The sequence below is a fragment of the Actinomadura macra NBRC 14102 genome (assembly GCF_001552215.1).
GTDB classification, from domain to species: domain Bacteria; phylum Actinomycetota; class Actinomycetes; order Streptosporangiales; family Streptosporangiaceae; genus Spirillospora; species Spirillospora macra.
In genome coordinates, this window is sequence record NZ_BCQT01000003.1 from 112,206 (window position 1) to 168,214 (window position 56,009).

Annotated in this window: 57 protein-coding genes and 2 pseudogenes (2 of these 59 cut by a window edge); 29 read left to right on the forward strand and 30 right to left on the reverse strand. The window is 70.7% G+C overall.

The window, feature by feature from the left end:
• The 5 genes from AMA02S_RS04195 to AMA02S_RS04215 form a co-directional block, all read right to left on the reverse strand.
• Positions 1-291: the 5' portion of a maleylpyruvate isomerase family mycothiol-dependent enzyme gene (locus AMA02S_RS04195; protein WP_067451816.1), read on the reverse strand. 447 nt of this gene lie to the left of the window's left edge; only the first 291 of its 738 coding nucleotides appear in the window; the start codon lies at positions 289-291; its stop codon lies beyond the left edge, outside the window.
• A 310-nt stretch (positions 292-601) separates the two neighbouring features.
• Positions 602-886, reverse strand: a complete 285-nt coding sequence (locus AMA02S_RS04200) for an NUDIX hydrolase (protein WP_067451819.1) — start codon at positions 884-886, stop codon at positions 602-604.
• A gap of 32 nt (positions 887-918) precedes the next feature.
• The gene (locus AMA02S_RS04205) at positions 919-1,194 is read right to left on the reverse strand and encodes a hypothetical protein (RefSeq protein WP_067451822.1); all 276 of its coding nucleotides are present in this window, start codon (positions 1,192-1,194) and stop codon (positions 919-921) included.
• The gene (locus AMA02S_RS04210) at positions 1,191-2,006 is read right to left on the reverse strand and encodes a hypothetical protein (RefSeq protein ID WP_067451825.1); all 816 of its coding nucleotides are present in this window, start codon (positions 2,004-2,006) and stop codon (positions 1,191-1,193) included. Before AMA02S_RS04210 ends, AMA02S_RS04205 begins: the two co-directional genes overlap by 4 nt.
• Positions 2,006-2,332 carry a PadR family transcriptional regulator gene (locus AMA02S_RS04215; protein WP_245667350.1) on the reverse strand — a complete coding sequence of 109 codons (327 nt, stop codon included), beginning with the start codon at positions 2,330-2,332 and terminating at the stop codon, positions 2,006-2,008. The genes AMA02S_RS04210 and AMA02S_RS04215 overlap by 1 nt, the downstream gene beginning before the upstream one ends.
• Positions 2,333-2,479: 147 nt before the next feature.
• Here AMA02S_RS04215 and AMA02S_RS04220 point away from each other — a divergent pair, with 147 nt between their 5' ends.
• Positions 2,480-3,553 (forward strand): DUF6882 domain-containing protein, encoded by a 1,074-nt coding sequence (locus AMA02S_RS04220; protein ID WP_067451828.1) that lies wholly within the window; start codon positions 2,480-2,482, stop codon positions 3,551-3,553.
• Between the two features lie 476 nt (positions 3,554-4,029).
• On the opposite strand, the gene AMA02S_RS04225 is transcribed toward AMA02S_RS04220, so the two are convergent.
• From AMA02S_RS04225 to AMA02S_RS04245, 5 genes are all read right to left on the reverse strand, one after another.
• The gene (locus tag AMA02S_RS04225) at positions 4,030-4,806 is read right to left on the reverse strand and encodes a MerR family transcriptional regulator (RefSeq protein ID WP_281181841.1); all 777 of its coding nucleotides are present in this window, start codon (positions 4,804-4,806) and stop codon (positions 4,030-4,032) included.
• A 19-nt stretch (positions 4,807-4,825) separates the two neighbouring features.
• On the reverse strand, positions 4,826-5,362 hold the full coding sequence (locus AMA02S_RS04230; RefSeq protein WP_067451834.1) for a VOC family protein: 537 nt from the start codon (positions 5,360-5,362) through the stop codon (positions 4,826-4,828).
• Between the two features lie 362 nt (positions 5,363-5,724).
• Positions 5,725-6,648: a PLL family lectin gene (locus tag AMA02S_RS04235; protein ID WP_157430369.1), complete on the reverse strand. Its 924-nt coding sequence runs from the start codon at positions 6,646-6,648 to the stop codon at positions 5,725-5,727.
• 404 nt (positions 6,649-7,052) lie between these two features.
• Positions 7,053-7,799, reverse strand: coding sequence for a DUF6069 family protein (locus tag AMA02S_RS43380; protein ID WP_067451840.1), 747 nt, complete (start codon positions 7,797-7,799; stop codon positions 7,053-7,055).
• 4 nt (positions 7,800-7,803) lie between these two features.
• Positions 7,804-8,763 carry an RNA polymerase subunit sigma-70 gene (locus AMA02S_RS04245; RefSeq protein WP_245667352.1) on the reverse strand — a complete coding sequence of 320 codons (960 nt, stop codon included), beginning with the start codon at positions 8,761-8,763 and terminating at the stop codon, positions 7,804-7,806.
• Between the two features lie 264 nt (positions 8,764-9,027).
• Between AMA02S_RS04245 and AMA02S_RS04250 the strand changes: the two genes are divergently transcribed.
• Complete coding sequence (locus tag AMA02S_RS04250) at positions 9,028-9,513, forward strand: DUF2975 domain-containing protein (protein WP_067451846.1); 486 nt, start codon at positions 9,028-9,030, stop codon at positions 9,511-9,513.
• Positions 9,513-9,734 carry a helix-turn-helix domain-containing protein gene (locus AMA02S_RS04255; protein ID WP_067451849.1) on the forward strand — a complete coding sequence of 74 codons (222 nt, stop codon included), beginning with the start codon at positions 9,513-9,515 and terminating at the stop codon, positions 9,732-9,734. Before AMA02S_RS04250 ends, AMA02S_RS04255 begins: the two co-directional genes overlap by 1 nt.
• 86 nt (positions 9,735-9,820) lie before the next feature.
• Here AMA02S_RS04255 and AMA02S_RS04260 read toward each other — a convergent pair whose 3' ends face one another.
• Positions 9,821-11,446, reverse strand: coding sequence for a Dyp-type peroxidase (locus AMA02S_RS04260; RefSeq protein WP_067451852.1), 1,626 nt, complete (start codon positions 11,444-11,446; stop codon positions 9,821-9,823).
• On the reverse strand, positions 11,446-12,843 hold the full coding sequence (locus tag AMA02S_RS41320) for a DUF8225 domain-containing protein (protein WP_157430370.1): 1,398 nt from the start codon (positions 12,841-12,843) through the stop codon (positions 11,446-11,448). Before AMA02S_RS41320 ends, AMA02S_RS04260 begins: the two co-directional genes overlap by 1 nt.
• Positions 12,844-13,415: 572 nt before the next feature.
• On the opposite strand from AMA02S_RS41320, the gene AMA02S_RS04270 reads away from it, so the two are divergent.
• Positions 13,416-15,029 (forward strand): hypothetical protein, encoded by a 1,614-nt coding sequence (locus AMA02S_RS04270; RefSeq protein WP_157430371.1) that lies wholly within the window; start codon positions 13,416-13,418, stop codon positions 15,027-15,029.
• A gap of 375 nt (positions 15,030-15,404) precedes the next feature.
• Here the strand turns inward: AMA02S_RS04270 and AMA02S_RS39905 are convergent.
• From AMA02S_RS39905 to AMA02S_RS39910, 3 genes and pseudogenes are all read right to left on the reverse strand, one after another.
• Positions 15,405-15,560: pseudogene (locus AMA02S_RS39905) on the reverse strand (DUF397 domain-containing protein); the annotation flags it as partial.
• Positions 15,561-15,594: 34 nt separating this feature from the next.
• A complete protein-coding gene (locus AMA02S_RS04275) occupies positions 15,595-15,780 on the reverse strand; it encodes a DUF397 domain-containing protein (protein WP_067451861.1) in 186 nt (61 codons plus the stop codon).
• On the reverse strand, positions 15,777-16,586 hold the full coding sequence (locus tag AMA02S_RS39910; protein WP_169806772.1) for a helix-turn-helix domain-containing protein: 810 nt from the start codon (positions 16,584-16,586) through the stop codon (positions 15,777-15,779). Before AMA02S_RS39910 ends, AMA02S_RS04275 begins: the two co-directional genes overlap by 4 nt.
• A gap of 132 nt (positions 16,587-16,718) precedes the next feature.
• Here AMA02S_RS39910 and AMA02S_RS41330 point away from each other — a divergent pair, with 132 nt between their 5' ends.
• Positions 16,719-17,141 (forward strand): ATP-binding protein, encoded by a 423-nt coding sequence (locus AMA02S_RS41330; protein ID WP_169806773.1) that lies wholly within the window; start codon positions 16,719-16,721, stop codon positions 17,139-17,141.
• Entirely contained in the window at positions 17,135-17,440 is a 306-nt protein-coding gene (locus AMA02S_RS04290) for a hypothetical protein (protein WP_157430372.1), read from the forward strand. Before AMA02S_RS41330 ends, AMA02S_RS04290 begins: the two co-directional genes overlap by 7 nt.
• Position 17,441: 1 nt before the next feature.
• On the opposite strand, the gene AMA02S_RS04295 is transcribed toward AMA02S_RS04290, so the two are convergent.
• Complete coding sequence (locus AMA02S_RS04295) at positions 17,442-18,674, reverse strand: L,D-transpeptidase (RefSeq protein WP_245667354.1); 1,233 nt, start codon at positions 18,672-18,674, stop codon at positions 17,442-17,444.
• Between the two features lie 481 nt (positions 18,675-19,155).
• Here AMA02S_RS04295 and AMA02S_RS04300 point away from each other — a divergent pair, with 481 nt between their 5' ends.
• The 7 genes from AMA02S_RS04300 (at position 19,156) to AMA02S_RS04330 (ending at position 27,553) form a co-directional block, all read left to right on the forward strand.
• Positions 19,156-20,601 carry a sugar transferase gene (locus AMA02S_RS04300; RefSeq protein ID WP_084264586.1) on the forward strand — a complete coding sequence of 482 codons (1,446 nt, stop codon included), beginning with the start codon at positions 19,156-19,158 and terminating at the stop codon, positions 20,599-20,601.
• Positions 20,598-21,923, forward strand: a complete 1,326-nt coding sequence (locus tag AMA02S_RS04305; protein WP_157430373.1) for an O-antigen ligase family protein — start codon at positions 20,598-20,600, stop codon at positions 21,921-21,923. Before AMA02S_RS04300 ends, AMA02S_RS04305 begins: the two co-directional genes overlap by 4 nt.
• Positions 21,920-23,563 carry a lipid II flippase MurJ gene (locus AMA02S_RS04310; protein WP_067451879.1) on the forward strand — a complete coding sequence of 548 codons (1,644 nt, stop codon included), beginning with the start codon at positions 21,920-21,922 and terminating at the stop codon, positions 23,561-23,563. Before AMA02S_RS04305 ends, AMA02S_RS04310 begins: the two co-directional genes overlap by 4 nt.
• Positions 23,490-24,287, forward strand: a complete 798-nt coding sequence (locus AMA02S_RS41335; protein ID WP_245667355.1) for a polysaccharide deacetylase family protein — start codon at positions 23,490-23,492, stop codon at positions 24,285-24,287. The genes AMA02S_RS04310 and AMA02S_RS41335 overlap by 74 nt, the downstream gene beginning before the upstream one ends.
• Complete coding sequence (locus AMA02S_RS04320) at positions 24,284-25,417, forward strand: glycosyltransferase (protein WP_067451882.1); 1,134 nt, start codon at positions 24,284-24,286, stop codon at positions 25,415-25,417. Before AMA02S_RS41335 ends, AMA02S_RS04320 begins: the two co-directional genes overlap by 4 nt.
• A 12-nt stretch (positions 25,418-25,429) precedes the next feature.
• A complete protein-coding gene (locus tag AMA02S_RS04325; RefSeq protein ID WP_067451885.1) occupies positions 25,430-26,173 on the forward strand; it encodes a Wzz/FepE/Etk N-terminal domain-containing protein in 744 nt (247 codons plus the stop codon).
• Between the two features lie 99 nt (positions 26,174-26,272).
• Complete coding sequence (locus tag AMA02S_RS04330; RefSeq protein WP_067451887.1) at positions 26,273-27,553, forward strand: glycosyltransferase; 1,281 nt, start codon at positions 26,273-26,275, stop codon at positions 27,551-27,553.
• Positions 27,554-27,864: 311 nt separating this feature from the next.
• Here AMA02S_RS04330 and AMA02S_RS45255 read toward each other — a convergent pair.
• Positions 27,865-28,560 (reverse strand): annotated as a pseudogene (locus AMA02S_RS45255) (glycoside hydrolase family 26 protein); the annotation flags it as partial.
• An 87-nt stretch (positions 28,561-28,647) separates the two neighbouring features.
• Here AMA02S_RS45255 and AMA02S_RS04335 point away from each other — a divergent pair.
• Positions 28,648-29,961 carry a carboxylate--amine ligase gene (locus AMA02S_RS04335; protein WP_084264589.1) on the forward strand — a complete coding sequence of 438 codons (1,314 nt, stop codon included), beginning with the start codon at positions 28,648-28,650 and terminating at the stop codon, positions 29,959-29,961.
• Positions 29,958-31,223, forward strand: a complete 1,266-nt coding sequence (locus tag AMA02S_RS04340) for an NAD(P)-binding domain-containing protein (RefSeq protein WP_067451889.1) — start codon at positions 29,958-29,960, stop codon at positions 31,221-31,223. Before AMA02S_RS04335 ends, AMA02S_RS04340 begins: the two co-directional genes overlap by 4 nt.
• A gap of 25 nt (positions 31,224-31,248) precedes the next feature.
• Here the strand turns inward: AMA02S_RS04340 and AMA02S_RS04345 are convergent, their stop codons facing one another.
• On the reverse strand, positions 31,249-31,542 hold the full coding sequence (locus AMA02S_RS04345; RefSeq protein ID WP_067451892.1) for a hypothetical protein: 294 nt from the start codon (positions 31,540-31,542) through the stop codon (positions 31,249-31,251).
• 487 nt (positions 31,543-32,029) lie between these two features.
• Here AMA02S_RS04345 and AMA02S_RS04350 point away from each other — a divergent pair, with 487 nt between their 5' ends.
• The 3 genes from AMA02S_RS04350 (at position 32,030) to AMA02S_RS04360 (ending at position 35,441) form a co-directional block, all read left to right on the forward strand.
• A complete protein-coding gene (locus AMA02S_RS04350; RefSeq protein WP_067451894.1) occupies positions 32,030-32,938 on the forward strand; it encodes a hypothetical protein in 909 nt (302 codons plus the stop codon).
• A 294-nt stretch (positions 32,939-33,232) separates the two neighbouring features.
• Positions 33,233-34,642 carry a chaplin family protein gene (locus tag AMA02S_RS43935; protein ID WP_169806774.1) on the forward strand — a complete coding sequence of 470 codons (1,410 nt, stop codon included), beginning with the start codon at positions 33,233-33,235 and terminating at the stop codon, positions 34,640-34,642.
• Positions 34,643-34,862: 220 nt separating this feature from the next.
• Entirely contained in the window at positions 34,863-35,441 is a 579-nt protein-coding gene (locus tag AMA02S_RS04360) for a class E sortase (protein WP_067451899.1), read from the forward strand.
• A 41-nt stretch (positions 35,442-35,482) separates the two neighbouring features.
• Here AMA02S_RS04360 and AMA02S_RS04365 read toward each other — a convergent pair whose 3' ends face one another.
• Both AMA02S_RS04365 and AMA02S_RS04370 read right to left on the reverse strand, forming a co-directional pair.
• On the reverse strand, positions 35,483-35,896 hold the full coding sequence (locus AMA02S_RS04365) for a hypothetical protein (RefSeq protein ID WP_067451902.1): 414 nt from the start codon (positions 35,894-35,896) through the stop codon (positions 35,483-35,485).
• Between the two features lie 97 nt (positions 35,897-35,993).
• Positions 35,994-37,046 carry a matrixin family metalloprotease gene (locus AMA02S_RS04370; protein ID WP_067451905.1) on the reverse strand — a complete coding sequence of 351 codons (1,053 nt, stop codon included), beginning with the start codon at positions 37,044-37,046 and terminating at the stop codon, positions 35,994-35,996.
• A gap of 469 nt (positions 37,047-37,515) precedes the next feature.
• Here AMA02S_RS04370 and AMA02S_RS04375 point away from each other — a divergent pair, with 469 nt between their 5' ends.
• From AMA02S_RS04375 to AMA02S_RS04395, 5 genes are all read left to right on the forward strand, one after another.
• On the forward strand, positions 37,516-38,568 hold the full coding sequence (locus tag AMA02S_RS04375; protein WP_218004835.1) for a DUF2382 domain-containing protein: 1,053 nt from the start codon (positions 37,516-37,518) through the stop codon (positions 38,566-38,568).
• A 454-nt stretch (positions 38,569-39,022) separates the two neighbouring features.
• A complete protein-coding gene (locus tag AMA02S_RS04380; RefSeq protein ID WP_067451909.1) occupies positions 39,023-39,847 on the forward strand; it encodes a patatin-like phospholipase family protein in 825 nt (274 codons plus the stop codon).
• A 1-nt stretch (position 39,848) separates the two neighbouring features.
• Positions 39,849-40,778 carry a 1-acyl-sn-glycerol-3-phosphate acyltransferase gene (locus tag AMA02S_RS04385; RefSeq protein ID WP_067451911.1) on the forward strand — a complete coding sequence of 310 codons (930 nt, stop codon included), beginning with the start codon at positions 39,849-39,851 and terminating at the stop codon, positions 40,776-40,778.
• A gap of 21 nt (positions 40,779-40,799) precedes the next feature.
• Positions 40,800-41,219 (forward strand): RNA-binding S4 domain-containing protein, encoded by a 420-nt coding sequence (locus AMA02S_RS04390; protein ID WP_067451914.1) that lies wholly within the window; start codon positions 40,800-40,802, stop codon positions 41,217-41,219.
• Between the two features lie 320 nt (positions 41,220-41,539).
• Positions 41,540-42,457, forward strand: a complete 918-nt coding sequence (locus AMA02S_RS04395; protein ID WP_067451918.1) for a hypothetical protein — start codon at positions 41,540-41,542, stop codon at positions 42,455-42,457.
• Here AMA02S_RS04395 and AMA02S_RS04400 read toward each other — a convergent pair.
• A complete protein-coding gene (locus tag AMA02S_RS04400; protein WP_067451921.1) occupies positions 42,454-43,089 on the reverse strand; it encodes a class I SAM-dependent methyltransferase in 636 nt (211 codons plus the stop codon). The genes AMA02S_RS04395 and AMA02S_RS04400 overlap by 4 nt on opposite strands.
• Before the next feature lie 146 nt (positions 43,090-43,235).
• Here AMA02S_RS04400 and AMA02S_RS04405 point away from each other — a divergent pair, with 146 nt between their 5' ends.
• The gene (locus AMA02S_RS04405) at positions 43,236-44,414 is read left to right on the forward strand and encodes a zinc metalloprotease (RefSeq protein WP_067451926.1); all 1,179 of its coding nucleotides are present in this window, start codon (positions 43,236-43,238) and stop codon (positions 44,412-44,414) included.
• Between the two features lie 16 nt (positions 44,415-44,430).
• Entirely contained in the window at positions 44,431-44,748 is a 318-nt protein-coding gene (locus AMA02S_RS04410; RefSeq protein ID WP_067451928.1) for a hypothetical protein, read from the forward strand.
• A 27-nt stretch (positions 44,749-44,775) separates the two neighbouring features.
• Here the strand turns inward: AMA02S_RS04410 and AMA02S_RS04415 are convergent, their stop codons facing one another.
• From AMA02S_RS04415 to AMA02S_RS04450, 8 genes are all read right to left on the reverse strand, one after another.
• Positions 44,776-45,387 carry a helix-turn-helix domain-containing protein gene (locus AMA02S_RS04415; RefSeq protein WP_067451930.1) on the reverse strand — a complete coding sequence of 204 codons (612 nt, stop codon included), beginning with the start codon at positions 45,385-45,387 and terminating at the stop codon, positions 44,776-44,778.
• Between the two features lie 156 nt (positions 45,388-45,543).
• Complete coding sequence (locus tag AMA02S_RS04420) at positions 45,544-47,190, reverse strand: ArnT family glycosyltransferase (protein WP_218004836.1); 1,647 nt, start codon at positions 47,188-47,190, stop codon at positions 45,544-45,546.
• Positions 47,191-47,301: 111 nt separating this feature from the next.
• On the reverse strand, positions 47,302-47,487 hold the full coding sequence (locus AMA02S_RS04425) for a hypothetical protein (RefSeq protein WP_067451933.1): 186 nt from the start codon (positions 47,485-47,487) through the stop codon (positions 47,302-47,304).
• A gap of 128 nt (positions 47,488-47,615) precedes the next feature.
• On the reverse strand, positions 47,616-48,860 hold the full coding sequence (locus AMA02S_RS04430; RefSeq protein ID WP_174550929.1) for an RNA polymerase sigma factor: 1,245 nt from the start codon (positions 48,858-48,860) through the stop codon (positions 47,616-47,618).
• Entirely contained in the window at positions 48,857-49,192 is a 336-nt protein-coding gene (locus AMA02S_RS41345; protein ID WP_067452262.1) for a YciI family protein, read from the reverse strand. The genes AMA02S_RS04430 and AMA02S_RS41345 overlap by 4 nt, the downstream gene beginning before the upstream one ends.
• A 24-nt stretch (positions 49,193-49,216) precedes the next feature.
• A complete protein-coding gene (locus tag AMA02S_RS04440) occupies positions 49,217-49,864 on the reverse strand; it encodes a dihydrofolate reductase family protein (RefSeq protein WP_067451936.1) in 648 nt (215 codons plus the stop codon).
• 177 nt (positions 49,865-50,041) lie between these two features.
• Positions 50,042-50,860 carry a hypothetical protein gene (locus AMA02S_RS04445; protein ID WP_067451940.1) on the reverse strand — a complete coding sequence of 273 codons (819 nt, stop codon included), beginning with the start codon at positions 50,858-50,860 and terminating at the stop codon, positions 50,042-50,044.
• The gene (locus tag AMA02S_RS04450) at positions 50,860-51,408 is read right to left on the reverse strand and encodes an RNA polymerase sigma factor (protein ID WP_067451942.1); all 549 of its coding nucleotides are present in this window, start codon (positions 51,406-51,408) and stop codon (positions 50,860-50,862) included. Before AMA02S_RS04450 ends, AMA02S_RS04445 begins: the two co-directional genes overlap by 1 nt.
• Before the next feature lie 161 nt (positions 51,409-51,569).
• Here AMA02S_RS04450 and AMA02S_RS04455 point away from each other — a divergent pair, with 161 nt between their 5' ends.
• The 3 genes from AMA02S_RS04455 to AMA02S_RS04465 all read left to right on the forward strand — a co-directional run bounded on the left by AMA02S_RS04455 (position 51,570) and on the right by AMA02S_RS04465 (position 54,631).
• Entirely contained in the window at positions 51,570-51,878 is a 309-nt protein-coding gene (locus AMA02S_RS04455) for a hypothetical protein (RefSeq protein ID WP_067451943.1), read from the forward strand.
• Between the two features lie 264 nt (positions 51,879-52,142).
• Positions 52,143-53,771 carry a glycosyltransferase family 39 protein gene (locus tag AMA02S_RS04460; RefSeq protein ID WP_169806775.1) on the forward strand — a complete coding sequence of 543 codons (1,629 nt, stop codon included), beginning with the start codon at positions 52,143-52,145 and terminating at the stop codon, positions 53,769-53,771.
• Between the two features lie 428 nt (positions 53,772-54,199).
• On the forward strand, positions 54,200-54,631 hold the full coding sequence (locus AMA02S_RS04465; RefSeq protein WP_067451948.1) for a DUF7144 family membrane protein: 432 nt from the start codon (positions 54,200-54,202) through the stop codon (positions 54,629-54,631).
• A 37-nt stretch (positions 54,632-54,668) separates the two neighbouring features.
• Here the strand turns inward: AMA02S_RS04465 and AMA02S_RS04470 are convergent, their stop codons facing one another.
• On the reverse strand, positions 54,669-55,292 hold the full coding sequence (locus AMA02S_RS04470) for a GAP family protein (protein WP_067451951.1): 624 nt from the start codon (positions 55,290-55,292) through the stop codon (positions 54,669-54,671).
• Positions 55,293-55,716: 424 nt separating this feature from the next.
• Between AMA02S_RS04470 and AMA02S_RS04475 the strand changes: the two genes are divergently transcribed.
• A protein-coding gene (locus tag AMA02S_RS04475; protein WP_157430376.1) for a winged helix-turn-helix domain-containing protein crosses the window boundary here: on the forward strand, positions 55,717-56,009 show its 5' end (the start). The gene runs 2,377 nt beyond the window's last position; the window shows 293 of its 2,670 coding nt (coding positions 1-293); its start codon is at positions 55,717-55,719; its stop codon lies beyond the right edge, outside the window.

A 56,009-nucleotide genomic window follows, 5' to 3' on the forward strand; every position in this document is an offset into this window, starting at 1 on the left:
GGCGGCGGTTCGGCCGGCACCCGCTTCGATCTGCGCCGCCCGTGCCGCCAGGCTCGGATACTCCTGCGCGGGCTCGCCCGTCCAAGCCCAGGTCAGCAGCCGAGTGCCGCCGTCGGCGTTGCGGGCCAGATGGCTCAGCACATGTCCTCGCGTCCAGCCCGGCAACAGGGACGGCGCGCGCATGGCCTCGTCGTCGAGACCGCTGGTGGTGGTGATCAGGTACTCGGTCGCGGCGACGATCCGGCGGAGAAGCGCGGGAGGATCAAAGCCTGGTTGAAGCCCTGGGGTCATGCGGTGATTGTCGCGCCGCCCGAGGCGCAGAATCGCTGAGTTCGGTGTTTCGTGACCGCGTGCGTCCGGGCAGAGTGCGATGAGTCCCGCGTTCGTCGGCTGAATCCTCAGGCGTAGAAGTAGAACGCCCGCAAGTCGTCGTCGAAATCGACGTGCAGCCATTCGTATTGAGCGGCCCGGGCTCCGCTGGCAGCTGCGGCGACCAACTCGGGCCGATCCCGGAACGACGAAGTCCGGCACTGACCATGGTATCCAGAATGACTGCGTGGACACCGCCGTCCCACGCGACATTGACTCGACTTGCGATGAACTAGGGCCCGTCCGCCTCTTCAAGTCGTGTGCCGTGCTCAAGGTAGTGGCTGCCGCCGACGAGATGGGCGGTGTGGGCGTGGACGAGTCGGCGGGCCAATCGGGAGATGGTCAGATCGTGGATCTGGGCGATGTCGTGGAAGCGGTAGCCCAGCAGTTCATCCGGGGCGAGGTGGATGGCGTCGAGTTGGCCGTTCGTGAGCGTGCCGCCGTCGAAGAGAAAGAGCACCTTGTCGCCCTCGACGCTGTCGGGGGCCCAGTCGGTGACGAGGAGCCGTCCGATCACCGGGTGGTACCTCGCGCGGGCCGGGCCCGTCCTCATGTGCCAGGGCCGGTGTGCTGGGTCGGCTCGGGGTGGCCGGTCATCCAGCGCAGCAGGCGGAAGGCGCGTTCGCTGACGGTGCCCGGGGCGAAGACGGCGGTCAGCAGGACGGTGAGCAGGAGGGCGAGTTCGGCGCTGGCGAGGATGACGGCGAGGTCGGGGTTGATGAAGGCGACCCCTGAGGGGATGGCCAGGATGGTGGCGGCCAGGCCGAAGGGGGGACGTCGGCTGGGCGTGCCACCGGTGGGCTTGACTTCGGTGGGAGTGGTCATCGTTGCCGTCCCGGTGAGTCGCCGGCGCCGGGGACGCGGCGTTGGAGGGTGGCGATCCAGGCCCAGGTTGTGGCGGCCGGGGCATGGAGGAGGAAGTCGTGCAGCAGTTTCGGGTGCTGGTCGGGCTCGTAGTCGTACCGGGCCTCGGTGAAGTCGTCGCGCCACCGGCGTCCGGAGCCGGGTGGCATGAGCGTCGCGGCGGCCCGGATCGACCAGGGAACGTCCGCGCGGCGGGCGAGATCGTGCTGTTCCGGCCGTGACCTTCCGCGACTGAGGGACGAGCTGAAGAAGCCGGTCACGACATGGCCCAGGACACCGATGAGCAGGGCGAGCACGGCGAGCAGGCCGGTGATGACGCCCATCGCGACAGCCGCGTAGACACTCACGAGGACCAGGACGAGGATGTTGCCGAAGAGGGTCTCGCCGATCCCGTCCGCCACGTCCGTGACGATCAAGAAGGTGCCGAGGGCGATCCAGCCGCCGCTCTGGATCGCGAGGACGATCAGCGCGCCGCTGGCGCGTTCGAAGATCCTGGTCAACCTGCTGAGGAAGCGCGTGGAGAGGAGGGCGGAGGCGAACACGCCGAGGCAGACCGCGCCGCCCGTCATCAGGCCCACCAGGCCCCACTGGCCGACGATGTTGAACTGATCCGAGACCGAGCCGGTGTCGACGCCGTCGAGGTCGGCGGCGTCGATCGCGATGCCGGTGAGAGCGCCCAGCAGGGCGCTGACGTAGCTGACTAAGACGATGGCGCCGAGTCCGTGTCCCGAGTGTCTGAGGATCTTCCGAAGACCGATGTTGGAGAGCGTCATCAGAGGGCCGCACCGCCCTCGGTCAGGCCGCGCAGGGCCGCTCCGCGAGGGCGGCGGGCGCCGGCCAGGGCGGCACTGGCCTGCGCCGCGCCGTTGGCGGTGAGCCGGTAGTACCGGCGGGCGGGCCGCTTCTCCACGTGGGGGTCGATGTCCTCCTTGTGGGACGTGACCCACCCCTCGGTCTCCAGCCGCAGCAGGATCGGGTGGGTGGTGCCGGGCATCAGGCCGGTCAGTTGCGAGAGTTCGCGTCCGTAGAGTTCGCGGGCGGGATCGCGCAGCAGTGCTTGGAGCACCAGCTGAGTCTGCAATGTCATCCGAAGTGCCACGCTTTAACTCTAACTAGGGTCGGGCTCCTCGTCCATATCTGAACTCTAACTAGGTGTGGCGTGGCCGGGCCCGGACCGAGCCGTGACTTGTGGATCATGCTTGCGGAACCCGACGCGGGTCGATCGCCCAGGTCCTAGGCTCGCGGGATGGAGGCCTTCAGTGACGCTTTGCTCGATCTGTGCGGTCCGTCCCTGGGCTGGATCACCGAACAGTTCGAGGTCTTCTATTCCGTCCTGCCTGACGGCGCCATCCGGCACGACGCGGCCACCGGCCTCGCCTGGATCGGCGACATGGAGCTGCGCGCCGACCTGGTAGGGACCTATGCCGAGGACGCCACCTTCCAATGGGCCTGGGCCAAGCAGGGCCTCGCCGGAAGCCCGGCGATCGCCGGTTCGCTTCGGCTGAGGGAGATCGGCGAGCGGAACTCCGTTCCAGAGCTGACCCACGCGATAGTCGATCTCGGCCACTTCACGGACCCCCGGCTGGCCGCACAACACCTGGGCCTTGTCGCCGCGGCGCTGCTGGGCGCGCGGGGGGAGCTGCACTATTCACATGGCGGTAGAGCGCTGACCTTCCTGGCCACCGATGACCCTGGCCTTCCCATCGCCGGGCCCGATCCCGCCAGAGTCGCACGGGCGTTGCAGACCGGCGCTGAAATGCTGCCCGGAGCCCGCGCGGCGGAGATGGTGAATGAGTACGCCGCGCACCACAGGCTTGAGGCGCGCTCGGTCGCGGCCGGCCTGGAGCTGGATCTACCTGATGATCATCAGGTTCTCGCGCGGATCGACGGTGGCCGGTTGACCGCGGTGACCGTCACCGGCCCGGACGGGCCAGTCGCACCCGCGCCCGGGCACCGTCCGCCCATCGCCGACGACCCGGCCGCCCTGTTCCTGCCCGCCGGCCTGTTCGCCGCGCTCGCCCGCAGCGTCGCCTCGGCTCTGGACCGCGGCTCGGTGGCCCTCGGCGACCACCTGGCCGAACTGGGCTGGGAACCGGGCGTCCCGCCGGTCTGGGACGCCGGCGTCGCCCGCTACGGCGATCTCCTCGACGCCCAGGCGCGCGAGATCGGCGTCTACCTTCCCGGCCCCGGTACCTGGGAATGGAGCGACGACGACTGGGACGGGGTGACGCGCCTGCGCTCGGTGGTGCGCGAGCACGGCACGGAATACCTGGGCGCCGAGCGGGTCGTCCTGCCCGAGAGTGAGGTTCAGGCTCGGTGAACCACGCGACTCACGGCCTCTTGGGCGCCCTCGCCTGACTCTTCTTACCGTGCGGCTAGAACCGCTCGGTAAGGAAGGTCAGGACGACATCGGCCATGAAACGCGGCGAGAGTCAGGGCGGCGCTCACGTTCTCCTGGTCCATGGTGTCGCTTCCTTGCCACCTCATCTCGAACCTCCCACAGGCGTGGAAGGCGGGTTCTCAACATGCAGACGATCGGGCAAGGCGGAACTCATCGCTCGTGCGGGCGGAATCCGCAGCCCCTGCTGTTCGGTCAGCGGAGGCCGAGGGCGATGCTTGAGAAGCGTCTGCCGAGACTTCGCGAGCCCGTTCTTGCTGGTAGGAAGGGCATCGCACCCGTTGAAGGTGATCCACACGGCGGGGCCGGGGGACCGCCCGCCAGGGTGACCCGGTCGGGCCCCGGGCTCCGCTGACTGCGATCTTGAAGAGTGTGCCGGGGACTCAGTGGGTCGCGTTCTACTGCCAGGTCGCGGTGTCGGGGTCGATGTCGTGGGCACGCGCGCTGGCGTCGATGATTCGACGGACCCACGTGGCAAGGCCGGCGCGGATGCCGTCGTAGTGGGCAGCGAATTCCGGATCGGCTTCATACATGCGGCCGAGACAGACCTGCATCTGCCTGGTGAGGGGAAAATGCGAGGCAAGCACTTCACGATGCCGCTCGACGAGGTGATTCGCTTCTGCGCTACCGGGTGTGACGCCGGCGTCCATCGCCTTCCTGAGGGCGCGGTCAAGGTCGGCGATGGCGTCGGTGATGGCCCGCCATTCTTCTGGGCCGCGAAAGGCTGAGCGTTCGGCGTACCGCAGCCATCGCGTCGTGTCTCCGTAGCGCTGACGGGCTTGGACGGGCCAGTCCCGGTTCCATTGGGGGCCGAAGATCATGGCCTGCTGCTCACTGGTCAGCAGCAGGCCCTTCTCGTGGGCGTCGATCATCCGATCCAGTCCTGCGCTGAGCTGCTGGAGGCGGTCGATCCGTTCAGCGACCTGGGTGCGCTGCGCGCGCAACGCGCCGGGCACGTCTATGGTCGGGTCGTTCAAGATGGCGCGAATCCCGTCCAGGCCGAGACCGATCTCGCGGTAGATGACGATGCGGTGGAGGCGTTCCAGATCATCAGCGGTGTAGAACCGGTATCCGGCAGCCGTGCGCAGTGACGGCCGTGCCAATCCGATCTCGTCCCAGTGGTGGAGTGCGCGGACGGTCACGCCCAGTCGTGTCGAGACCTGACCGACGGTCAGGCCTGCGGCACCGGCCGTGTCAGGCGTGTTCCCTGTCGTCGCCGCGACCGGCGCCCGGTGGGGTGATCCCGCTGGCTCCAAGGTCCCGCGCCTCCTGACTGGCCGGCTCGATGGGCTTCCCCGCGGTGAAGACGATCCGTGCGTTCTCGGGGGTGATCACCGTGACATCGCGGGTGTTCCAAGGAGTATCCCGTGGGCCATCGACCGAGTTCGGGCGCAGCGCACGAGCGGCACCGGCGAGGGAATCGACCTGGCTGAGCACGCACGCGAAACTGAAGCTCATCGCTGGTGTCTGCTCCGGAACGCTGTCCGCCGGGACGAGAAGCACGTCCTGGAACGCCCATCGGCGCAGGTGCACGAGCCGGCCGGGGATGCTGAACAGCTCGAAGAACCCGAGTCCACGACTCCAGAAGTCCACCGACGCCGCCAGATCGTTCGTGGGGATCGTCACGAACGCGGGCATTCCATAGATGCCGCGGAACGGCTCCGGCGGAACCGCATCCGGGCCAGGAACGGGCACGGGACTCATCTCAGACGCGTTGTAGTAGTCATTCATGCACCCCACTCTCTGACCTCACGCAACGTGAGGGTCAAGCCGAATAAGCGAACGGGGAGCGCCCCGGGCTCGGCTCCAGCCGAAACGAGGTGCTGCGCCGGATTAAGTGCGACATTCCGCTACGCCGTCCGAGGAGCACCGGGTTCTCCTTCACCGTGATGGCCGGGGTCCAGCGGAGATGCATCCGCGGCGCGACAGTGCTCAGGCTCGATCTCCGCCAAGCGGTCACGGCCGGGTCGGCTATCTGGACTGATCCCGGTGGAGGGATAGTGAACGGGCCGGGCACTGGGATGCCCGGCCCGTTCACCTCGCCGCTCCGCGACCCGCGACCGCGGTACGGGTATCTGCGGGAGCGGTGGCGATCACTGGATAGTGCCGCCGAGGTTGAACCACTCGGACCAGCCGTCGTTCGACCGCCAGCGGAGCTGCTCCAGGTTGTTGTTCCGGCCGCGGACGAACACGTGCAACTCGTCCCCGGTGGAACGCCAGGCCGCGCCCGGGCTGGAAGTGAGGCCGCCGCCGAGGTTGACCCAGTCGGTCCAGCCTCCGTTGGCCATCCAGTACTTCTGGTAGAGGTTGGTGTTTCCGCCGCGGACGAGGATGTCGAGCCGGTCGGCGCCGTGCCAGGTGGCGCTCGGTGCAGACGTGAGGCCGCCGCCGAGGTTGAACCACTCGGACCAGCCGCCGCTCGATCGCCAGCGGAGCTGCTCCAGGTTGTTGGTCAGGCCCTGGCCGAACACGTGCAGTTCATTGACGTTGGGACGCCAGGCCGCGCCCGGCCCTGAGGAGAGTCCGCCGCCGAGGTTGACCCAGTCGGACCAGCCTCCGCCGGCGGTCCAGTACTTCTGGTGGAGGTTGTTGTTTCCCCCGCGGGCGAAGACGTCGAGCCGGTCGGCGCCGTGCCAGGTGGCGCTTGGACCGGACGTGAGGCCGCCGCCGAGGTTGAACCACTCGGACCAGCCGCCGCTCGATCGCCAGCGGAGCTGGTGGAGGTTGTTGTTCGCGCCGCGGACGAATACGTGCAGTTCGTTGTCGCCCGGTCGCCATACCGCCGTGACCTGGCCTGAGGTGAGGGCGCCGCCGAGGTTGACCCAGCCGGACCAGCCTCCGTTCGACGTCCAGTACTTCTGGTACAGGTTGTTGTTCGCGCCGCGGACGAACACGTCCAGCCGATTCCCGCCGTGTTGCCACGTGACGCCGGGAGCGATGTCCTCGTCGGCAAGCCGGTACGAGCCGGTCGGTGCGGCGCCGGCCGTCGGGAGCGTCCCCGCCTGGGCGGAGGTCACGAATTGTGTGGACAGGGCAAGGATTACGGTTGTGCAGAACGCGACCAGCTGACGAATCGGCATGGATTGTCGGATCCTCACACGTCCCCCTTGGGAGCGAATGGTGGTGAGTGAGATCCACATCAACGGGACTTGCGCAAGAAGCCGCACATTCTTGATGCGGGTCTTCCGGATGCCAGTGATTGGACCACCTCCCGGGGACGGAGGATAGAAAGATAGCGATACTGACCTAAAGCGGTCAGATCGATACTATGAGCCCCTTGTTGCTCTAGAAGGGGATCAATCGCCCACATGGATCTCGAACCAGGCCACCTGGAGAAACGGGAGCTGGAATGGAGGGTGGCTGCACCGCGTTGGTGGGCTTGCGCACGTCCTTACGGTGCGCGTTGTCCCGTGCGGGATCGTCAGTCGGTCCGGGGGCGCAGGCTCCGCGCCAGGGCGGGGATCATCACCGCCGCGGGGACGAGATGGAGCCCGAGGAGGGCGGTGATGGTGGTGGCGTTCGCACCGGAGAGAAGGGGCGGGATCAACGAGATCGCGGTCAGCGGCACTGCCGTCCACACGAATCGCGTGGCGGGGCGCGCGCTCCAGCGAAGAAGAGCGGCGGCGATCACGATGCCCGCGATAGAGAAGAAACCGGTCACCACGGCGAACCCGGATAGCGGGATCGACTCACCACCATCGGGGATCTCGAAGTCGACGCCGACGGCCTGGGCAAGCGTGGCGGCGAGGGTGGTGGCCGCCATCGCTGCGATCGTGGCGACGAACCCGGTGCCGGCGAGCCCGCGGAGTCGGTGGGTGTGGCCGGTCCGGCCCGATGCCGGGCCGGCGACGACCCCGGTGTCATTCATGCTGTTCATGTCGTCCTCCATCATGCGTTGACTGGCGTGGGGGTGTGTCGCCTGGCGTGTGACGGTCCTGGCCCTGGGGGTGACGATGCGCACCCTCGCCGTACGACGGTCGGGGTTGCGCAGGGCGCGGACGCCGGTGCCGCGGAGCCAGAACCCGGCGTCGCGTTCGAGAACCGGCCCGGGCTCGCCGTCGCGCAACTCCAGCTGCACCCGCCCGTGGGTGACGACGCCGAACGCGTCACACCACTCGGCAGCGACCACCGCGACACGCGCGCCACCGCGTAGCGCGAGCGTCCGCATCGGACTACTCCGTGCCGTCGGCCGGCAGGCTCTCCGGCAGCCCGAGCCGCGGGAACTGGTCGTCGTGGAAGGTGATGATCTCGGTGATCGCCCCGTCGGTGACGCGCAGGACGTCGATCGTCAGCGGCAGGTAGGCGCTCTCCTGCCAGAGGTAGAAGGCGACGGCGGGCTGCCGGTTCACGGCGGTGAGCACGGCGCGCATGTGCTTCATGTCCTCCATGCCGCTCTCGACCCAGCCGTTCACCACCGTGTCGCGGCCGACGTGCAGGCCCGGCGTGGGCGGCATCGAGAAGCGGACGTCGTCCCGCAGCAGTGCGGCGAGGCCGTCGATGTCCGTGGCCACGCTGGCTTCGGTGTAGCGGCGCACCAGCTCGCGCGTTCCGGCGTCCTCCTCGCCGCCGGTCCAGTCCTGCCGCTCGGCGGGCAGGTGTTCCCGCATTCCGGCGCGGGCCCGCTGTAGCGCGCTGTTCACGGAGTTGACCGAGTCCCCGAGAAGCTCCGCGACGTCCTTGGCCGGCCAGCCGAGCACATCCCGCAGGATCAGCACGGCCCGCGGGCGCGGCGCGAGGTGCTGGACCGCGACCAGGTACGCCAGCTCGATCGTCTCCCGCGCGACGGCGACCGTCTCCGGCTCGTCCGCGTCGCCCGCGGGCAGCTCGTCGAGCAGCCGGTCCGGGTAGGGCTGGAGCCACAGCACCTCGCCGCCGGTCGCGGGCTCGGGGCGGCGCTTGGCGAGCAGGTCCAGGCAGGCGTTGGTGGCGATCCGGTACAGCCAGGCCCGGAACGTCGATCGCCCCACGAAGGTCTCCCGGCGCCGCCAGGCACGCAGGAACGTCTCCTGCACGGTGTCCTCGGCGTCCTCGAACGATCCGAGCATCCGGTAGCAGTGCACGTGCAGCTCCCGCCGGTGCCGCTCCGCCAGCCCCGAGAACGCCGGCTCATCGACCTCGCTCAGACTGCTCACGCCCAGCTCCTCCAGCTGCGTGTCCGCACCCATCACGTCGTCCTTCCGTCTCTGGTGTCCGTCGTAGTTATGACGGGTGCGGGCGGGATAACTCATCACTCGGGCCGGTCGGCGTGGCTGAGTTCCGGGCGTGGGCCTCGACGCCATGGGAGGTGGTGCTGTCCCCGCCACCCTGCGAGACCGCCACCCCCCTGCGTCACGGCCCTTGTTTTGATCTATCGAAGCTCGATAGATTGATATCGTAAGTCGATAGAGGGGTGAGTCATGGGAAAGCTGGCGGTGCGCGCGCTGCGCGCCGTGCTCGCGATGGTGCTCACCGGCACCGTGTTCGTCCAGGCATTGATGGTGTGGGCGCTGGCCACCGACCCCGAGGACGGGTCGCTCCCGCTGACCCCGCTGCGCGTGGTCACGATCCTGGGCATCGGGACCGTCCAGGTCGCCCTGGTCTGCATATGGCGGCTGGTGACGATGGTGCAAGCCGGAACCGTGTTCTCCCACGCCGCCTTCCGGTACGTGGACGTCATCATCGGCGCGATCGTGGCGGCCGCCCTCGTGTGGTTCACGGTCACCGCCATCAATGCGCCGGACCAGCGCGACGACCCGGGCGTCACCGTCATCATGGCCGGGATCGGCGTGGCCATCCTGGGAGGCGCGCTCCTGGTGTTCGTGCTGCGGATGCTGCTCGCCCAGGCCGTCGCGCGCGACGTCGAAGCGGCGCGGATGCAGGCCGAGCTGGACGAGGTGATCTGATGCCGATCGCCGTCGATATCGACGTGATGCTGGCCAAACGGAAAATGTCGGTGGGCGAACTCGCCGACCGTGTGGGGATCACGCCCGCCAACCTGGCGGTACTCAAGAACGGCCGCGCCAAGGCCGTGCGCTTCACGACCCTCGCCGCGCTCTGCGAGGTGCTCAAGTGCCAGCCGGGCGACCTGCTGCGCTGGGAGACCGAGGACATCGCGGACGGATGACCCACCCCGAGGCGGGCGTGACAACGCCCGGCGCCACCGGCCCGTGACACGGTACGAGGGCCGCCATCGCGGGTGGTTTCGGCCGGTCATGATCCGCCCAGGATGGTACGTAGCGTGCTGATCGACGGCGTGAAGAAGTAGCCGCCGCCTGTTGGGATGACCCAGTCGACAACGGTCGACAGGGTGGCGGTTTTCGCGGCCGTTCCGAAAAGGACACTGGTTCTGCGGCGGTTCTGCCCCGGTTCCCCGTTCTGGCCGATGAACATGTCGTGTCCGCTCGGGCTGCGGGGTGCGGTGGGGCTGCCCATCCATCTGGCGTTCAGGAACTCGAACTGGTCGCTGATCGACGACTGGTAGGACATGAAGAGAAGCCCGCGGTCCATGTCGTGGGTGCCGGGATCATGCTCGACGTACGGTGGCCCGTACGGCAGGCCCCTGCGGAGGATGCGGCGGGAGAACGACGCCCGGCGTCCGCCGAGGTCGTTCGGGGTCGCGCGCGTGTTGACCTTGCGGATGTGGGCGGCCATGGGGCAGATCAGCCCCACCGGGTCGGCCTCGGCCACCGGCCAGCCGTCGTCGCCGTCGCGCGGCGGTGGGCCGCCCTTGCCGGCGAAGCCGAAGTTGTTGTTGGCGAGCCGGTCGACGCCGAGCGCGACGTCGTCCTTGTCCGGCAGCCGGGACACCGGGGCGCCGCTGGTCCAGCGACCCACGATGCGCGCACCCAGCCATTCCGGGGTCACATGCTCGAATCCCTGTTCCTTCGACAGCCTTTCGGCCTGCTCCTGGACGAACGCGCGGAACGCCGGGACGTCCTGCCGCAGCCGCCGGAAGACCAGGTAAGAGCCGTTCCGGCACCATTTCGGGCCAGGCATGTTGATCTGTCCCGGCATCAGCGGGTCGGCGGCCGACCTGGGGTAGCCGAAGACGAATTCGCCCGGCCACACCAGGTACTGGCCGGGCAATCCGAACAGCCACGCGTCGGGAATCGCGTTCGGGTCCACCTGCCGTGGTGTGATGACGGCGTCCGGATCGTCGGCGTAGCGGCCCCGCACGCCCGGCTGCGACACGCCGTCCTGGTAGCCGAAATGCTCGGCGCCGATGTCGTCGAACTTGGCGCCCTCCTCGTCGTAGCAGCAGCGCAGGCCGCTCGCCTCGGCGCTCCGGCGCAGTTCGTCCCGCAGCGCCAGGCACGCCTCGCGCCGGTCGGCGTTGAACACCAGCAGCACGTCGGCCTCGTTGCGCGGCCCGCCGAGCCGCCAGTTCGCCGGGTTGCCCTCGCTGGACGGGTCGGTGGGGTCGCCCAGCAGCGACGACCGGGCCGCCAGGCCGTGTACGAAGCCCTCGTCTTCGAACGCCTCCATGTCCTTCGCGTACGGACCGTCCGCCAGGAGTCTCGTCATCGCCTGGCGGCCGACCGCGATGTTGAACCAGGCGTCGTCGACGTCGTCGGGGATCGCGCCGAGCGTTTCCAGCCTTCTGGCCGCGGTGAATCCGCGGAGGCGCCTGACCTTCACCCGGGTCTCCATCACCTCGCCCAGCGTCGTCACGCGCGGGGCGATCTCCGCGAACCAGCGCCGCGCCGCCGCGGCATCGGTGATGGTGAAGGCCGTGACCGCCATATGGGGCTTGAGGAACCCCGGGACGACGTTGCCCTGGATCTCGTCCGCGTCCAGCACCGGCTCCTGCGGTGGGCCGCCGTGCACCTGAGCCATCAGCGGCTCCTTCCAGTCGTGGGGCCCGCCGGGGCCGTGGCGGCGCCAGCGTGCAGGGACGCCTGCGGGTAGTCGAAAGCGGGCAGCGTGCCGGACGGGCAGGACTTCTGGCCGCGGTAGTACAGGAACGCGGGGTTGGCGGCGACGGCGCACGCGCCGGAGCGGTCGCTGGTGCGCTCGCAGCCGACCGGGTGGTTCGTGAACCGGCCGGGCGCCGACACCTGACCGGTGAGCTTCATGGTGATGCACTCGGCGACCTGGCCGCCGTAGCTGATCGGTACCCCGCCGATCGTGATGTCGCCGACCGTGTACCCCTCCTCCGGGGGCACTTCCAGGATGGCCCGCTCCACCATTCCGGGGACGCCGCGGACGATCCTGAAGAAGTCCGGGTCGACCGGCCCGCCGTCCGGCCCGGCCCATCCGGTCATCTCGATGTGGTCCATGTAGACGCCGACGGGGTTGGCGAGCGTGATCTCGAAACCGAGCGCCGCCAGCTCGTGCACGCTCGCGCCGATCGTCGGATCGCTGGCGCGGTTGAGCCCGCCATAGCCCGCGCACGCGATCAGTGCGTCGGGGTCGACCATCGGTGTGGCGCGGGGGCCCGGGTCGGTCGTGGTCCGCAGCACGGTGGCGTCGGCGCCCAGCACGATCTCCGCGGTCAGCCTGGCGTCCGGCTGGCAGAGATGCATGATCCCGTCGACGGTGTTCCACCGGTTGTAGGGGTTGTAGGTGCCCTTCGCGTAGATCACGCTGCCGTTTCCGCGTTCGTCGACGAGATCCTCGGGGCACAGCAGATCCGCGAGTTCGACCTCCGGGCTGACATGTTCACGGTAAAGCTCGACCAGGAGATCGGGGTCGCCGGGAATGTCGTACTTGGGTTCGCCGAAGATGCTGGGAAGCCGGCCGCCGTGGAGCGCCTGCCAGTATTCCGGCGGCTCGGCCGTGAATGTCACCCGAATGACGCGGCCATCGGCGTCACGTGTCGTCCGCCATTCACAGTACTCGTCCTGGGGGCGATAGTAGAGATGCTTCCATTGCTCGCCGCCGTAGTACGGGCCCTCAGCGTCCACGCGTTCGGAGAGAGGAAGCAGATTCTCGGCGCGTCGGAGCGCCTCGGCCCGTCCCCAGCGGTTCCTCAGTGTTTGTGAAAAGCCCGTCCAGACGATTTCCTGTGAGAGCGGGGGTGCTTGGGGCGGCGTGCTGAGCTGGTTGATGTACTGGCAGGGCTGGCCCGCGAGCCTGGACAGCTCCAGCGCGATGGCCTCGTCGAACCATCCGGAGACCGCGTCACTCCACTTCGTCCGCTGGTTCGGAATCCGATCGAAGTCCGTCATGTAGCCGGGCGGATCGTACATCGTCGATCTCGACGATCCGGGCGCGGTCCTGTGCTGATCCATGCCGGTTGCATCTCCATGCTCCTGGGCGACGTCCCATGCCGTCCGGCGTTGGGATCTCAGCGGGATGCGTCCCCCAGAAACGGCCCGTGAGGCAACGGGCGGGCATGATTTTGCCTCTTGATGGATATGGCCGGGAATTCGCCTGCACCGCGTGGTGAGGACCTATTGCTCGGTGAGGTCGCTGATGGGGTCCGGCTGGCGGCCGCGCGGGCCGTGCGCCACGGCAGGAGCGTGTCGTGCGCCTGGGAGGTCGCCGTACCGGAGGACCTGGAGCGGTCGACGACGGCACGGCACCTTGCTGTCCCGCAGGCCGACGCCTTCTGCGGAGATGCGCCGGAACGCCGGCCGGTCCGCACCCACGACCAATCCGCATCACCGGGAATGGTTGCCGGCACATCCTGGGCCTGTATTCCTCGATGCTCTTCTGTAGTCGGCCCTCATCGGTGGCTGAGCCTTTTCGGAGAACTCTGGAGTGACCTAGAGTGATCGTGACGATTCATTCTGCGCACCGGCTTCCGGATGATTGAGTTCTTCAATCGGGTGAGTGGCGGATAGGATAAGTTGCGGGTTCCATGGATGCGTTTTTGAAGGATGGGCACCCGATCCTCGGCAGCGTGCCGGGGCCCCTCGTCCTCGCGAGTCACGACGGGACGATCTGGGCAGCCGGCGGCGGTTACGGCGAGAGCTCGGTGTTGCGGTTCGAAGCCGAGGGCTGGCGCGCCTGGCCGATCGGCGCCCACGGTCTGCGCCAGGTGCTGCCGCTCGACGGCCAGACCGCCGTCGTCGCGGGTGAATACGGTTTCCTCGCGATCGTCGACCTTTCGATCGTCGACTCTGCGATCGACGATGAGGGTGACGACGACGAGAGCGACGAGGGCGTCAGTGAAATCGAGACGCGGCACAAGGGCTGCTTGTTCGGTCTGACCCGGATCGGCGACCTGATCTGGGTCACTGGAGACGCAGGCTTTGTCGCCACGCTCGATCCGCAGACCCGCGAACTGCGAGCGCAGCCGAAATTCACCCACGAGCGTGTTGCCCGCGCGGTGGCCGCCCCCGGCGGCGAACCGGTGTTTGTCGCCGGCCGCCAGATACTGCGACGCCTGCCTGACGGCACCACGGACCCGATACTCTCCGGACGCGCGCCGCTGACCGACGTCGCCTATTCACCCGAGGGCGGCTTTGCGGTGGCCGGTGACGCGGGCCAGCTCTTCCTGGCCGTCCCTGGCCGGCCGCCTGCTCCTTGCAGCGGCGTTCCCGCGCTCGATCTGGAGTGCCTGAGTTACGATCCGCGGCGCGATGGCTTTCTGGTCGCCGGTGAGGACGGCTACGTCGGAGTGCTCGGCCGCGATGGCGTGTTGCAGCCGTTGTCCGCCGCAGAGCCGCCGTATCGGCTCACCAGCATCCTGCCCTGGGGTGATGGCCACTTGTATGCAGGCTGGATCCAGCAGGGTCCGCCCTACCAGTTCCGTGGCGCGCTGTACTTCGACGGCGACGGTGCCCCGGGCAAGGTATACGAGGCGCCGCGTCAGAACTTCGGCCCGCCGAGGGCACGCACCGTCGGTCGCTCCGGCCGCCCATCGCTCGCGGTCGACGCCTGCGAGGTGATCCCGCTCGACGAGGCCGAACGGCGGATGCCTGAGGTCATCTGGCCGGACCACACGTTCTCGTTCGACGAGGTCCGGTTCTACGATGGCGATGTCCACGTCGCCGACACCGGCGTGCTGTTCGACGATCACAACGACGACTATGGGGTCGCGATCCGCGGTGACCTGATCGTCGACGGGACGCTCGACGCCACCGCGGGCGGTGACGCCTACGGCAGCCTGCTGGCCGTCCAGGGCGACGTGTGGGCTCACGCGGCGATATTCCGCTATGGCATCAACGCTGCGATCAGCGGCACACTCGAGGTCGCGACCGTCGTGATGTGCGACCACGGCGACGACGGAGGCACTCTCGTGGCCGATGTGATCCGCGCCCAAGTGCTTCACTATTCGCTCTATTTCGCCAAGCCCGAGGCCAAGATCGACGCGTTCTGCATCGGCGAGGTCTACGGCGATGTCAGCTTCCCGCCGGAACGCGCTAAGGAGGTATTCGTCGCCGGCGTGCTCGAGGACGGCTACCTTGAGGAGGATGCGGCGGCGAACTGGCTGCGTGAGGGCAAGTCGATCCTGCGCGACGCAAGGTGAGATCGCGCCGATCTCGGGGTTGCGGGTTGATGGTGAGTCGTGGTGCGACGACATGAGTTGACCGATGCGGCGCGGCGGCGGTCGAGCGCCGCATCGACCGTCTAGAGCGATGGCGGGGCATCGCCACCCGGTTCGCCAACTCGCCCGCAGCTACCGGGCGGCGATCGCCCTGGTCGCGGCCATACTCTGGATCAACACATGATCCACCGGACAGGTCCCGACTCGACGCAGTCGCCGCGACCTTCCGATCTTGTGGCTCTGCGCCATGCGGGTGGAGTCGTGGTCACTCCTCAGGGAACCGTCTCCTCCTGCTCACGCGGACGAGGAGGGTCGCGAAGGTGCCCTGCGTACTCCGGCTTGATTTCCGCCATGTGGTCATGGCAGCCGCTTCAGTGTTGTGAGGAGGGTGGCGAAGGTGTGGGGGGTTAGTCTGAGGTGGCCGATGTCCGGTGCTCTGCTGTCTCTGATGGCGATTGAGTGGGGGAGGGCGGCTAGCTCGACGCAGTTGCCGTGACCTTCCGATTTTGTGGACTTGCGCCAATGCCGACGTGGTCATGGTCGCTCCTCAGGGAACCGTCTCGTCCTGCTTCACGCGGGTGAGAAGGGTCGCGAAGGCTTGGGGCGTGAGAGTGAGGAGGCTGTCGTCCGGTGCCTTGCTGTCCCTGAGGCCGACTGCGCCGGGGAGTTGCGCAACCTCCACGCACTGGCCTCCGGTTTCATCGCTGTAGGTGGACTTCCGCCAAGCGATCATTTCATCAGTCCTAGCATGTGCTCGATCAACGTTCGTGACTGGTCTTCCGGGAGGGCGAGCGCCCCAATCCGGTCGTAGTTTACGTTGAAGTCTCGTATTTCAGGAGGTCGTTCGACCAACCTCCCCATGCGTCCGGACTCCAGATATGCGACCTCTGTATCGCGCGTCGTCATGATGCTGAGCGATCCGCTCACTCCCGGCCAACCAGCGGAGACGGGTAGCACTCGCAGGCTCACATGGTCGAGCTCCGCAACCCGGAGCAGGTGGTCGAGTTGCCCATGCATGATGCTTCGGCTGCCGACCTGCCACCAGAGCACCGGCTGCGCCAGCACGACCCAGAGCTTCGTGGAGCTGGGATCGTAGAGACGGTCCTGTCGACTCAGACGATTCCTGACAGCACTCTCCACATCATCTACGACACCACCTCTTCTGAAGAGAGCACGAGCGTAGTCCTCAGACTGGAGCAGGCCGAACACGACATCGGAGCTGTAGTTCTTGATGGACGTGGCGGTGCGCTCGTATTCCAGGAAGGAACCGACACTTGGGCGGTCGTGGCCGTCCCTGGCGTGCTCGGCTAGGCACGACAGCAGCTCCGCCGTGTCCCATGCATCGTCCAGCGGTGCAAGGTTCGCCTGGGACGGACGTCGGCGGCCGGCTTCCCAATTTGAAACATGTGATCGGGAAGCCTTGGCCACGTCGCCTACCTGCTGACACGTCCAGCCGTGGTTCAGGCGAAGATTCCGCAGTTGAACTGCTACGAGGTCCCACAGAGACGAGCGGGGATCTAGCGAGTCGTGGCTTTCCACTGCCGTCCTCCGAGAGATCTCTTGTTTTCGATGCCTCTGAAAGCGTGGCCAAAGTAACCCGCCGAGCGCACTCTTGTCCTCGGAATGAAAGACGTGAGGAGGTGGGACTAAATGGTGGCTAAAGCCGTTTCGGTGAGTGATTTGGACATTTCTTTGCTGGCGGCGGGAACTACTCCGGGGCTGGTGCGGAGTTTGGTGCAGTTTCGGCTGACGGAGTGGGGTCTGCTCGGGATTGCTGGGGACGTCCAGCTGGTCGCGGGGGAACTCGTCGCGAATGCGGTGCAGAGTACGCCGGATCAGGCGATACGGGTCAGGTTCACCCGGGAGGCCGCGGGGGTGCTGCTGGCCGTGTGGGATTCCTCGCCGGAAATGCCGGTGGCGCGGCCTGTGGTCGAGATGACACTCGATGACATTGCGCCCGATCTGCGGGCGTTGGACCCCGGACATCTGGACGGGGGACGGGGGTTGCAGATCGTCCAGGCGCTCTCGTCCCGGTGCGGGGTCGCCGCGGGGCAGCCGTCCGGGAAATGGGTGTGGGCGAGGCTGCCTTGCTGATACGTGTGCGGGCTCGGCGGCGGCATCGGGGCGCGGTGCGGTTGCTTGAGCCGCTGGCCTGCGCGGTCGTGGCGCGGGGGTGGGGCTGCGTCAAGCTGTACGAGGTGTCGGGGCTCCCGATGCTGTGGGTGCATGCCGAGGAGCGTGTCGGGATCGTGGTGGGTGTTCGGGCCGCCCCCGGCGGGTCAGTCTTCTGCGAAGTCCATCGGGGGCGGGCCGGTTACCTGGGGCCGTGCTCGGACGTGGCGGGGGCGGCCGTGATCGTGGACGGGGTGCTCCGGCGGCGTCTCGCGCGGTGAGTCAGGCGCCCTTGGTGGTGGTGACCGGCTTGCCGATCGCGCTGCCCTTGGCCCACTTGGCGAAGGACATCTGCCAGTAGCCCCAGCCGTTCGTCCACTGGAGGCTGCGCTTGGTGCCGGTGATCGTCACGAGGTCGCCACGGTAGGCCCAGTTGAAGAACCACTGGGCGTCGCCCGCCGGGGAGCGGACGCAGCCGTGGCTACAGTTGCGGTTCCCGAGGCAGGACGGGTCGTCCATGTTCTGGTGGATGTACTCGCCACTGTTGGAGATGCGGGTCGCCCACGGGACCTGCTCGTCGTACCAGCCGGGGTCGCCCTTCTTCTTGCCGGGCGGGCGCATGCGCTCCAGGCGGCTGCGGTCCATCGTGAGGTGGACGCCGCTGGTGGTGAGCAGGTGGTCGACACCGTCGGACTGGACGTCGCCGCCCGCGCCGAGGCTGACGCCCCACTTACGGACGATACGGCCGTTCTTGCGGATGACGAGCCGGTGGGTCTTGGCGCTGACGCTGATGGTGTGGGAGTCGCCGATGCGGAACCTGCGGGTGACGTCCTTGTCACCGAACACGTTGTCGCCGATCTTCAGTCCGGCGTAGTGGACGGTGACCGTCACGCGCTGGTGCGGGGCCCACGGGCGGCTCGGGCGGAAGACGACCGAGGGCAGGCCGTTGAACGACTCGCCCGCGCTGAGCCAGCGCCAGGCGCCTTCGGTGGGGGTCGTCGAGGAGATCTCGATGGCCTTCTCCACGGCGGGACGGGCCTTCACCGGCACTTCCTTGTTGAACTGCACGAAGACGGGCATTCCGGTGCCGACCGTCTCGTTCGGGCTCGGGATGACGTTGTTGACGGTCGTCGCGGCGGTGGTCCTGGCGGTGCGGAAGGCGCTGGTCGCGGTGGTCGCCTTGCCCTTGCGGGACGTGGCGGTGGCGGACACCTGGTAGCGGCCGCCGGGGGCGAGGGTCCAGGACGAGCGCCAGCTCGTCTTGTCCGGGGAGAGCACTCCGGGAATCTCGGCGCCCTTGAGCTTCACCGAGACCTGCCCGAGCGTGCCGCCCGAGGCCGTGATGGTCACGCCCTCGTCGGGACGGGCCCGCCCGTCGCCGTTCGCGGGGGTGATCGAGACCTTGGGCGTGCCGTCCTCGCCGCCCTTGGCGGTCGTGCCGCCCGTCCCCCCGCTACCGCCGCACGCCGTCGCCAGCCCGAGGACCAGCGCCATCACCAAGGTCTTACCTCGCACCGTTCTCCCTCATCAGCTGCGCGGGCCCCGCAGGACGGGGGCCCGCAACAAGATCGCTTACGGAACGAGCCTTATTCCCGACCACCGCAGGTCGGAGGCCGGACTACGCGTCCGATGGTGTGTGACGCCCATCGTGCCCCGAAGGTTCGCGGTCGGTGGGGGGTTCCTGGATCTTTCTGTGGCCGTGTCGCGCCACGGGCCGGGGCCGGGCCGCGGGCCGGTGCTAGGAGCAATTGTGGATAAGTGGGGTGCCAAAGGCTGGGAGTGGTGAATTGAAAGGAAGATTGCCCGGGGTTGGGTGTTCGGCGAGCTGATCAGTGAAACATGCTGTGACCTGGGGTTCCATCGTGTGTTGATCTTCTATTCAAAGTTGCGCCGCCCTTCGTTAAAAGGGGCTGTGTGCGTCGGGGTGCGCTGCGATGCTGGGCCGTGCCGTTCGTATGGGCCCCGGTATTCGGCGGTTGGGGAAAGTGGTGAGTGAATGAGAGCCCAGGGGCTGAGCGCGTCCATCGACACCGAGGCGCCACGCTCGGACCTCTCCCTCTCGTCCGGTGACGGCGCCGCCGTCGGCTACGAGCGGCCCTTCGGTCGCCGCGCGGCCGCGCCCCGCGTCCTCGCCGGGCTCTATCCGGCGTGCCTCGCGGTCGCGGACGGCTGGGCCATGGCGGCCGCGGCCGCCATGGCGCGGGTCCCGGCCGGCGGGCCCTCCATCGCCGCGGCGGTGGCGGTGATCGGGCTGAACGCGGCGGGCGGGTTGTACCGGGTCCGCCGGAGCCCGTCGCTGCTGGCGGACCTGCGGCCGGTGCTCGTCCGGACGCTGGTCGTCAGTGCGCTGGTCGCGGCGCTGCTGCCCGATGCGCGGTGGTCCACGATGGCGTGGATCTGCGCCGTCTCCTGCGTCCTGTCGCTGAGCGCGCGTGCGTTCGCGCATGCGGCCGTCAGGGCGTACCGGTGCCGGCGCTCCGATTCGCGTCCCACACTGGTGGTCGGCACGGGCGCCACGGCCGCGCACGTGGTGGACATCCTGCGGGTGCGGGGCGAGTTCGGGCTCGTGCCGGTCGGGCAGGTGGCGGCGGGGATGCCGGACGGGGCGGCGTCGCTGCCCGTCCTCGGGGAGACGACCGACCTGCCCTCGCTGGTGGAGACGCACGGGATCGACACGGTGATGGTCGTCGCCGAGGACATCGGCACCGGCCATCTGGACGCGGTGCTGCGCATCTCGTTCGGGCTGGCCTGCGAGACGCTGCTCGTCCAGCCGCCGTCGGACGTGGTCCCGGTGGCGGCCGCGCGGCGCGAGTACCTCGCGGGGCTGCCGTGCGCGCGCGTCGACTGGCCGTTGCGGGAGGCGGGGCAGCGCTACGCGAAACGGGTTCTTGACTTCGCCGTGGCGTGCGCGCTGCTGGTCGTGACCGCGCCGCTGCTCGCCGCATGCGCGCTGGCGGTGCGGCTGGAGGGCGGGCCCGGTGTCCTGTTCCGGCAGCGGCGGATCGGGCTCGGCGGGGAGGAGTTCGTCCTGCTGAAGTTCCGCACGCTGAAACCGGTGGACGAGCAGGAGTCCGACACCCAGTGGACGGTCAAGGACGACGACAGGCTCGGCACGGTCGGGCGGTTCCTGCGGCGCTCCTCCTTCGACGAGCTTCCGCAGCTGTGGAACGTCGTTCGGGGAGACATGAGCCTCGTCGGGCCGCGCCCAGAGCGGCCCCACTTCGTCGAGCAGTTCTCGCGGACGTGCCCCGGCTACATGCTGCGGCACCGCGTCCCGGTGGGCATGACGGGCTGGGCGCAGGTTCACGGGTTCCGGGGCGACACGTCCATCGAACTGCGCGCGCGCCTGGACAACCACTACATCGACCACTGGTCCTTTGCCGCCGACCTCAGGATTCTGATGCTGACCGTTCGGGCGATGCTCTGCCGGGACCCCGGGTGAGCGCCCCTACGATGGCCGCGCACCCGTCCTGGACGGCCCGCGACGCCGGCGCCTGGCTGCGGCGGCCGAGCTGGCTGATCGCGGTGACCGTCGCGTGCGTCGGCATCCCGCCGGGCGGCGGGGCGGCGGACGGCGTGCAGGTGACCGCGGGCGACATCGCCGGCGCGGGGCTGGTGGCCGTGGCCGCGTTCCTGGTGGTGACGCGGCGGATCGAGGTGCCGCGTGCGGTGTTCCTCGCGGTGGGGGCGCCGGCCGCGGCGCTCGGCGTGAGCACGGTGTGCTCGCAGGACATCTCCGCGAGCCTGCCCGGATACGTGCGCGGTCTCCAGATCTTCGTGCTGATGCCGCTCGCGGTCGTGCTGCTCGTCCGGGATCGCCGCGACCTCGGGATCGTGTGCGGCTCCGTGCTGGCCCTCGGCCTCGTGGAGGCCGGATACGGCATCTGGCAGACGATGACCGGCAACGGCGCGTCCATCGAGGGGCAGGCGATCCGGGCGGTCGGGACGTTCGGTGCCGTGGACGTGATGGCCCTGTCCATCCTGAGCGGCTTCGCGATCCTCATACTGACCGCGTTCGCGCTGGTGGCCCCGGAGCGGGGGGCGGCGGCCGTCCTCGCGGCCCTCGCCGGGCTCGGGGTGCTGGCGGTCGCGCTGGCCTTCGCGCTCAGCCGGGGGAGCTGGCTCGCGCTGGGCGCGGCCGCCGTGCTCATGCTCGTGATCTTCGACCGGTGGATCGCGGTGCGGACGCTGGTGTGCTGCGCCGCGCTGCTGCTCCTCGCGGTCGCGACGGTCGGCGGCGGGTCGCAGGCCGTCATCGCGAGATCGCGGTCGATCGCCGGTTCGGTCACCGCGCCCGACCAGTCGGTGAGCGACCGGTACAACCTGTGGGGCGCCGCCGAGCGGATCTGGCAGGACTATCCGCTCACCGGCGTCGGCGTGAAGAACTTCCCGGCCTACCGCGACACCTACGCGACGATCGAGCTGTCGTCGGGCAGCGAGACCGAGGACTCGGTCAACGGGTACGTCCGCCAGCCGTTGCTGTCGCCGCACAACGAGTACCTGCTGATCCTGTCCGAGCAGGGCGTGGTGGGACTCGCCGGGTTCGCCGTCCTGATCGCGGTGATCCTGCGCGGCCTGTGGACGCGCCGCCGCACCCGCGACCCGTTCTGGCTGATCAGCGTCGGGATCATGACGTTCCTGCTGGTCAACTTCCTGTACGCGGATCTGGGCGGACCCACCTGCGTCTTGACGGCGACCCTCCTCGGTGTTGCGGCGGCACGGGCGCTGGGCCTGGAGCCGCCACGGGCACTGGAGCGCCGGTGACCGCCACGGACGCCGCGCCCCGCGCCTCCTCCATCGGACGGGCCGCCGCGCTCTCGGGAGTGCTGATCGCCGGCGGCACCGTCCTCGGGTTCCTGCGGGACCTCGCGATGGCGCACCTGTTCGGCGCGAGCGGCAGCACCGACGCGTTCCTCGTCGCCTGGACGATCCCCGAGACCGTCTCGCCGCTGCTCATCGAGGACGCGATGGCGTTGCTCATGGTCCCGGCCATCACACGGCTGCTCGCGGGCGGCGAGGGGGTGCGCCCGTTCGTCGGCGCGACCCTGCCCCGGCTGGTGGCCGTGCTGGCGGCGGTGGCGGTGACGCTGGCGGTCGGCGCGCCGGTGCTGGTCCACCTCCTGGCGCCGGGTCTGCCGGAGCCGGGGCCGGCCGTCGAGTGCGTCCGGCTGACGGCGGTCACGGTGGTGACGTTCGGCATCGCGGGCTTCATGAGCGCGACGCTGCGGGCGCACCACCGGTTCGGGCCCCCCGCGGCGATCTACCTCGCCTACAACGTGGGCATCCTCACCCTGATCGCGGGCTTCTCCGGGGCGATCGGCATCACCAGCGCGGCCGTCGGCGTCGCCTGCGGAAGCGTGCTGATGGTCGTGGTGCAGGCGCCCGCGTTCCTGCGGTGCCTGCGCGAGGCGCCCGCGCCGCCCGGCAGGGCCGACGAACTCCGGCTCGGGCTCGCGGCCGTCGCGCCCATCGTCGTCTACACGGTGACGCGCCAGGCGCAGGTGTTCGTCGAGCGGTTCCTCGGCTCCGGGCTGACCGCCGGGTCCATCTCCCACCTCAACTACGCGCAGAAGGTCGCGCAGGTCCCGATGGTGCTGTCGCTGCTGATCGTCACGGTGACGTTCCCGAGGCTCGCACGGGCCTCGGCGGACGGCGACACCGGGCAGATCGCCCGCCGCATCCAGCGCGACCTCGTCGTGGTCAGCGGCATGGTGCTGTGCGCGGCCGCCTACCTCGTCGCGTTCGCGCCGGTCATCGTCGAGGTGCTGTTCGAGCACGGCGAGTTCACCTCCGCCGACACCGGCAGCACCGCCGCCATCATGCGCGTGTACGCGCTCGGACTGTGGGGGCAGTCGACGGTGGGCCTCGCCGCCCGCGCGTTCTTCGCGCACGGCCGCCCGACCTGGCGTCCCGCCGCGGTGCTCGCCACGGGCCTCGCCGTCACTGCCGCCATCGGCGCCGCGCTCGCCGCCGTCGCCGGGGCGGTCGCGCTGGCCGCGGCGAACGCCGCCGGGATCACCGTCGCGGCCGTCCTGCTGCTGCTCGGGTTGCGGTTGAAGGTCGCGCCGATCCCGCTGCGCCGGATCGGCGCGGACATCGCCCGGCTCGTGCTCGTCGCGGCCGGGTCCGGCGCGGCGGGGCTGCTCGCCGCCGCCGCGTTCGGGATCGGGCAGGGCACCGGCGCCCCCGCGATCGTCCCGGCGGTCGCGGGCGGCGTGGTGACCGTCGCGACGTTCGCCGCGCTGATCGCCGTCGCGGGACGCGGCCTCATCGCTTCATGGATCACCGCGGGGCCGCCCGGAGGCGGCCCCGCCGACTCGGGGAGGGCCAGTGAGCCAGCCGACCGGAGAACCGACCCGCCTGACAGAGCCGGCCCCGCTGGCCGGTCCGGCCTGCCCGGCTGAGACGACCCATCCCGCGGGGACGACCGGACCGGCGCCGTGGGTGCTGATGTACCACTCGGTCGACCACGTCCGTGAGGACCCGCATCTGGTGACGGTCTCGCCGCCGAGGTTCGAGGGACAACTGGCGTGGCTGCGTGCCCGGGGCCTGCGCGGCGTGGGCATGGCCGAGCTGCTGGCGGCATGGGACGCGGGGGACGCGCGCGGCCTGGTCGGGCTCACGTTCGACGACGGGTACGCCGACTTCGCGACCCGGGCCGTCCCGGCGCTGGTGCGGTTCGGGTTCGGTGCGACGGTGTTCGTCGTGTCCGGGCGGATCGGCTCCTACAACGCGTGGGACGACGGTCCGCGCAAGCCGCTCATGACCGTCGACCAGATCCGGACGGTCGCCGCCGCGGGCATGGAGGTCGCCTCGCACGGCCGGCACCACGTGTCGCTCCCCGCGACCGGCGGCTGCGAGCTGCGCGAGGAACTGGAGGAGAGCCGCGCGACCCTGGAGGACATCGTCGACCGCCCGGTCACCGGCTTCGCCTATCCGTACGGGCATGCGACGGGACGCGAGATCGAGGCCGTGCGGGCCGCCGGCTACGACTACGCGTGCGACATCAGCCCGGACGAGCCGGGACGCCACGCGCTGCCCCGCGCCTACATCGGCGAGCGGGACCGGCGGCTGCGGCTGCGCGCCAAGCTCGTCCGGCACGAGCTGCGGCGGCGGAGCCGCGTGTGACGCGCGTCCTGCACGTCATCACCGGGCTGGAACACGGCGGCGCCGAGCGGCAGCTCGCGCTGCTGCTGCGCCACCTGCCCGTGACCTGCGAGGTGGCGACGCTGACCCGGGCCGGGCCGCTCGGCGCCGCCATCCAGGACGAGGGGATCGCCGTCCACGAGATCGGCATGCGGGGCAACCGGGACCTCGCCGCACTGCCGACGCTGGTGCGGCTGATCCGCCGGGGACGGTACGACGTCGTCCACACGCACCTGTACCGCGCGTGCGTCTACGGGCGCATCGCCGCGCGCCTCGCGGGGACGCCACGGGTGATCGCCACCGAGCACTCGCTCGGCGACGGCCACCTCGAAGGCCGCCGGACGACGCGCGGTGTGCGCGCCCTCTACCGGGCCACCGAACGGCTGGGGTCGACGACCGTGGCGGTCTCGCCGACCGTCGCCGCGCGGCTGCGCTGCTGGGGTGTGGCGCCGGGCCGGATCGTCGTCATCCCGAACGGGATCGACGCCGCCGCCTTCGCCTTCGACCCCGCGCGCCGTGCCGCGACCCGGCGGCGCCTCGGGATCGGGCCGGCCGAGTTCGTCGTCGGGGGAGTCGGACGGCTCGTCCCGACCAAGCGGTTCGACCTGCTCATCGAGGCCGCCGCCCGGCTGGACGGGCCGCGGCTGCTGCTCGTCGGCGCCGGCCCGGAGCGGGACGCGCTCGGCCGGCTCGCCGGCCGCCTCGGCGTGTCCGACCGCGTGATCTTCGCAGGCGGGACGGACGACGTGGCGGGCGCGCTGTCGGCCATGGACGTCCTCGCCGCGCCGTCCGTCCAGGAGACGTTCGGCCTCGGCGTGCTGGAGGCGCTCGCCGCCGGGCTGCCCGTCCGCTACACGGTCTGCCCCGCGCTGGACGACCTGCCGCCCGGCCAGGCACCGGACGCCCGGCGCCTGCCCACCGACGTGGCCGCCTGGACGGCCGACCTCGCCCGCCTCGCCGGCACCCGGGGACCCGACCAGCGGGTTCCCGTCCCGGCCGTGGTGGGCCGCTACGCCATCGCCGAGCAGGCGGAAAGGCTCGCCCGGCTGTATCGGGACGGGGCGTGCCGCACCGGCCGCCCGCCGTCCAACCGCGAGTACATCCCGACTTAGAAGGGGCCCCTGATGCCGAAGCGTGAAGCCACCCAGAGGTCGTCCGACGCGCGGACCGGCCCGCTCGGCCGGATCGCCGCGTTCGCGTGGCGGGCGGTCCGGCGCGTCGCCCGCCGGACCGCCGTACTCGCCAGGAGGTACGGCCTGGCCGTCGCGTTCGTCCTCGCCGGGGTCCTCGGTGGACTCGGCTACTCCCTGTTCACCCCGGCGACCTACACCGCGACCGCGTTCGTCCTGGTCGTGGACCAGGGGGAGAACGGGGGCGCAGGCCCGGCGGCGGTGAGCTTCGCGCAGGCGTACGGGCGGCTCGCGCCGCTCCCGGAGACGCTCCGCCACTCCTCCATCGCGCTGCCCAGGATCGCGCCGGGCGCCACCCGCGAGCACATCCAGGCGTCCACCTCGCCGGACACGCCGCTGGTCCGGCTGACCGGCAGCGGCAGGAGCGGCGCGGACGCCGCCGCCTTCGCCAACGCCGCCGCCGACGCGCTCGTCCGGTACGGCACGTCCCACCGGACCGACACCGGCGTGCGCGTCGCGCTGATGAGCCTGGCGGCGGCGCCGGCCACGCCGACCTCGCCGAACCTTCCGCTGGACCTCGCGGTCGGGACCGCCTCCGGCGTCCTGCTCGCCGGGCTCAGCGCCGCGATCGTGAGCGGGCGGCGCGGCCGGGGCTCGCGCGACGCGTCCCGGACGCGGATCGCCGGTGCGGGGACGGTGCCGCCGCCCGCGGCCGAACCGGTGGAGATCGGTTCATGATCCTTCCCTGTCCGGCCGGGACGGACGCTCCGTCCGCCGCCGCCCACCTCGACCGTCCGCACGCGCGGAAGCACGTGGAGAGGCCCGGTCAGAGAGGCCATGGCTGACGGCTCAGGGCGGATCCGGGTCCTGCACGTCAGCCAGCCCAACGAGGGCGGCGTCGCCGTCTACGTCGGCCAGGCGGCCGCCGACCAGCGGCGGCGCGGCTGGGACGTCGCGGTGGCCTGCCCGGCGGGCGGTGACCTGTCCGCCCGGTGCGCCGACGCCGGCGTGCCCTGGCTCGCCTGGGAGGCCGGGCGCGCGCCCGGCCGCCGGACGCCGGCGGAGACGCTCGCGCTCCGCCGCCTCGTCCGCGGGTTCGCGCCCGACGTCGTCCACCTGCACTCCTCGAAGGCGGGCCTCGCGGGACGGCTCCCGCACCGCACGCCGACGATCTTCCAGCCGCACGGCTGGTCCTGGCTCGCCGCGACCGGACGGCAGGCATCCGTCAGCCGGATGTGGGAGCGGCGGGCCGCCACCCGGACCGGCGCGCTCGTCTGCGTCGGCGTCGGTGAGCTGCGGGAGGGGATGCGCGCGGGCGTGCGCGGCCCCTACCGGCTCGTCCGCAACGGGGTGGACCGCCACAGGTTCCGGGCGGCCGACGGCACCGCCCGGCTGGCCGCACGGGCCCGGCTCGGGCTGCCGCCCGACGTCCCGCTCGCGGTGTGCATCGGCCGCCTGACCCGGCAGAAGGGGCAGGACGTGCTGGTCGCGGCCTGGCCGGACGTCACGGCGTGGTGCCCGTCCGCGCGGCTCGCCATCGTCGGTGACGGCGAGGACCTCGATCGGTTGTGCGCGCGGGCCCCGGCCGGCGTGGACCTCATCCCGGCCGTGGCGGACCCCCGCGACTGGCTGGCGGCGTCGAACCTGGTCGTGCTGCCGTCGCGGTGGGAGGGGCTGCCATTGACGGCGCTGGAGGCGCTCGCCACCGGCCGCTGCCTCGTCGGGACGGACATTCCCGGCATCCGCGAGGTGGTCCGTCCGGGCGTCGGCGTGCTCGTGCCCCCGGACGACCCCGCCGCGCTCGCCGGCGCGCTGACGAGCAGGCTCCGGTGCCCCGGGGTCACCGAGGAGGAGGGCCGCGCGGCGGTGGTCGCCGCGGCGGCCTACGACATCGCGGGGACGATGGCCCTGCTGGCGGACGTCACCCGCGAGGTCGCCGGGTTCGGTGCGGCCGGACCGGGCGGTCCGGCCGGCCGCGTGCTCGGTTCCGGTGTGGAGATCGACGGCTTGGAGGCAGGTGGCGGGGCCGGGCTGGATGCCGGGCTGGACGCCGGGCTGGACATCGTGTTCGGTCCGGGCGAGGAGGGCATCGTGACGCCGCCGAACAGCTCGCGGTAGGTGTGGGACGAGCGGGGATTGTGCGGGCACCCCCACACGCCGTGCGGGCAGTAGTCGCTGATCGACTGGTACACGACGTCGTGCGAGGTGATCCAGTCGTGCATTCCCTGGACGTACTGGGGGTTGTCGGAGTTGCGGAACAACCCCCATTCGGGAAACGAGAGCGGCTTTCGGTGTGCGGCGGCGAAATCGGCCTGCGCCTGTAGCCCATAAGGCTCGTTGACGTAATCCTGGAACGTCTTTCCCCAGGGTTGGTCGTAGCTGTCGGATCCGATGATGTCTACGACGTCGTCACCTGGATAGCAGTTCGTCCACGGTATTGCGTCGTGCCCGCGCGTCGCCGCGAAATCGAAGCGGAAACGCGTGCCCGGCACCGCGCGCATGGCGGTGACGATGCGCCGCCAGTACGCTTTCCACGCTTCGGGATCCGACGAGCACCGGCCGCCGTAGAACTCCCCGTTCATCTCCCAGCCGAGCACGATGATCGAGTCCCCGACGCCCAGCGAGCGCAGCCGCTCGGCGAGGGTGCGGTAGTGCCGGTCGTAGGCTCCGGAGGCCCCGCCGCGCAGCAGCCACGCCAGCCGGTGCGCCGGCAGCCCCGCCTCGTTGGGCACCATCATCGGGACGTTGACCACCAGCATCCTGCGCGGATCGGCCGCCCGCCAGGTGGCCCACGGCCGGAGTATCCCCTCCGGGCCCTCGATGGCGCGCCAGTCGTCCCCGGGCAGGTAGGTGCGCCCGACGGTCACCGGTGAGCCGAGCCAGTCCTGGAATCTTTTCACTCTTTCCACACCTTCCGGGCCAGATCCCAAAAAGGCGCCTAATGGTACATACTTCGTTGGCTCGTACGCCGTCTGCGGCCGGCTCCATGTCGCCAGAGTGGACGCGGTGAGCGCGAGCAGGACCAGGAATGCGGCCAGAACGGGAGGGAGCGGGCAGAAAGGGATCGACCTTTTGCGGCGTCGATGGAATGGCCGCCGGGTTGGATGGATATCCGCAGCTCGCATGCGTAATGTATGCCCTCTGGCGCTCACGGTGAACAAATTGGCCGAGGGGCCGACGGGAGAATTTACCTTGCGACGAGGAAGGCTGCTGTGCGCCACGACCCGCGGATGTCCCTCGACCCGCACGCCCCGCCGCCGCGTCTGGACGCCGGCCTTCCCGTCCTGCTGCTGCGCACGAACCACAATTCCTTTCACCACGGCACGCTCGGCGCCATCAGGACCCTCGGACGCGCCGGGGTGCCGGTGCACGCCATCCTCGAAGGGCCCGCGAACCCCTCGTCCAGATCCCGCTATCTGCACAGCGGGCATCCCTGGGCGCCGCCGGCCGACCGTCCGTCCGCGCTGCTGAGCCACCTCCGGGTGATCGGCGAACGGGTCGGCGGGACGGCGCTGCTGCTCCCGATGGACGACGCGGGCGCGATCTTCGTCGCCGAGCACGCCGACGCGCTGGCGCCCTCGTTCGTCTTCCCGTCCCAGGACCCGGGCGTCCCCCGCCTCGTCGCCGACAAGTCACGGCTCATCGCGGCCTGTGCCGGGTACGGCCTGCCCTGTCCGGAGAGCCGCACCCCCGCGAGCCGGGCCGAGGCCGACGACGCCGTCCGCGCGCTCGGCCTGCCACTGATCGCCAAGTGGGCGCGTCCGTGGAGGCTCGCGCCCGGGTACCGCAGCACGACGCTCGTCCACACCCGCGAGCAGGCGCACCGGCTCCTCGACGCCGCCCGGGAGGACGACCACGAACCCGGCGGCGGCGCGGGGCCGCTGATCCTCCAGCGGCGCATCCCGCCGAGCGGCGGCGACTGGTTCTTCCAGGGCTACTTCGACGCCGTGCTCGACTGCCTCTACGGCGGGACGGGGCGCAAGCACCTCGCGCACCCGCCCCAGGCCGGACACACCGTCGCCGGTGAGTGGGTCGACAACCCCGAACTGTCCGAACTCGCGACGCGCGCCGTCCGGCTGCTCGGCTGCCGCGGGCTCGTCGACCTGGACTTTCGTCGCGACGACCGCACCGGCGTCTACCACCTCCTCGACTTCAACCCGCGGGTCGGGGCGCAGTTCCGGCTCTTCGCCGACCGGCAGGGCCTCGACCTCGTCCGTGTCCTGCATCTCGACCAGTCGGGCCGCCGCGTCCCGCGCGCGCGCCCGGCGTTCGGCCGCCACCTGCTCGTCGAGAACCACTACCTCCAGCAATCGATCGGACGGCCGCTGCGCGCCGGGTCTCTGCGCCCGCTGCGCCGTGCCGACGAACTGGCCTGGTACGCCGGCGACGACCTGCCGCCCTTCCTCGCGATGGGCGGGCAGAGCGTGCTGCGCGCGGCCCGCCGGGTCCGCGCCGTCCTGCACGGCGGGCGCCGCGGCGAGCGGCTCCACCACACGCACGACACACACACGGGGGAACGAGAATGAACGACTCGGCCAGCGACGTCGTGATCGTCGGCGCCGGGCCCTACGGTCTGTCGACCGCCGCCCACCTGCAGAATCTCGGGCTGGAGGTCAGGATCATCGGCACGCCGATGCGGTTCTGGAACGAGAACATGCCCGAGGGCATGTATCTGAAATCCGAGGCCTTCGCCTCCAACCTGGGCGCGCCGCAACCGGGCATGGCCTTCACCGACCGCCATCCCGACTGGCGGACGGGTCAGCCGATCCCGCTGGAGACGTTCGTGGCGTACGGCCGCTGGTTCGCGGCGGAGGCGGTCCCCGGCACCGAGCCCACCGACGTGGTGAGCGTCGAGCGCGGCGGACCGGCCGGGTACGTCGTCACGCTCGCGACGGGCGAGGCGATCGCGGCCCGCGCGGTCGTCATCGCCGTCGGGGTCGGCCCGTTCGCCCACATCCCGGATGAGCTGTCCGGGATGCCGTCATGGCTCGTCTCGCACAGCAGTTCGCACCGCGACCTCGGCCTGTTCGCGGGCCGGGACGTCGCCGTCGTGGGCGCCGGACAGTCCGCGCTGGAGACCGCGGTGCTGCTGGCCGACGCGGGCGCCCGCCCGCACCTGCTCGCCCGGCGCGAGGTCCTCGACTGGAACTCGGTGCCCGCCGAGCGCCGGTCGCCGCGGGCGAAGATCATCGGTGGACCGAGGTCCGGGCTGGGCACCGGCTACCGGACGTGGCTGTGGGCGGAGCGGCCCGGCCTCGTCCGCTTCGTCCCCTACGCCAAGCGGCAGCGGATCGTCCGCGAGACGCTCCCGCCCGCCGGGGCGTGGTGGCTGCGCGACCGGCTGGACGAGCGTGTCCAGGTGAGCACGGGTCGTCTCCTGGCGAAAGCGATCGAGCAGGACGACGGCGTCGCCGTCACGACGGTCGATCACACCGGGCGGCGGATCGTGACCGAGGTGGAGCACGTCATCGCCGCCACCGGGTTCGTGCCGGACATCCAGCGGCTCACGGTGCTCTCGCCCGAGATCCGGGTCCGGGTCGACACCCGGTCGAGCTCGCCGGTGCTCACCCGGGACTTCGAGTCCTCGCTGCCGGGACTGTACTTCGCGGGGCTCGCCGCCGCGGCCACGTTCGGGCCCGTGATGCGGTTCGTGCACGGCGCCGACTTCGCGGGCCGCCGGATCGCCCGCCACATCATCCGCAGGACGCCGCGTGCGGCGGCGCCCCCGCGGCGGGCACAGGCCGCCTTCGAGGCGAACCGCCCCCAGGGCGGCACGCCCCAGCGGTGAACGATCCTCCACCCGGCGGCGCCGGTCATCTCCAGGGCGGGCGCGAACGCCGGAGCGCGCGCTCGGCCCGCGCGCCGGCCATGATCCACTCCCAGCGGGAGTAGAGCGTCCAGGTCCATGACGAGTACCGCCGCCGGCCCGTCTCCATCGGGCCGGCGGACCCGTCTGTGCGGCCTGAACCGCCTGGACCGTCCAGTTTGTTCGGCTCGTCGAGGGGGGCGCCGGTGGGCCGGATGACGAAGCGGCGGGTGACCCGGGCCGGGGCCGGGCGGCGGCGCGCGGGCCTGAGCCTCGCGAGCGCGGACGGCGGGACGGGCATCGGCGGGCTCCTTGAGAGACCTCACCGAATGTAGCGCATCGGATACCGTCCGCCATACTTCTCCCCGGTCTCCCGGTGAACGCCGGGAGAGCGATCTTTTCCCGGTCCTTGCCGAGCCTTGGCCCCGTCCTACTCCGCCCGGTGGACACGCGCCGACATCCCAGACATTTCCCGGTATCAAGTCCCGAAAATCGGGCGAAGGTTCTTCAATGGCTCGCGTAGTCATGAAAAGGCGCCGAAGTTGTGCCGCTCTTAATGGTCAGGTAAATGATCGGAAGGTCGCGTGTGTGGGGTGGCCGAAATGGAAAGCCCGGGGAGATCATCGTGGTGTTGCACTGCTCTGACATGCAGGTATGTGGACTTCTTGAGAAGACACAGCCTCCGCGGGAACAATTAATCCGCGATTCTGTGCGATGCGGTGCTACCGTCGTGCCGACAGTTCGCCACCGAGCCAGGAACAGATCAACGCCACCAGGGGGATCCGGCAATGGAGACCGTACCGACACACCGCGGGGCACTGCGCCCCCGGGATCGGTATGCGCTCCTGCCCGCCCTGACACGGTTGGTCGTCATCGCCGGGTTCGCGGCCGCGGGCTGGCTCGTCCTCTCCGCGCTGAACGACACCGCGTCCGCGGCGCCGCGCGGAGGTGCGGGGCGGACCGATCCGGCGTCGAGCGGACGTGGCGCGGCAGCCGTGGCCCCGCCCGACGCGCAGGGGCCCATCCACAAGGGCGGGCTGACCACGCTGCGCCACCTCACCGGCGACGGGCGACGCCCGGCCGAGCATGTGGCGATGACCGTCGAGGGCGACATGCGCGCGCTCGGCAACGACCCGGTGACCTACATGAAGGCACGCGGGCGTGAGGTCCTCGACGACAGGGACCGCGCCGTCGGAATCGTGCGGGACCTGGCGGCCACGGGTGTGCACCGCCTGCGCGTCCCGGCCGTCCGCACGGGCGGGCCGATCGGCGGACTCGTCCCCGAGGCGGCCGGATCCCGGCCCCTGAAGGACGGTCTGCTCTCCCCGGCGCACTCGCCGGGGCTCGACGTGCCGCTCACCGCGGGGTCCGCCGGAAGCGCGGCCCGCGATTCGGGCGGCACCCGCGTGGCGCCGTCCTTCGCGGGCGCCGTCCGCCCGGGCGAAGCCGCCATCGACGGCCGCCGCCACTACCGCGGCGAGCACCACGCCCCCGCCTCACCCGGGCCCGTGCTGCCGTCGGGGCAGGACGACCCGCGCGGCGGGGCCCTGTCGGGCGGCCACCAGTTCGGCCCGATCGCCGACCTGCGCGCCGACCGCCACGCGGCCGTGCCGCCGGCCCCGGGTGCGGGGATGTTCCACCGCTCGGCGCTGGCCGACATGACCGCGCCCGACAGCCCGACGGTCGTCCCCGACTAGGAGGCCGACCCGCGGCCGGACGCTCCATGTCTGGAGTGGCCGCGCCCCGGACCCTCGGGACCTGGCCGGACCTTCGCCGTCCGAGAGCCGCCGCCCCAGCCGACCGGGCCCGTTCACGGGTCCGTCCACCGGGCCCGGCCATCGGCCGCCGGACGTCCCGCCCCACGAACCTTCCTGAACCGCAACGGCTTCGTCATGCCGCTGCGCCGCCGCGCTCGCCCGGACGGGCACCCGCGCGGCGATTTCAACCACCGATTCACCCGAATCGCCGAGAAGAAGAACAGGAGTACCAGCATGCGAATCTGGTCCAAGAACACCAGCCGAGCCGCCCTCGTGGCCGCGGCCTCGGTCACCCTGGGAGCAGGAGGTCTGGCGGGCCTCGCGCCCGCCGCCTCCGCGGACGGGGGCATGCAGACGTCCGGCAACTTCAGCATCCTGGGCGGCAACCAGGTGTACGCGCCGATCTCCATCCCGGTCGAGGTGAGCGGCAACGCCATCGCCGTCCTCGGGCTGGCGCAGGCGAGCTCGCACGGCGGCGCGTCCGTCAAGAACCACCGTCACGGCGGCGGCGGTGGCGGTGGTGGCGGCGGAATGAAAACCTCGGGGATGTTCTCGATCGGTGGCGGCAACCAGATCTACCTGCCGATCTCCGTGCCCATCGACATCTGCGGCAACGCCGTCGCCGTCCTGGGGCTCGCCAAGGCCCAGTGCAAGGGCGGCGCGTCGGTCGTCAACGACGGCCACCACGGTGGCCACCACGGCGGCTGGCGTGAGAGCGGCACCGGCACGGGCGCGGCGAACGGCTACCGCGGCTCCCGCGCCACAGGTGATCAGCGCACCGCCACAGGTGATCAGCGTGCCACCGTGGGTGCTCCGCGCGGCTCCGGTGCCGCGAGCCACCAGCGCGGCGCCGGCGTCCCGAGCGATCAGCGCGGCTCCGGCATCGCGGGCGTTCAGCCCGGCGCCGGCTTCCCCAGCGATCAGCCCAGCTCCGGCTTCACGAGTGACCAGCCCGGCTCCGGCCTTGCGGATGATCAGCGCGGCTCCGGCATCGTGGGCGACAAGCGCGAGTCCGCGGCCCGGGGCGGCGACGGCTGGGGCGGCGACCACGGGGGAGGCGGTGGGATGCAGACGTCCGGGAACTTCAGCATCCTCGGCGGCAACCAGATCTACGCGCCCATCTCCGCGCCGATCAACGTCTGCGGCAACTCCGTCGCGGTCCTCGGAATCGCCAACTCCTGGTGCAAGGGCGGCGCCCACGTCTCCAACAAGCGCGGCGGCGGCGACGGGATGCAGACGTCCGGGAACTTCAGCATCCTCGGCGGCAACCAGATCTACGCGCCCATCTCCGCGCCGATCAACGTCTGCGGCAACGCCGTCGCGGTCCTCGGCGTCAGCCAGGCCTGGTGCAAGGGCGGCGCGACCGTGACCAACGGCGGGGACAAGCCCCTGCCGCCCACGCTGCGCACGCCGCCGAAGGTCAAGAAGCCGCACAAGCCCCGCAAGAACCGTCCCGGAGCCGGGCACCACAAGCTGCCGTCCACCAAGCGAGTGGCCGCACCCCGGCCCGCGGCCCAGCCCGGCCGCCCGTCCATCCTGCGCGACCTGATGCGCAGCACGCCCGTCAAGGCGCCCGGACTCGTGCAGACGAGCCTTCAGAAGGAGTCGCCGGTGACCCTCGGGACCCCGCTGCTCGGCGGCTGACCCGGTCTCGGACGACCCGGCACGGACGGACGGCCCGGAGCCGGGCGACCGGCGCACCGCGGAGCGCCGGCGAACAGGCCCGAAGGCCGACACCGTCCGCCGGATACCCCGGCCGCCGACGCGGCCGGACGTAAGACGATCGACGACGGTCGAGGTGAAGGGGGCGGCAGACGTGCCGCCCCCTTTCCCGTGACCGGACCAGAGCGATGGAGGCCAGACGATGCTCGACCGCATGTCTCGCCCGGCGGCGACCCTCGCCACCGGTTTCCTCACCACCGGGCTTCTCACCACCGGGATGCTCGCCGGCGGGTTCCTCACCGACGCGCTCGCGCCACCGGCGCACGCCGCACCCGCCGGTGCGCGCCGCGGCGCGGTGATCGCCAAAATCGGCATCAGGAGGATCGGTTTGAAGGCGCGCGTGCTGCACGGCATCGCGCCGGAGATGCTCCAGAAGGGTGCCGGGCACTACCCCGGAACGGCCTATCCAGGACGGGAGGGCAACGTGGTCCTGCTAGGGCACCGCACGACCTACCTGGCGCCGTTCGGGCGGATCAACGAACTGCGGCGCGGGGATCCGATCGTCCTCAGCGTGGGCCGCACGTCGTACGTCTACAAGGTGCGGGGCAAGCGCATCATCATGCCGACGGACCGGCGGGCCCTGGAGGCGGTCCCGTTCAAGCGGGGCAGCGTGGCGAACGGGAAGTACGTCACCCTCATCACCTGCCACCCGAAGGGATCGGACCGGCGGCGCCTGGTCGTCGTGGGGGCGTTCCATCACACGTCCGGGCGGGGGCGCTGACGCGCGACCGCTGACGCGCGACCGCTGAGGCGGCGCCGGTGTCACAGCCGCGCCGCCACGGCGGAATGGCAGTTCACCATCAGCTCGATGTTGCGGGTGTGGGCCAGTGCTGCGCCGCCGTCGCGATCGAGGGTGGCGGCCAGGACGGACCCGACGGCGCCGGCCAGCAGCCCGCGGATCTCCTCGGGCCGCAGGCCCGCCGGCTCCCAGGACCGCAGCGTGGCGTCCCCGGCGACGATGACGTGGCGGACGCCGGCCAGCAGCAGCGCCAGCTCACCGCGCCGCGCCAGCCCGGCGGCCCCGCCGGGCCCGGCCTCGGTGATCACCGTGCCGAGACGCCGGGCCACGCCGTGCAGCGCGAGCAGCGCGGGACGCTCGTGCGGGGCGACCCGGAAGAGCGCCGGGCAGCCCTCCTCCTGCCACCGGCCGTATCCCCCGAAAGAATGGCTGTCCACGATGCGACACTAGGGTCGTGGTGCGGCGCAGATGTGCGGGACACTCCATGCTGCCGGTCTTTTTACTTTGCCGCCCGAAGGGCACTGATAATACTGATCAGCGTCCCCCATAAAGGGCGATCAATCCGTCATAGTCGCCTTTTCCGAGTGTGGCGAGGCCGCTGTCGCAGGAGCGCACGAACGGTGCCATGGTGAGCCCGGCGTGCTCGGGGCCCTCGACGTGCGACAGGCCGAGCACATGGCCCGACTCGTGGGTCGCGACGGCCGTGGTGTCGTAGCTGCCCACCGGACACGATCCGCTCGCGCCGTCTGCGGCGTTCGTACCGTTCTCGGAGGTCGCGCCGGGCCACCAGCTCTTGCCGTGAGCCTGGAGCGCCATGTCGGTCTCGAGCATCCTGCCACCCCCGAACCACAGGCAGGTCGCCGCCAGGACCTCGGGCTCCGCCTCCCGCATGGCCAGCCAGCCGAAGGTGTTCATCCGGTCCCGCGGGCCGCAGCCCGCCTGGGCGGTGACGTTCGGGGTCTTGTCCGTCTGCGCCGCGTTTCGCGCGTGCACGTTCGGTGCCGGCGAGTACCGGCGGTCGGACGTGCAGTCGGTGCGGGCGTTGACGATGTTCGAGATGCCCGTGCTGATGCCCGTGATCGGCTGTTCGCCCGGTCCGGGACTGTAGTGCCATTGGATGGTGCCGCCCTTCGGCCACGTCCCCGGCTCCGCCCGGTACGCTCCGTCCTCGCAGGGGTTGAGCGGCGCGCGTGAGCCGCGCGGCCTGCCCTGCGGCACCCGGGCGCCGCGCGTCCCGATGGTGATCTCGCCGGCGCGGGAGTCCACCCGGACGCGCAGCTCGGCCGCCCCGTCGGTGCGCAGTTCGTGCGCGGCGACCGATGTGCCGTCCGTGGGCACGACCACGGCGAGCCCGTTCGCTCCGCGTACCGTCCGGCCTCGCAGGTCGCACCGAGCGAGCTTGATCTTCTGCGGCATCGCGCGGGCCGTGAGGGTTCCCTCGGGTTTGCACCAGGCGGGCGGTTGCCGGTGTGCGCCGCCGGGCGAGGCCATGGCGGCGGACGTGAGAGGGGCGGTGAGCGAGAGGACGGCGGCGGCCGCGACCGCGCCGTTCCGGTGCCACCGCCGCACGGGCGGGAAATCGTCCATTCCGATACTCCGATGATTGGAATCTTTGGTGGTAGTTGTTGCGCGGCGGCGCAAAAGACAAACGGCCCTTTCTTCAAAGTGATCTCCATCTGGTGCGCGGTCAATTTCATAAATGGCTGCTCATGGGGATATGTACTGTGATCACTGTTTGTCACGGTGAGTGAGCGATCATGGAGTGATGCTCGCCGCCTCGGGAAGGCTCTTCGTCCAGCTCATGGGCCCGATGCTCGCGTAAGAGTTCCGTAGATCGTTACTCATAGTCACGCAAACAGGTTTACTGCTGGCCCATCCGGAAAAGCAGCAGGTAATCCGGCAACTCGGGACAACAGAACCAAGGGCGCTGGGGCCCGGGCCCACCGGACCGCCGCCCGACCGAGATTCACCGCGACCGAGGGGCGAGAACCGGCGGGCTCCGCCGCCTGCGGAGTGGCAGGGCGGCGGGCCGCCCCCACCCCTCACCCTGGAAGCGGTGACGAGAGCAGAGGTGTTCAACGTGCAGACGGAGACACAGGTCCGGGAACTGATGGGCACGAGCGTGACCGACACCCACGGCACCAAGGTCGGCACGATCAAGCAGGTCTATCTCAATGACGACTCCGGCGCGCCGGAGTGGGTCACGGTGCACACCGGATGGTTCGGGATGCGGGAGAGCTTCGTGCCGCTGTCCGGGGCGCGCAAGAGCCAGGACGCTCTCCAGGTCCCCTACGACAAGGAGACCATCAAGGGCGCTCCGAACGTGGACGCGGACGAGCACCTGTCGCACGCCCAGATCGTCGATCTCTACCGGCACTACGGCGTACGTCCCCCGAGCGGTCGCAGCGCGCCGGGCGAAGCGGGTGCCGCGGGCAAGGAGGCGGGCGACCGTCCGGCGGCCGGCTCGCCGGGCCAGGCCGCGGCGGGCACGTCCAGCACCTCCGGCACGTCCAGCTCGTCCGGTAGCTCGGACATGTCTGGGACCGCGGGCGCGGCCGGGACAGCCGGGACCGCCGGTGCGGCGGGGATGGCCGTCCACGCCGAGCGGCAGGGCAAGCAGGCGCAGGGCCTGCCCCCGCAGTCGGCGCGCGAGGGCGCGGAAGCCCCGATGACCGAGATCACCCGTTCCGAGGAGCAGATGCGCATCGGTACCGAGCGCCACGAGTCCGGCCGTATCCGCGTCCACAAGTGGGTGGAGACGGAGACGGTCGAGCGGACGATCCCGGTCTCGCACGAGGAGATCAGGATCGACCGCGAGCCGATCACCGGCGGCGAGCCCGGCGCCAAGGTGACGCTCACCGAGGACGACCAGGAGATCATCCTCTACGAGGAGCGCCCGGTCGTGGCCAAGGAGACGGTGCCGGTCGAGCGGGTCCGCATCCACACCGAGCAGGTGCAGGACGAGCAGACCATCCGATCGGAGCTCCGCAAGGAGCGCATCGAGGTGACGCGCGAGGACGGCACGCGCGCCGACCGCGACCGCAGCGGCGGCGGCCGTGGCGCCGACCCCGGCCGGAACGCCGACCGGGGGCGCCGCTCCAAGTCCTGACGAGGCCCGCACGCGCCCTCGGGCCCACGCCGGATGCCCCCGTGCCCGGCCGGATCTGACACACCCGCCGTCCGGTCGGGCACGTGGCTGCCCGAGCTGCCGGATGACGGCATGGCCGGATACGGCCATCCCGCCGGGCGGGATTGTCCCGTCCGATGGCCGGACGTGTTGTTGTCACCGCTTCGAAAGAGTGGTCAACTTCCGGACTTTGGGTGTGGTCACCGATTCTTTTGCGTTTTCGCCAGCCTGTCCGGACCAATAGTGAGATTTCTTGACAGTCGGGGGTGTCACGGGAGAAGTTCCAGACGATGGCCCGCACAGGGACGACCGGCCACTGTTCCGGTTCGGTCATGGCCTTATGACCCGCCACTGGCCAACCCCCAGGGCCGGCCGCTTGCTGGGGCGAGCGGCCGGCCGCCGGTTTACCGAGTCCCGTCCTGGTCAGTACCGGAGGATGGAGAGGACGGCGTTCGTGCTCGGCGGCGGCGGCGTCCTCGGTGCCCACGAGGTCGGCATGCTGCGGGCGCTGGAGGAGACCGGCGTGCGTCCCGACCTCGTCGTCGGCACGTCCATCGGCGCGCTCAACGGCGCGCTCGTCGCGGCCGACCCCGGTACCGCCGTCCGGCGTCTCACGGACCTGTGGTCGGACGAGTCGGTCCGCGAGGTGTTCGGCGCCCGCGTCTGGTCACGGCTGTGGACACTGGCCCGCTCCGGCACGCACCTGCACGCGAACGACCCGCTGCGCCGGATGCTCGGCGAACTCCTGGAGACCACGGAGATCGAGGACCTGGCCGTCCCGTTCCAGTGCGTCGCCGCCTGCATCGAGACCGCGATGCCGCACTGGTTCACCCGAGGCCCGGTCATCCCCGCAGTCCTCGCCTCGTGCGCCGCGCCGGGGCTGCTGCCGCCCGTCCGCGTCGGGGACCGGCACTATTTCGACGGCGGGCTCGTCCACAGCATTCCCGTCGGACGCGCCGTCGAACTGGGCGCCACCACCATCTACGTCCTGCACGTCGGACGCATCGAACGCGACCTCGCGCCGCCGCGCCGTCCCTGGGAGGTCGGCATGGTCGCCTTCGAGATCGCCCGCAGGCACCGCTTCTTCGAGGAGATGGCGACGCTGCCGGACGGGCTGGCCGTGCACGTCCTGCCCGCCGGCGCGAGGCCGCAGAAGGCCGGTGTCGACCTCGCCCAGGTGCGCTACCGCAACGTCTCCGGCATCGCCGCCCATATCGAACGCGCCTACCAGGCGTCCTTGAAGTACCTCAAAGAAGTGTGAAATGCCGCCGCCCATCGTGCGCCGCGTGCTCTGCACGCCGCTCCTCTTCGTTCTGACCCTGCTGCTCCTCGTGCTGTTTCCACTGGCACTCGTCGGCGGACGCCCCCGGCGCCTGCTCTCGTTCGCGCTCGCCTGGGGCACGCTGGAATGCAGGGCCGTTCTCGAGTGCACCTGGCAGTGGGTACTCCGCCGCCCCCGTTCGGACCACCACTACGACATCATCCGCCGCTATGTCGCGGGCCTTTACTCCTCCGCGCAGAAGCGGCTCGGCCTGGAGGTCGTGATCGAGGGCAGCTGGGACGGCCCGCCGGGCGACCGGCCCCTGATCGTCCTCAGCCGGCACGCGGGCCCGGGGGACGCCCTCCTGCTCGTCCACCATCTGCTCGGCGACTACCGGCGGCGCCCGCGCGTCGTCATGAAGGCCCAGCTCCAGCTCGACCCGTGCATCGACATCGCCGCCAACCGGCTGCCGAACGCCTTCGTCACCCCCGGCGACGGCGCCGCCCGCATCGAGCGGCTCGCCACCGGCCTCGGCCCGCGCGACGCCCTGGTCATCTTCCCCGAGGGCGGCAACTTCACCCCCGACCGGCGGCGCCGCGCCATCCGCCGCCTCACCCGCCAGCGCCGCCTGGACGAGGCGTCCCGCGCGGCCCGCATGCGCCACGTGCTGCCGCCGCGCGCCGGCGGCGTCCTCGCGGCCCTCGCCGCCGCCCCCACCGCGGACGTCGTGTTCGTCGCGCATGTCGGCCTCGACCACATGATCTCGCCCGGCGAGGTCTGGCGCCGCATCCCGCTCGCGCACCCCGTCCGCGCGCACTGGTGGCGCATCCGGTCCGAGGACGTCCCGCGCGGCCAGGACGCCCAGATCGACTGGCTCTACGCCCAGTGGCAGAAGGCCGACACCTGGATCGCGGCCGGGCACCGACCATGATCCCGCGGGTACAGTCGTGCCATGGACGAGGGGACGGTCAGGGTCGACCTGTGGATCTGGTCGGTGCGGCTGCTGAAGACCCGCTCGATGGCCACCACCGCGTGCCGCGCGGGCCACGTCCGGGTCAACGACGAGCGCGCCAAGCCCGCCACCCCCGTCCGTCCGGGCGATGAGATCCGGATGCGCCATGACGGCCGCGAGCGCATCGTGATCGTCCAGCGCCTCGTCCGCAAGCGGGTGGGCGCCTCCGTCGCCGCGGAGTGCCTCATCGACAAGAGCCCTCCGCCACCGCCCCGCGAGGCCCTCATCCCCATCGGCCGCCGTGACCGCGGCGCCGGCCGGCCCACCAAGCGCGACCGCCGCGAACTGGACCGTCTCCGCGCCCTCGACCAGAGCCGCGCCGCCCACGACCTGTCCACCCCCGCCGGAGACGACTCCTGACGGCCGGTCGCGCGCAACGAGAAGGGCAGAAGTCGACAAGGGCAGAATGCGACTCGACGCATGCCCCGCGTCATGCGTCCGCCTGATCGCCGCGACGAATCAAGGTTCAGCCGGCGCCGCGCCCCCGCGGTGCGGCACCGGCCGTTCGAAAGGCGAGAGGAAGAACGAGCCGCATTCTGCCCAATCGCATTTCTAGACCGGTGGACGCCGCCACGTCCGGTGCGCAGCCGCGCGGGCGCGCCTGAGACCGCGCAGCCGCGCACCACCACGCAACTGCGCGCCTGTACACGAGCCCTGTGCGGGGAGACCATGCGGGGGTGATGGACGAGCGGAACCCGAAACATCAGCTCCCCTATCCCTACGACCAGGACCTGTCGGGAGTGCTGCGGCGGCTGAACCGGCGTACTCCCGCCAGCCGCAACAGGCTCGCCAACGATCCGGTGACGGCCGCCTACCTGGCGGCGGGCATGCGGTTGATCGGACGTCACCTGGGCCCGAGCGCGGTGCGGACGTCCACCGACCCGGACGACGCGGCCTCCATCGAACGCCCCCTGCTCGCCTTCCTTTCCCAGCGCGCGGTCGTCGCCGAGGTCGGCGCGAACCCCGACCCGTTCCCGCGGATGGGGAGCGTCTCGACGCTGCGGTCCACCTGGGGATGCCATTCGGACTTCATCTCCGACCTGCTGCGGTTCGGCTTGTGGTCCTATCATCCGAACCATTGCGACGTCACCGAGGCCGCCGACATCCTCGGCGACCTACTCCAGGGCCCCGACTATGTCGAGGCCATTCATCGGCTGGGGTTCTGGAACATCCTGACCCTGGTCGACCGGCCCCGGTTCCGCCTCGAACTCTTCGTCACCGCCGCCGCGGAGGGCGACGAGGTGATCCAGAAGGCGATGGCCGAGAACTATCGCGAGATCAAGGAGCCGTGGACGGAGGTCTGCGAGGAACTCCTGGAGGCGCGGAACCTGCGGCTGCGCCCGGGGATCACGGTCGACGGCCTGGTCGACATGATCAGTGCCGTGATGGAGGGGACCGCGCTGCGCGCGCTCGCCGACCCCGGCGCGGGCGTGATCGACCGCGCCGGGCGGAGGTCCCTCGCGGGGACGGCGCTGCTCGCCCTCATCCGCGGATGCGTCGAGCGAGTCGACGACGCCGACGGGCGGTCGCTGGAGGAATCGGTCCACGCGATGGTCTATGACCTTCCCGTCTCGTCCCCCTACCAGGTTGCCTACTAGTCGCCTTGATCCTTTTGCGGGGCCGCCGGCTTGCGGGCGAGCAGGCAGCCTTGGCCGAATCTCTCGGTCTCGGCGGGCTCGCGGGAAGCGCGGGCGTCCACCACCAGTCCCGCCTGTTCCAGCAGACCGGCGAGGTGGTCGAGCGGCCAGCGGTAGGCGAGTGTGACCTTGTGGTCGAACGGCCGGAGGATGTCGGGCGACGCGAAGGTGCCGAGCAGGAGCCGGCCGCCGGGGGCGAGAACGCGGTGGATCTCGGCGAGCACGTCCGGGAGCCGCTCGGGCGGGGTGTGGATGGTCGAGTACCAGGCGAGGACGCCGCCGAGCGAGCCGTCCGGTAGGTCCAGGGCGGTCATGGAGCCCTCGTCGAACCGCAGCGCCGGGTGCGCCCGCCGGGCCAGCGTGATCATCGCCGGGGACAGGTCGATGCCGAAGGCGGTGCGGCCGAGCGCGGTGAGGTGGGCGGTCAGGTGGCCGGGGCCGCAGCCGAGGTCGGCGACCGGGTCCCCGGCGAGTTCGGCGAAGGCGGCGATCAGGCCACGGTCGAGGGGGTGGCTCTTGCGGGCGTCGCCGAACAGTTCGGCGTAGAGGTCGGCGACGGCGTCATAGGCGGTCCTGGTATCTGCTTCGGTCACGCTCGACGACGGTAGTGCCTGGGGACCCGCGGCCGGCCTGGCGCAGGATTTGCCCTTTATGGGGCTTGTGGTGAGGAGTGTGGTGGAACGTCCCGAAATGCGGCGGGGGTAGCGGGTCGACACCGCCTGACTGGAGGGGACCACCCATGACTGAATCCGCCCACTTCCCGGCCCCGGCGCGTGACATCTGCGGGACCATGCTCGTCCACCGGAGGCTGCTCAACGACAGCATGACCTACCGCGCCCAGCGCGCACGGATCGAGAACCGCGCGCTCCAGTACGAGACGGGACGGCGCAGCGCGGTTCGCAGCGAGGTGCTCACGATCCCCGTCGTCGTCCACGTCGTCCACAACCCGAGCTTTCCGGAACAGAACATCAGCGATGATCAGATCCACAGCCAGATCGACGTCCTCAACCGGGACTTCCGTGCCGCGAACACGGACGTGTCCCTGGTGCCCGAGGTGTGGCGACCACTGATCGCCGACACCCGGATCGAGTTCCAGCTCGCGACCCGCGACCCGCTCGGGAACCCGACGGACGGGATCTTCCGGACCGAGACGGACCGGGACGGGTTCGACACGCGCGACACGGTGAAGGCCAGCGACACCGGCGGCGCCGACCCCTGGCCGAGCGATCAATACCTGAACATGTGGGTCTGCCAGCTCCAGGGCGGCCTGCTGGGGTACGCGCAGTTCCCCGGCGGCCCGCCGCAGACCGACGGCGTGGTCATCCTGCACACGGCCTTCGGGACGAAGGGGTGCGCCACATCGCCCTTCGACGGGGGCCGGACCGCGACCCATGAGATCGGGCACTGGCTCGACCTCCTGCACATCTGGGGCGATGACGACGGCGCGTGCAGCAACGACGACCGCGTCGCCGATACCCCGAACCAGGCGTCCTCCAACACCGGGAGCCCCGCGTTCCCGCATGTGACCTGCGACAACGGCCCAGACGGGGACATGTTCATGAATTACATGGACTATGTCGACGACCAGGCCATGGTCATGTTCACGCGGGGGCAGAGCGACCGGATGGACGCGTGCCTGGAGGGGGCGCGCGCGTCCTTCGTCGTCGCCCGCCAGGTCGGTACCGCCAAGGAACCGGCCGCGGAAGCCGCCGCGGCCCCGGCCCCCGAGCCCGCTGCCGCCCCGGCTCCGGCGGCCCCGGCTGCGTCCCCCGCCCCCGCCCCCGCCCCCGCCGTGGCCCCGGCCGCGGCCGGTGGGGACGGGCATGCCGTGCAGGACGGCGAGGTGGAACGGCTGCTCAGAGAGGTCCTCAGCGAGATCCAGGACGCGATCGGCCTCGTCACCGGTGACGGCCGATGAGCCATCGGGAGGACGTGTGAACACGACGTTGACGGACATCACCGGCGCCTGGCTGCACTCCTTCGAGGAGGACACCGGCACCTCGGAGGTGTACCGGCCGTCCGGCTACCGGTTCCCGCCCGCGCGGCGCGTGCGGCGGGGCCTGGAGTTCCGGTCGGACGGGACGTTCATCGAAAGCCGCCCCGGCCCGGACGACCGCCTCCGCGAGGTGCACGGCCGCTGGGAGAGGCAGGGCGCGGACCGGGTCGGTGTCACCTTCCCGCAGGGACGCGGCACGCCTTACACGATCACGGTTCTGTCCGGCACGGACGACAGGCTCACGATCGCGAGGTGATGCCCGGTTCCGGGCCGGTCGACGGGGTCAGGCCTGGTCGGCTCGGGTGGCCGGCCGACGGGAGCGCGGTGCGGCACGCAGATGGATGCGCTCGCCCTGCCGGCCGAAGAGGTTGAGGACCTCCACCGGCTGGTCGCCGGCGGGCCCGAACCAGTGCGGGAGCCGGGTGTCGAACTCGGCGGCCTCGCCCGGCTCCATGATCAGGTCATGGTCGGCGACGATCAGCCGCAGCCGCCCGGACAGGACGTACAGCCACTCGTAGCCCTCGTGCGTGCACGGGTCCGGCTCGTTCTGGTCGGCGGGAATGATCGATTTCCATGCCTGGAGGGGACCGGGCTGGCGGGTCAGGGGCACGACCGTCCGGCCGTTGCTGGCCCGCGGGGTGAGCCGGACGCGCGGGTCGCCGACCTCCGGCGCGCCGACCAGTTCGTCCAGCGGCACCTGGTGGGCCTGCGCGATCGGCAGCAGCAGTTCGAGGCTGGGCCTGCGCTGCCCCGCCTCCAGCCGCGACAGCGTGCTCTTGGAGATGCCGGTCGCCTCGGCCAGCGCGGCCAGGGTGACGCCGCGCTGGGTGCGCAGGCGCTTGAGCCGGGGGCCGACCTCGGCCAGCGCGGTGGCGATGGCGGGAGCGTGTTCCATGGCCCCATTCCACCTCGCTCTCCCGGAAACAGCAACAGAAGTTGTCGTTTCCGGTGAGCGGCCCGCACCGGCTGAGGCTGAGGTGATCGCAATGTACGACGTCGTGGTGATCGGCGCCGCGTCCGCGGCCGGCGGCGTGACGTGTGGCTAGGACTACTAGCGGCGCCGGTAGATCGTGAGGGAGTGGCCGACCTCGTCGATGGGTTCGCTCGTCTCGATGAGGCCGATCACCCGCGGGTCGGCCTTGGCGATCCAGCTGTCCGACACCACCAGCAGCCCGCGCACCTGCCCGGACGGCACCAGGAACGGGTCGGACGCCGTGATGCCGTAGTAGGACGGGACGCCGCTGCCCTTGTAGGCCAGCCAGACGTTCTCGCCTGGGTACCGGGTGCGCAGGCGGTCGGCGAGCCGTCCGAGATCCTGCCCCCAGTCGACGTTGGAGTCGTGCAGGCGCAGATGGGTCTTGGACGGTCCGCCGAACGCCTCGTTCGAGTACGGCAGGTAGAAGGGGAACGCCAGGAGCGAGCTGATCGCGACGAACAGCAGCGGAACCGCCGCGAGCCAGTGCCGGCGGAAGGCCACCACCCCTGCCGCCGCGACCGCCAGGAACATCGGCACGACGATGACGTACCGGACGCCCAGATCGCGCGAACCGCCCATGGCGACCAGCAGCAGCACGGCCGCGGGCAGGAGGACGTAGGGTGCGGCAGGCCGGAACCGTCGCGTCGCCATAGCCGCCACGCCGGCGGCCCAGAGCGCGAGCGCGCCGAGCGGCGTCTTCACCAGCAGCGCGGCGGGCAGGTAGTACCAGCGGGAACCGCGATAGGTCGTGCCGAACAGAAAGCCCGTCCACGTCGAATTCTCGAATCCGAACTGGACGCGCATCCCGTCCCGGAACGGCGGCGGGAATGGCATGAGGCCGGCGGCGAGCCCGCGCAGCCCGCGGGCGTCCGGCACGTTCGCCGGTGTCGTCCAGCGCAGCCGCGGATCGACCGCGAGATAGGACGCCCACACCACGGCGACCGCGATGAGCAGTATCCCGGTGGCGGCACCCACGCCGCGCACGGCGAACCCTCGCCGCGTCGGTTCTTCGGACGACTCGCGGTCGGTGGACCGTGTCGCGGACCACGCGGCCAGGACGACCAGCACCGGAACGGCGGCCAGCATGGTCATCTTGGTGGCCACGGCCGCCCCGAGCGCCGCGCCCGCCAGCGGAAGGCAGGGCAGCGGGCGCCGCCGGGCCCGCCACAGCAGCCACACCGACGTCAGCAGGAATCCGGCCGCCGGGACGTCCAGGGTGGCCAGCGACCCGTGCGCGATGACGTCCGGGGAGAACGCGTAAAGCGCCAGCGCGAGCAGCCCGCCCGTCCGGCCGGCGAGGTCGGACGCGAACGCGAAGACCACCAACCCGAACAGCAGCGTCAGGACGATCATCGCCAGCCGCGCCGCCAGCAGCACTCGCTGGGCGTCGTTGCCCGACTCGTACAGCAGGTGGCGTCCGGTCGCCTCCTGGGTCCCGGCGAAACCCGCGTCCAGGCGCGGGCGCGCGATCGCCAGGCCCACCCCCATGATCAGCTTGCCCAGCGGCGGATGCTCGGGGTTGAGGTGCAGGCTGTGCTCCCGCTGGTAGACCGCCGCGGCCCCCACGTACACCGGCTCGTCGATGGTCGGGGTCTGCTGGAGGGCCGTCGTGACCATCGCGACCGCCATCACCGCCAGCAGCGCCGCGACGCAGACCGCCACCGCCCATGGCCGGAGCGTGCGAGACCGGCGCGGCGCGGTCGCATCGTCCGGCGAAGTCACCGCCTTACCTAACCATTTCGCCCCGTTCTGGACGGCGCGACTGGGAGAAGGCGGCCATGACCTGGAGTCGGCCGTCGGCATCGTCGTGCGGAGCGTGCCGTCCCGGTCCGCTCAACGGTCGTTGATCGCCTCGCCGATGATCTCCAGGGCGAGCGCCGCGTCCGGGCCGAGACGGGCCGCCGGAAGAGCACGTCGTGCAGCGAGACGTCCGCGAACCCGAGCTCCTCCGCCCCGTGCGGCGAGCACCGGGTAGGCCCCGATCGGCAGGTTCCCGTGCAGCTGAAGGAAGTACTCCATGGCGCGGCTTCCCCTTTCCTTGATCACTAAGCCATCCTGGTGTGCGGCCGGGCGATCGCGCCGCTGATCGGCGAAACCGGTGCTCAGCGGGCAAGTCGGGCGTCATGATCTGGGACCGGCAGGGGCGTTCAGGTCCCGCCGCGGTTCTCGGTGACCTCGGCCAGGCGGGCGGCGAGGAAGGCGCGCTCGGCTTCGTTCCCGGCCAGCGTGACCGCCCGTTCGTATGCCGCGGCGGCCTCGCGGCGGCGGCCCGTCCGGCGCAGCAGATCGGCCTTGATCGCCGGCAGGTAGCGGTAGGCGGCGAGCCGCCCGTCCTGTTCGAGGGCCTCGACCTCGGCCAGCGCGGCGGACGGCCCTGCGACCATCGCGACCGCCACCGTCCGGTTGAGGGCGACGACGGGCGACGGCCATGCCTTCAGCAACGCGTCATACAGGACGAGGATCTGGTCCCAGTCGGTGTCGCCGTAGGACGGGGCGGTCGCGTGCAAGGTCGCGATGGCCGCCTGCAAGGAGAACCGGCCGGCCCTGCCGGTGCGGAGTGCCCCGACGACCAGATCGTCCGCTTGGGCGATGGCGTCCCGTTCCCAGGCCGAACGATCCTGTTCCTCCAGCGGCAGCAGGCGCCCGTCCGGCGCCGTACGGGTGGCGCGGCGTGCGTAGTTGGCCAGCAGCAACGCCAGCAACCCCCGGACCTCCGGTTCGTCGGGCAGCAGCTCGTGCAGCATGCGGGCCAGATCGAGCGCCCGCTCGGCGATGTCATCCCTGGTCAGCGTGGGACCGCTGGGGGCGGTGTGGCCGGTGGTGAACAGCAGGTGGACGGTGGTGAGCGCCGCGTCCAACCGCGCGGGCCACTCGTCGGGACCGGGCAGCCGGAAGGGAATCCGCGCCTGCGTGATCTTCTTCTTCGCGCGGGTGATCCGGGCGGCCATGGTCGTCTCGGGGACCAGGAACGCGCTCGCGACATCGGGCGTGGCCACGCCACAGACCAGCCGGAGCGTGAGCGCGACCTGTGCCTGTTCGGCAAGCGCCGGATGGCAGCACAGGAACACCAGCCGCAGCCGGTCCACGAACGGCTCCGGCTCGCCCTCCGGCTCCACCAGCAACGGCAACTTCGACCGCAACGTCCTGGCCCTGCGCAGCGCGTCCAGGGCGTTGTGCCGGGCCGCGGTCGTCAGCCACGCGCCCGGCCTGGACGGCACGCCGTCGCGCGTCCAGGCGTCGAGCGCCGCGACGTAGGCGTCCTGGACGCACTCCTCGGCCAGATCGAGGTCACGGGCGACGCGCACCGTCGCGGCGAGCACCCGGGCCCACTCGCGGCGGTGCGCGTCGGCGACCGCGCGACCGGCCAGGGATCGTCTGTCGGCGCCGGTCACCCGGTGAGCAGCGGCCGCACCTCGACGGCCCCGTCCATGATCGGGAGCAGCCGGCCGACGGCGACCGCCTGCTCCAGGTCGGCGGCCTCCACCACGAAGAATCCGGCGATCACCTCCTTGCTCTCGATGAACGGGCCGTCGGTGACCAGGCCGCCCTTGTGGATCGTGCGGGTGGCCGCGCTCGGCTGGAGCGCCTGCTCGTGGACGACCCGCACCCCCATCGCGGCGATCTGCTCCCCGGCCCGCAGATTCGCCTCCATGACCTCGGGCGGGATGTCGGCGACACCCCCCGGAGTCTCCGCCTCGTAGATCAGAATCGCGTACTGCGGCATCCCTGGTCCTGTCTGGTCGTCTCGTCAGCGATCGCCGGTCGCCGGCTCCCAATTGCCGGTCTCCGGGCCCATCGCACCGTATTCGAGCTTTCCGTCCCGGGCGTAGCGGCTGGTGACGACACCGGTGCCGGACGTCGTCGTGTCGATCAGCTTGAGGCGGGCCGGGATCGTCCCGTCCCCGAATAGCCGCTTGCCGGAGCCGATGAGCACCGGGAAGACCAGCACGTGGAACTCGTCCACGAGATCGTGCTCGATGAGCGTCTGGATCAGCCCGCCACTGCCGTGGACCTGGATCTCGCCGCCGTCCCCCTCCTTGAGCTCGCGGACGGCGTCCACGACGTCGCCCTTGAGCAGCGTCGAGTTCTGCCATGCCACGCTCGTCAGCGTCCGCGACGCGACGTACTTGGGCATGCTGTTCAGCTTCGCCCCGATCGGGTCGTCGGGCTCCGACAGCGGCCAGTTCGCGGCGAAGACCTCGTAGGTCCTGCGCCCCAGCAGCAGCGCGGCCGCCCGGTCGGTCAGCGCGCCCATCCGCTCGATCATTTGCGGCTCGAAGAACGGGACGGACCAGCCTCCGTGCTCAAATCCGTCGTCCCGGTCCTCGTCCGCCCCGCCCGGCGCCTGCATGACGCCGTCCAGGGACACGAACATCGTCACCAGCAGCTTCCGCATCGATCTCTCCTCAGCTCGTATCCACCGTCGGACGTCCAGGTGACGCCCTCACCCACTACGGCGATCGAGCACGCCCGCAATCGACACCATGCCCGTTCCCTTTTCACGGGAACGGCGCCACGGACGGTGTCCGTGGCGCCGGGTCCGGGTCCGGGTCCGTGTTCGGATCCGGGTCTGTCAGAAGGAACTCGCGTACTCCCTGATGGTGACGATGACGTGCCCCCTGGCGTCGACGGCCGCGAGATCGGCGTGCTCGAAGCCCTCGTGCGGGTTCGCGGGGGGCTCGGTCCAGGTCGGACGGGGGCCCGGCTTGTGATCGAGGAACGCCATGAAGAAGCCGTCCGGCCTCACCGGGACGACTCGCTGCTGCCCGTCCTGCAACGTCACCCGGATCGCCGTCGTGGAGACCGGCGCCCGGCCGAGAAGCCCCATCTCGTTCTCGGCGAGCTCACCGAACCTCGCCTGGAGCGGCGGGTTCTCGGGCCCGGAGCCCGGCCGCGCCCGCTTCGGAAGGACACCGCCCTCGCCGCATTCGAGGCTGCCGTCCTCCCCGTCAACGGTGCGCAGGTAAGTGCACTCGGAGCCGTTGGCGCCGGGCGCCACCCACAGCTGGACGACCGTGCCGTGCCGGTCACGGGCCTCGATCACCTTCGTGGCCTTGGACATGTCCAGCCTGGACCAGTCGCTGTTCGGGTCCTGGGCCTTCCGGAAGGCGTTGGTCACCCCGGTGGGGATGACCCCGGCGGCGTCCGCGCCGGCGCCGAGCGTCCCCAGGGTGAGCGTGGCCGCGAGGACGATCGTCCAACGCCTCCGCCGCCGCGAGGACGTGCGCGCGGGTGCGGCCGGGTCGCTGACCATGATCCTGGCGAGCGCACGGCGCCCCTGAGCGTCGCCCGCCGCGTCGGCGAACTCGTCCCGGCCCACGGGATCGGCCTGGCCCATCACCTGCCGGACGTGCGCGACCGTGTCCTCCGCAGACGTGTTCCCGTGCCTCATCACTTCGCCTCCTCCGGAGCCATCTGACGGTGAACGCCGGGGACTCTGCCGTCCCGCTCGGCGAGTGCCCGGTCCAACCGCCGCCGGGCCCGGTGCAGGCGCACCGCGAACGTGCTCGGCGAGCAGCCGACGACTGTGGCCGCGGACGCCACGTCCAGTTCCTCCCAGCCGACCAGCCGCAGCGCCTCCTGGTCCTTGGCCGACAGGGTCGCGATGGCCTCATGGAGCGCGAGCGACTCCACCACCGTCCCGGCATGGTCGGGCCCGGCCGCCTTCGGTGCCGTCCTGCCGAGCCGCGCCCCGAGCCGCGACCGGCGCCGGTCGGCGCGCTGCTGGTTGGCCAGAGTGTTGCGGGCGACCGAGTACAGCCAGGGCAGCACCTCGTCCGCCTCGCCGGGCATGTCGTCCATCCGCCGCCAGGCGATCAGGAACGTCTCGGCCGCCACGTCGCGCGCCTGGTCGCGGTCGATCCGCCGGGACGCATAGCGCAGGACGTCGGGGTAGTGGCGCTGGAACAAGGCCGTGAACCTCGCCTGATCATCTTCCACACCCGCCTCCTTCAACAGTCGTGGTGGGTGCTGAATGCCTCCCTATGTCCGGCAGAGGTCCCCGCATTACCGTCCGAAAGTTTCGCCCTTGAGCGATCCACCGGGCCGGCACACGCGAACGGGTGACGAGCGGCCAACTCGCGTACCCCAAGGAGCGCCTCATGAAGTTCTTCCCGCGCAAGGCGATCGTGGCGTCGGCGGTGACGCTCGGCGCCATGGCGGCCGTCCCGGCGATGGCACAGTCGGCCTCGGCCAGCCCGACCCAGTGCAGCGCCAGCTTCACCGCCGGCACCGCGTCCAGCTTCTGCGCCAGCGGCACCGGCGAGCATCGGATCGTGTGCTTCTACACGCACCACATTCCGGGCGTCGGAACCATCATGTCCTACGGCCCCTGGCAGCCGGCCGGCTCCACGTCCAGCACGTACTGCCCCTCGGACAGGGTCACCAACAGCTTTATCGAAGTGCGCTGACAGCCCGCCCCCTCGCCGGACGGCGGAGCGGCCACCACCCCGCCCCGCCCGTAGCCGCTCCGCCGTCCGGCGCCCCTGGAGAAGGCCGAACACGGCCGGGAGTCTGGGATGACCAGAGTGTCCTCGTCCGACAGGCAAAATTGACCTTCCACGTTGCCTCACCTTGGGGCGGGCATGGGACAACCACCGGGACCACGGTGAATTCATTCGCCGATCACCATGTGGACACCCGGTCGTCGGCCGGAAACGGGGAGATTACTCCACGTGCCTGTGGGAGTGAGCGTCACGACGTCCCGGCGCGACGACCTGCCGGAATCATCGTCCCGCCGCTGGACCGGCGCGGCCTGGTCGGTGCCGGGGGTCCTCGCGCTGGCCTGGCTCGCCGTCCTCATCGCTCATCTGCGCGTCCCCGTCCCGTCCGATCAGCTCAACTACCTGACGGCGGCGGCGCGCTTCCCGCACCCGGTCGAGGTCACCACGGAGATGCACCAGGTGACCCGGTTCGGAGTGATCATTCCGGTCCGGCTGGCGGTCGCGGTGTTCGGCTACTCCCAGGCCGCGTACGCGATCGTTCCCATCCTGGCCACGCTGACGCTGCTCCTGGGCACCTACGCGCTGGGCACGCTGCTCTTCGCCAGGCCGGTGGGCGTGGCCGGCGGCCTGATCGTCGTCGCGGCGACCCCGGTCTTCGCCGACTCCACCGATCTGCTGCCCGATGTGCTCGCGGCGGGCCTGTTCACCTGCGCGCTGGCCCTCGCGGTCTCCATCGGACGGCGCCCGGACGCGCCGGGCCCGGCTCGGCTGCTGGCGCTGGGGGCGCTGCTCGGCTGGTCCTACCTGGCCCGCGAGTTCGTCGTCTTCATGTGGCCGGTGGTGCTGGTCCTGCTGTACCGCAAGGCACGGCTGACCGGACTGCTGTGGGCAACGCTCCCGATCCTGGCCATCGGGCTCGTGGAACTGACGCTGTGCTGGCGGCTCTACGGCGACCCGTTCGCGCGCCTGCAAGCGATCATGGGACATGGGCAGGGGCCGTCGAGGCCCGACATCGCCACGACCTACCGCGACAAGCCCCGGATGATGTACATCCTGCGGCTGCCCGTCACGCTGCGAAAATACCCGGAGGGCGGCCTGCTCACTGCCCTGCTCGGCCTGACCCTGCTCGGTGGGCTGCTGCGCCCCCGCAAGTTGGCCATCCCGCTTGTCACGTGCGCATTGCTGTGGGTGCCGCTCACCCTGCTCGGCGGCATTCTGAACCCCGCCGCCCCCAAACTGCGGCTCCAACTGATCCGCTACTGGTTCCCCATCTTCCCCGCGTTCGTGCTCGGCGGCCTCGGCCTGCTGTGGCTCGCCGCGGTGTTCCTGGTCGGCCGCGTCCCGGAGTGGAGACGGCAGCGGGATCGGGACGCGACCCCCGCCGCACGACGCGCCGTCTCGCCTACCGTGCTGCGCGTGGTGCTGCCCGCCGTGGTGGTCCTGGCCGTTGCCGTGCTCACCTCCGGTGCCGCCGCGCGCTCCTGGTGGGGGGCGCCGAACACGAGGGCGGGCGGCGCCACCCAGCTGGAGTCCCTGCGCTCCTGGATGCGCGATCACGATGGCGCGAACCTGCGCGTCTGGGCCGATCCCCGTACGAGCAAGGTCCTCAAGGTCTACCAGGAAGGCGCCTGGGGCGGACGCGCGTGGACGACACGCGTGCGAGACGTCCGGCCAGGTGCCGAGCAGCCTCGTCCGGGAGATCTGCTGCTCCTGTACGACACCGAGACGGGACGGGTATGCCCGTCCTGTCGGGCGGCGGCACGCGTCATGATGAGCGACCCGACCTGGCTGGGCCCCCACTGGCAGCAGGTCTACGGCAGCACCGACCGCGTCGTGCGCGTCTACCGGCTCGCGCGCTGAAGGACCGCCGGTCCGGAGCGGTCAGGTAATGGCGGCCGTAATGGCGACAAAACAGGGACTACTGCCAACTCCTCGGTCAAAATTTCCCATCCGCGCCTTTTCGTTTCCGTGGACCGCGCCGAGGGAGTGACGGAGTAGCGTCGTCGAGACGGGGTGACCTCGTGCGACCAGGAGTGATCGTCTGGGGGTGCGGGGCCGTCGCAGATCGTCCGCCGATCTCCAGAGTGCCGCCGTGCGCGTCAACTCGACCCGCTGTGACACCCGGTGTCCCGGCCATCCTCCGGCACGGATGACACAGCCTTCGCGACGGGTGGCCGTCCACTGGTCGTCCACCCGGCATCTCATCCGCCACGGGTGATTCGGGACGGCGCCCCGAGACCGGACGATGGCCCCGAAGCCCGCCTCACCAACCACAGGAGGGGATCACAATGATCAGTCACATGCACCGCGGATCGTCCAAGACGACCGCCCAGCCGGTGAGCCGCGCGGCGATGGGGTTCTCCATCTTCGCCGGCTGCGTCATGATCTTGGCCGGAACCTTCGGCGCGCTCCTTGGGATCGCGGCGATCTCCAACGACGACCTGTACGTGGTCCGCGGCGACTACATCTTCAAGTGGGACGTCTCCACCTGGGGCTGGGCGCATCTGATACTCGGAATCGTCGTGGCGGTGGCCGGGTTCGCGGTGTTCACCGGACAGGTCTGGGCGCGTGTGATCGGCATCATCCTGGCGGTGGCGAGCGCCATCGCGAACTTCATGTTCCTGCCCTACTACCCGGTGTGGTCCATCGTGATCATCGCGCTGGACGTCGCGGTGATCTGGGGGCTGGTGAAGTACTCGCCCGCGTCCACCGACTCCTAGGCAGCCGCCGGGGCGCCGCAGGCGGCGTCCCGGCCGGTCACAGGATGAGCGCGATGAAGACCAGGCAGCAGATGATGTTGATCAGCCAGCTGTGGGTGTTCATCCAGGTCCGGACCGCGGGCATGACGCGGACGGCGCGCCGGTGGAACAGCACCAGGACCAGCAGCGGCAGCGCCGCGATCAGGACGGTCGCGGCGATGAACGGCAGCGCGCCGCCGACGCCGAGGTCGTGCTGATCGAGGTGGGCCCCCACGGTCAGCATCACCACGATGTCCGACGGCATCAACACGATCACCAGGAAGCCGGTGGTGAGCGCCTTGCGGGGATCGGCGTCCATCAGGGTGCCGAGCCAGTGGGGCGGCTCGATCGTCTCCCGCTTGACGTAGTTCTTCAGCGCCGCGGCGATCAGGAGGATCACCAGCGCGATCTGCACGATCTTCTCCACCGATCCCGAGCCGTGGCCGCCGATCGAGTCGTCTCCGCCCACCAGGGCGAAAATGCCCCGGGTCACGGTGACTCCCACGGTCACGGCCACGGCCACGCCCAGGAGGAAGGCCAGGGAGACCCGCACCGGCCGCCTGGTGGTCACCAGGATGATGGCGGACATGATCTGCGGTCCGGCCATCATGGTGATGGCCAGCGGAAGTATCTGCAGATCCAATGGAAGCTCCCCCCAGAGATTCCGTCACACGCCACCATCTCCCCATACCCGCGGACCTCGGCGGCGACAGCACGGAGGCCGTAGGCAGTTCTACTTCGCTTGTAGCGGGTGGCGCCGGCAGCGGGCGTTGCGCCTGGCCCCATGGCGTGCAAAACGACGGCTTGTGAACATTGTGCTTTGCCTCCTTCTTTGATGCCCTGCCCGATCAGGGTCCGGCTCGTTTCTGTTGACAGCTTGAGGCAAAAAGAGGAGCTGCGTATCACCTGCAAGAGGTGATGTGAACGTCAAGGCCGGGACCCGGGCCGGCAGAAGTGGCGACATCCATTAGATAGGGGGATGTTCCGGCGACACGGTCGGGTGATGCTCCGAAGGGCCGGGGCTCCGACTCCCGGCGAACTCGATCAGGTTCGGGGGAGTGCGGGGAATGAGTGAGACACCTCTGGAGCTGCGGGGTTCGGTGCCGAACCTGCCGGAATGGGCCGTTCGCCGTCCTCGTCTGACGGAACGATTGCGGCGGGGCTCCAGCCGTCGCCTGACGGTGGTGAGCGGCCCGCCGGGCGCGGGCAAGACCGTGGCCGCCCTGGAGTGGGCCGCGGCGGCGTCGGGGCAGGGCGGCCGGCGCGTCCGCTGGATCACCTGCGACCAATCGACGGCGACCGTCCCGCGATTCTGCCGGAGGGTCCTCGAAAGCTTCGGATGCGCCGGAGCCGAGGTTCC

Coding starts and splice junctions, on each gene's coding strand:
- AMA02S_RS04205 (WP_067451822.1), bottom strand. CDS start 1,194: ATGACCACTCCCACCGAAGTCAAGCCCACCGGTGGCACGCCCAGCCGA.
- AMA02S_RS04210 (WP_067451825.1), bottom strand. CDS start 2,006: ATGACGCTCTCCAACATCGGTCTTCGGAAGATCCTCAGACACTCGGGA.
- AMA02S_RS04220 (WP_067451828.1), top strand. CDS start 2,480: ATGGAGGCCTTCAGTGACGCTTTGCTCGATCTGTGCGGTCCGTCCCTG.
- AMA02S_RS04230 (WP_067451834.1), bottom strand. CDS start 5,362: ATGAATGACTACTACAACGCGTCTGAGATGAGTCCCGTGCCCGTTCCT.
- AMA02S_RS43380 (WP_067451840.1), bottom strand. CDS start 7,799: ATGCGGACGCTCGCGCTACGCGGTGGCGCGCGTGTCGCGGTGGTCGCT.
- AMA02S_RS04250 (WP_067451846.1), top strand. CDS start 9,028: ATGGGAAAGCTGGCGGTGCGCGCGCTGCGCGCCGTGCTCGCGATGGTG.
- AMA02S_RS04255 (WP_067451849.1), top strand. CDS start 9,513: ATGCCGATCGCCGTCGATATCGACGTGATGCTGGCCAAACGGAAAATG.
- AMA02S_RS04260 (WP_067451852.1), bottom strand. CDS start 11,446: ATGGCTCAGGTGCACGGCGGCCCACCGCAGGAGCCGGTGCTGGACGCG.
- AMA02S_RS41320 (WP_157430370.1), bottom strand. CDS start 12,843: ATGGATCAGCACAGGACCGCGCCCGGATCGTCGAGATCGACGATGTAC.
- AMA02S_RS04270 (WP_157430371.1), top strand. CDS start 13,416: ATGGATGCGTTTTTGAAGGATGGGCACCCGATCCTCGGCAGCGTGCCG.
- AMA02S_RS04275 (WP_067451861.1), bottom strand. CDS start 15,780: ATGATCGCTTGGCGGAAGTCCACCTACAGCGATGAAACCGGAGGCCAG.
- AMA02S_RS04300 (WP_084264586.1), top strand. CDS start 19,156: ATGAGAGCCCAGGGGCTGAGCGCGTCCATCGACACCGAGGCGCCACGC.
- AMA02S_RS04325 (WP_067451885.1), top strand. CDS start 25,430: ATGCCGAAGCGTGAAGCCACCCAGAGGTCGTCCGACGCGCGGACCGGC.
- AMA02S_RS04330 (WP_067451887.1), top strand. CDS start 26,273: ATGGCTGACGGCTCAGGGCGGATCCGGGTCCTGCACGTCAGCCAGCCC.
- AMA02S_RS04340 (WP_067451889.1), top strand. CDS start 29,958: ATGAACGACTCGGCCAGCGACGTCGTGATCGTCGGCGCCGGGCCCTAC.
- AMA02S_RS04345 (WP_067451892.1), bottom strand. CDS start 31,542: ATGCCCGTCCCGCCGTCCGCGCTCGCGAGGCTCAGGCCCGCGCGCCGC.
- AMA02S_RS04350 (WP_067451894.1), top strand. CDS start 32,030: ATGGAGACCGTACCGACACACCGCGGGGCACTGCGCCCCCGGGATCGG.
- AMA02S_RS43935 (WP_169806774.1), top strand. CDS start 33,233: ATGCGAATCTGGTCCAAGAACACCAGCCGAGCCGCCCTCGTGGCCGCG.
- AMA02S_RS04360 (WP_067451899.1), top strand. CDS start 34,863: ATGCTCGACCGCATGTCTCGCCCGGCGGCGACCCTCGCCACCGGTTTC.
- AMA02S_RS04370 (WP_067451905.1), bottom strand. CDS start 37,046: ATGGACGATTTCCCGCCCGTGCGGCGGTGGCACCGGAACGGCGCGGTC.
- AMA02S_RS04380 (WP_067451909.1), top strand. CDS start 39,023: ATGGAGAGGACGGCGTTCGTGCTCGGCGGCGGCGGCGTCCTCGGTGCC.
- AMA02S_RS04385 (WP_067451911.1), top strand. CDS start 39,849: ATGCCGCCGCCCATCGTGCGCCGCGTGCTCTGCACGCCGCTCCTCTTC.
- AMA02S_RS04390 (WP_067451914.1), top strand. CDS start 40,800: ATGGACGAGGGGACGGTCAGGGTCGACCTGTGGATCTGGTCGGTGCGG.
- AMA02S_RS04395 (WP_067451918.1), top strand. CDS start 41,540: ATGGACGAGCGGAACCCGAAACATCAGCTCCCCTATCCCTACGACCAG.
- AMA02S_RS04405 (WP_067451926.1), top strand. CDS start 43,236: ATGACTGAATCCGCCCACTTCCCGGCCCCGGCGCGTGACATCTGCGGG.
- AMA02S_RS04415 (WP_067451930.1), bottom strand. CDS start 45,387: ATGGAACACGCTCCCGCCATCGCCACCGCGCTGGCCGAGGTCGGCCCC.
- AMA02S_RS04425 (WP_067451933.1), bottom strand. CDS start 47,487: ATGGAGTACTTCCTTCAGCTGCACGGGAACCTGCCGATCGGGGCCTAC.
- AMA02S_RS41345 (WP_067452262.1), bottom strand. CDS start 49,192: ATGCCGCAGTACGCGATTCTGATCTACGAGGCGGAGACTCCGGGGGGT.
- AMA02S_RS04440 (WP_067451936.1), bottom strand. CDS start 49,864: ATGCGGAAGCTGCTGGTGACGATGTTCGTGTCCCTGGACGGCGTCATG.
- AMA02S_RS04445 (WP_067451940.1), bottom strand. CDS start 50,860: ATGAGGCACGGGAACACGTCTGCGGAGGACACGGTCGCGCACGTCCGG.
- AMA02S_RS04455 (WP_067451943.1), top strand. CDS start 51,570: ATGAAGTTCTTCCCGCGCAAGGCGATCGTGGCGTCGGCGGTGACGCTC.
- AMA02S_RS04465 (WP_067451948.1), top strand. CDS start 54,200: ATGATCAGTCACATGCACCGCGGATCGTCCAAGACGACCGCCCAGCCG.